This window comes from Thioalkalivibrio sp. ALE16 (genome assembly GCF_000381305.1).
Classification (GTDB): domain Bacteria; phylum Pseudomonadota; class Gammaproteobacteria; order Ectothiorhodospirales; family Ectothiorhodospiraceae; genus Thioalkalivibrio.
Genome location: NZ_KB906354.1, coordinates 1 through 55626, shown reverse-complemented (window position 1 = coordinate 55626; position 55626 = coordinate 1). Strand labels below are relative to the sequence as shown.

The window sequence follows — 55626 nt, the reverse complement described above, 5'->3', positions numbered from 1 at the left end:
TCAAGCGCCTCGGGTTCGACGAACGCATCCGCTCCTGCCTGGAGCCGGACGTCAGCCTCCCGGCGGTCGGCCAGGGGGCCATCGCCATCGAATGCCGCGCGGGCGACCGCGCGATCGGCGACCTGATTGCGCCTCTCAACGACCCCGACACCGCCGACCGCGTGCGTGCCGAACGCGCCTTCAACCGCCGTCTGGAGGGCGGCTGCCAGGTGCCGCTGGCGGCCCATGCCACGCTGGACGGTGACCAGCTGCACCTGGACGGACTGGTGGGCGCGGTGGATGGCAGCCGCCTGCTGCGCCGCCAGGTGGACGGGCCGCGCGGCGAGGCCGAGGCCCTGGGGATTCGCCTCGCGGACATGCTGCTGGAACTGGGGGCGGGTGAACTGCTCGCGGCCGCCCACCGCGAACACGGCCAGGACACAAAGGGGTAGACGCATGACCGCATCCGCAGACGAGAACGCCGTGGCCACCGAGGGTCAGGGTCCGCTGGCCGGCCTCGGCATCCTGGTGACCCGCCCGGCCGCCCAGGCCGAGCCCTTTTGCGAGGCGCTGGCGGCGGAGGCCGCAACGGTGATCCGTTTCCCCGTGCTGGAGATCCTGGCCCCCAGCGACCCCACCAACCTGCGGGAGATCCTGGAGCGGCTGGAGGACTTCGACATCGCGGTGTTCATCAGCCCGAACGCGGTGCAGCGCGTACTCAACCTGGCACTGGCGGAGCGCGACTGGCCGGCGACCACGCAGATCGCCGCCATCGGTAACCGCACCGCGCAGGAGCTGAAGGGCTTCGGTCGCCCGGCGGATATCCTGCCCCCGCGGCGTTTCGACAGCGAGGCGCTGTTGGCGCAGGAGGCCATGCAGGACGTGGCCGGCAAGCGCGTGGTGATCTTCCGCGGGGACGGCGGGCGCGAGCTGCTGGGCGACACGCTGAAGGAACGCGGCGCCGAGGTGACCTTTGCCGAGGCCTACCGCCGCGGACGCCCCGAGGGCGATACCGGCGAACTGATGTATTCCTTCTCGCGCGGGCAGATCGACATCATCACCATCACCAGTGGCGAGGGCCTGCGCAACCTCTACGAGATGGTCGGCAAGCTGGGCCGCATGTGGCTGCGCAAGACCCCGCTGGTGGTCGGCAGCGAGCGCATCGCCGAGATCGCGCGGGAACTCGGCTTCAAGGCCGCGGTGGAAACCGCCGAGGACCCCACCGACACCGCCATGCTGGCCGCCGTCCACCGCCTGGCAGACCAACTACGCACGGACCGCACCTGATCATCCACCACGACAAGAGCCTTTCACAGGAAGACTGGAAGATCGGAAGGTTCTACAGCTTGGGCGTTGACCAAACGATCAACGCCTTGCAAGCACCAGCGTCAGGGAACTCTCTGATGCCCCCAAGAAATCTTCCTGTCTTCGCGTCTTCCTGTTCAGGCTTTTCGCCCTTGAATTTCTTCGTGCCTTCGTGCGCTTCGTGGTGAACAAGCCCTGCGAACGCCGGCGAATTTACTCGGCCGGGGTGGCGGGCTCGAAGCTGTCGTAGTAGAGCTGCTCCTGCGGCAGGCCGGCGGCGCGGAAGGCCTCGCGGGCGGCGTGGATCATGGCCGGAGGCCCGGCCATGTAGACGTCGAAGCCGGACAGGTCCGGATATTCAGCGAGCACCGCGTCGTGCGGCCAGCCGCTGACCGCGGCAAAACCGGCGGCCGTCTCGGCCGGGGTATCGGACAGGACCGGCGTGAAGCGGAAATACTCGGCGTGCTCGTCCGTCATTCGGGTGAGCCAGTCCGGGGCATAGATGCCTTCCGCCGCGCGCGCGCCCCAGAACAGGTGGTGCGGCCGATCCAGCCCCTCCGCGGCCAGGTGATCCAACATACCCTTCAGCGGTCCGAAACCGGTGCCGCCGCCGACGAACAGGCGCGGCCGCGGCGATTCCTCGTCGACGAAGAAACTGCCGAGCGGGCCCTCGATGCGCAGCAGGGCCTTGGGCTTGAGCTCCTCGAACACCATGGTGGAGAAACGCCCGCCCGGCATCTGCCGCACGTGTAGAACCAGCTGGGCATCGTCATGCGGGGCGTTGGCGAGCGAGTAGCTGCGGCGGTCGCCGCCCTTCAGCAGCACGTCCAGGTACTGCCCGGCCAGGAACTGCAGGCGTTCGGTGGCCGGTAGCTGCAGGCGCAGCTCCATCACATCGTCCGCGAGGCGGTTCAGCTCCGCCACACGGCACGGCAGGGTCTTGACGACGATATCCCGGGCGGCGCCGATCTCGCGCACCTCGATCTCCAGATCGTCCACCGGCACGGCCTGGCAGAACAGGGCCATGCCGTCGGCCAGTTCGGCGTCGGTGATGCCCTGCGGCCGGGTCGGGCCGTGATCGACTTCGCCCTGCAGGACCCGCCCCTTGCAGGAGCCGCAGGCGCCATTGCGGCAGCCGTAGGGAAACGCGTAGCCCTGGCGCAGGGCGGCCTCGAGCACGGTCTCGTCGTCCTCGACCTCGAACACGTGGCCACTGGGCTGAATGGTGACATCGAACGCCATGGAAACCCCCGGTCGCGGAAAGCCGAACATTCTCGCCAATCGCGCAGGTAACGCAAGCAACCGCAATCGGTCCGGGTGGCCCCCGGTGGAAAGCTCTCCAATCCAGGAAACAGCGAGGGGGGTTTCGCCCTGCGAGCGGGTTGGGCAGAATCGGCTCTGTTCCACAAAAACGACAAGGGAATGCCATGCGCCATCTGCTGATTGCGGCCGGGGCCGGCCTGCTGCTCGCGACAGGCTGTGCCTCCAACGAGACCCGTTCCACCGATTCCAGTGACCGCGCGGCCGAGGCCGACACCCCGGCCGCGACCGCGGATGTCCCGGCGGATGCACCGGTCATCCGGGTCGCCCGTTCGGTGCCCTACAGTGACGATGCCACCATCGCCAGCAATATCCGCCAGGAGTGCAACCTGGAGGAACAGTTCTCCGAGTTCATCGCCCACTATGGCGCCGACCAGGGTCTGCGGTTCGAACGCGAGGCGAGCGTCAACCCCTCCGCCGGGGGTCAGGTACTGGTGGTGGAGCTGACCGACGCGGTCAGTGGCGGCAATGCCTGGATCGGCCATCGCAAGGTCACCGAGGCCGCCGGCACGCTCTATAGCGATGGTCAGGAGGAGGCCAGCTTTACCTCGCGGCGCTTCTCCGGTGGCGGTGCGTTTGGTGGCTTCAAAGGGTCGTGCTCGGTGCTCGGCCGCACGGTGCAGGCGATGGGCCGCGACATCGCGACCTGGTCGGCGGCGCCGGTGGACGGCGCCCACCTGGGCGACTAGTCGCAGGCTGCGGGTTCGCCCGCGACCCGCGGGCCCGACGGATCGTCCGTCACCCGCTGCATCCAGTCGACCAGTCGGGTGGCGGTGGCTGGCCAGTCCGGGGCGTGCAGGAGCAGGTGCGGCCAGTGCGGTTCGGTCCAGACCTCCGCCCGCTGCCCGGGATGCGCGCGGGCGGCGGCGCATACCGAGGTTTTCAGGATGGTCCCGTCCTGCTCGCCCCACAAATAGACCACCGGTGCCGTCACATGGTGGATGTGATCGGTGGCGTACTGCGCGAGCCAGACCACGCCGGCATAGGTATCCAACCGCACTCGACGGATGACCCGTGGATCATTGGCGAATCGCTCCACTGCGGCGGGGTCCAGGCTGTCGGCGTAGTCGGGGTCGATGGTGAGCGTCAGGCCTCCGGCCAGGGTCTCGCCGGTGCGCACCGCGGCGTCCCAGAATCCGCGCGCGGGTATGCCGCCACGCAGACCCGGGGCCACCCCCATCACGCCGGCGACATCGAGTTCAGGATGCGTGGCGAGGCTGGCCAGTGCGGCCGATCCCCCCATGCTCTCCCCCAGCAGGAAGACGGGTCGGTCCGGATCCTCCGCGCGGGCGGCATGGACCATGGCAACGACATCGTTGATCACGGGCTGCATCCCCGGCCAACGCCCATGCGGCTCGCTGGCGCCATGCCCGCGCTGATCCAGGGCATGAACACTGTAGCCGCGTTCGGCCAGCCACGGACCCAGGGAGGCATACGCCCCGGCATGGTCGCGGAAGCTGTGCAGGGCGATCACCACCGCCGCCGGGGTATCGGCCGGCCAGTGGCGGATGCGGTCGGGGGCAAACGCGGTCGCGGTGGGGGTTTGCTCGGCAGAGGTTGAGTCCGCGCGCATCGAGTCACGCTCCGGGACGGCGGCACAGCCGGCCAGGGCCAGCAGCACGCCCGGCAGCAGCCAGCCACCGGCCCGCGCGGCGCGGCGGCTCACGCGTCATAACCCCAGGTCATCCCAGATCTCGTCGACCCGGCGTTTCACCGCCTCGTCCATGGCGATTGGCCGCCCCCATTCGCGATCCGTCTCGCCCGGCCACTTGGAGGTGGCGTCCATGCCCATCTTCGATCCGAGACCGGACACCGGGGAGGCGAAGTCCAGGTAGTCGATCGGGGTGTTCTCCACCAGCGTGGTATCCCGCGCCGGGTCCATACGCGTGGTGATGGCCCAGATCACGTCCGTCCATTCGCGGGTGTTCACATCGCCATCGACCACGATAACGAACTTGGTGTACATGAACTGACGCAGGAACGACCACACGCCCATCATCACGCGCTTGGCGTGGCCCGGGTACTGCTTGCGCATGGAGACCACGGCAAGCCGGTAGGAACAACCCTCGGGGGGCAGGTAGAAGTCCACGATCTCCGGGAACTGCTTCTGCAGGATCGGGATAAAGACCTCGTTCAGGGCCACGCCGAGGACGGCGGGTTCATCCGGGGGGCGGCCGGTGTAGGTGGAGTGATAGATCGGGTCGTCGCGGTGGGTAATCCGGTCAATGGTGAACACCGGGAACTCGTCGACCTCGTTGTAGTAGCCGGTATGATCGCCGAACGGGCCTTCGGGCGCGGTGTCGCCCGGGTGGATATGGCCCTCCAGCACGAACTCGGCCGACGCCGGCACCTCGAGGTCGGAACCCATGCAACGGGTAACCTCCGTACGGCTGCCACGCAGCAGGCCGGCAAAGGCATATTCCGACAGGGTATCGGGCACCGGGGTGACCGCGCCGAGGATGGTGGCGGGGTCGGCGCCCAGGGCGACGGCGATCGGAAACGGTTCGCCGGGATGGGCGCGGGTCCACTCCTGGAAATCCAGCGCGCCGCCACGATGCGACAGCCAGCGCATGATCACCCGGTTGCGACCGATCACCTGCTGGCGATAGATGCCCAGGTTCTGGCGCGACTTCTCGGGGCCGCGCGTGACCACCAGCCCCCAGGTGATCAGTGGGCCGGCGTCCCCGGGCCAGCAGGTCTGCACCGGGAGGGTCGACAGGTCGACCGCGTCGCCTTCGATCACATGGCGCTGGCAGGCGGCCCCGCGGGTCTTCTTCGGGGCCATGTCCAGGACCTTGCGGAAGACCGGCAACTGCTCCCAGGCGGCCTTCAGGCCCTTGGGCGGATCCGGCTGCTTGAGGAAGGCGAGGAGGCGTCCCACCTCGCGCAGGGCCTCGACCGAGTCCTCGCCCATACCCATGGCCACCCGCTCGGGAGTACCGAAGAGATTGGCCAGAACCGGGATGTCGGACCCGGTGGGGTTCTCGAACAACAGGGCCGGGCCGCCGGCGCGCAGCACGCGGTCGGCGATCTCGGTCATCTCGAGGTTCGGGTCCACCTCGCGGGTGATGCGACGCAGTTCGCCGCGCTGTTCGAGGCCGTCGATGAAATCGCGCAGATCCTTGTACTTCACGGGTCGCTCCCAGTGGTCAGGCGGGCCGGTGAGTGGTCGCGGCTAGTCGGAGAATTCCGCCCAGACCGGGGCATGGTCGGAAGGGCGCTCCCAGGAGCGCGGTTCGCGATCGATGCCGGCGGCCTGCAGGCGCGCCTGCAGGGGCGCGCTGGCCAGGACCAGGTCGATGCGCAGACCGCGGTTGCGGCGGAACGACGCGGCGCGATAGTCGAACCAGGAGAACTCCGCCTCCGGCTGGTCGAAGGCGCGGAAGGTATCGACCAGGCCGAGACCGGTGAGCGCCGCCAGGGCCTCGCGTTCGGGCGTGGAGCAGAGGATGCGTTCGTGCCAGGCCTCGGGGTCGTGCACATCGCGATCGTCGGGGGCGATGTTGAAGTCGCCCAGAACCACCAGGTTCGGATGCCGGGCGATCTCGTCGGCCAGCCAGTCGCGCATGCGTGCCAGCCAGTCGAGCTTGTAGGCGTATTTCTCGGTGCCGACGTTCTCGCCATTGACCACGTACAGGTTGACCACGCGGATGTCGCCAATGGTTGCAGCCAGGATACGGCGCTGGGCGTCCTCGAGCCCGGGCGGGTCGGTGACGATCTCGGTCGCCTCGGTGCGCGAAAGGATTGCCACGCCGTTGTAGGTCTTCTGGCCGGAGTACACCACCTGGTAGCCGGCGTCCTGAATAGCGGCCACGGGGAAATTCTCGTCGGTCAGCTTCGTTTCCTGCAGCGCCAGGATGTCGGTGCGCGAGCTCGAGAGCCACTCGAGCACCTGCGGCAGGCGCACCTTCAGCGAATTGACGTTCCAGCTGGCGATCTTCACGCGGCGTCCTCCAGGCCGCTGTGGCGCAACAGGGCATCGATCTCGGGATCACGACCCCGGAACGCCCGGAAGGAATCAGCGGCGGGCCGTGAGGCTCCCGCCTCGAGGATCTCGTGCAGGTAGGCGGCGCCGACTTCCGGGGAGAACAGGCCCTCTTCCTCGAAGCGGCCAAAGGCGTCCGCGGACAGGACCTCGGCCCACTTGTAGCTGTAATAGCCAGCGGCATAGCCGCCGGCGAAGATGTGGCCAAAGCCGTGGGCGAAGCGGTTGAATTCCGGCGGATGCACCACCGCGATCTCTTCCCGAACCGCCTCCAGCAGGTGCTGGATGGCGGCCGCGTCGCCCGGGGGCGGACCGGCGTGCAGGCGCATATCGAACAGGGAAAACTCGACCTGGCGCAGCAGCTGCAGGGCGGCATGGAAGTGACGCGTGCCCAGAAGACGCTGGTAGAGGTCCTCGGGCATCGCCTCCCCGGTCTCGTGGTGACGGGCAAACAGGTCCAGGGCCTCGCGCTCCCAGCACCAGTTCTCCATGAACTGGCTGGGGAGTTCCACCGCATCCCACTCGACCCCGTTGATGCCGGCGATGTCCGGTTCGTCGACGCGGGTCAGCATGTGGTGGAGTCCATGCCCGAATTCGTGGAACAGGGTGATCACCTCGTCATGGGTGAACAGGGCGGCCTTGCCGTCCACCGGAGGGGTGGAGTTGCAGGTCATGTACGCGACCGGCAGTTGGGCGCGATCACCCGAGACAAAGCGGTTGCGGCAGACATCCATCCAGGCGCCCCCGCGCTTGTTCTTGCGGGCGTAGAGATCGAAGTAGAAGCCGGCGCGTTCCGCGCCGTTCGCGTCAAAAATACGGTAGAAGCGGACATCATCATGCCAGGTCTCGACGCTGTCGTCAGGCTCGAAGCGGACCTGGAACAGGCGCTGGACCAGGCCGAACAGGCCGTTCACGGCCTGGTCGGCGGGGAAATAGGGCTTCAGCATCTCCTGGCTCAGGCCCAGGCGCCGTTCGCGCATCTTCTCCGCGGCGAAGGCCATGTCCCAGGCCTCCAGGGTCTCCAGATCGAGCTCGTCCCGCGCAAAGCTCTGCAATTCCTCGAGGTCGCGTTCCGCCCGGGGGCGTGCGCGGTGGGCAAGATCCAGCAGGAACCCTTCGACCTGTTCGGCGCTGGTGGCCATCTTGGTCGCCAGCGAACGCTCGGCATAGTGGGCGAAGCCCGTCAGATCTGCCTTTTCCGCGCGCAGCTGCAGGATCTCGACCATGATCTCGGAGTTGTCATGGTTGCCGGCCCCCGGCCCGCGATCGGAGGCTCGCGTGGTGAAGGCCTCATAAACCCGGTAACGCAGCTCGCGATCCTCGGCATGGGTCATCACCGCGAGGTAACTCGGGATGTCGAGGGTGACGACGAAGCCCGACTGATCATGGTCGCGGGCGTTCTGGGCGAGCATGGCGCGATCCGACTCGGGGATGCCCGCCAGGGCCGCGGGATCATCGGTCTGCCAGGTCCACGCCTGGGTGGCATCGAGCACATTCTCCTCGAAACGAGCAGTGAGCTCGGACAACCGGGCGTTGATCGCGCGCAGCCGGTCGCGCTGGGGCTCGGGAAGGTCCACGCCGCTGAGATGAAAATCGCGCAGCATGTCGTCCAGGACCTTGCGCCGGGGGGCCGGGAGATCTCCATATTCGTCGCTGTCGGCCAGGGCACGGACGGCGCGGTACAGTCCCTGATGCTGCGAAACCCAGCTGCCATAGTCGGAAAGCAGGGGCAGGCTGGCGTTGTAGGCCTCGCGGATCGCGGGGCCGTTCATCACGGCGTTCAGGTGGCCGACCGGGGACCAGACGGCATCCAGACGGGCATCCAGTTCCTGCAGTGGTCGGATCAGCGAATCCCAGCTCGGGTGGTCCCCGGCCGCTTCCACGAGACGGTCGATCTCGGTTCGATTCTCGACCAGCACGGTTTCCACCGCCGGCAGCACGTGTTCGGGTTCAATGGAGCGGAAGGCGGGCAGCCGGTCGGTCTGCAGCAGGGGATTGGACACGGTCTCTCCAGGGGTCGGGTGAGCCAGGGTCGCGCGAACCGGTCATGGCACGCGGGCGCGACTGCCTGCGGATTATGCCATTCGGACCGCATCCCCGGGAGGGTGTTCCCCCTGGGGTTTGCGTCCCGATTCAGGATGACGAGTCGGGCGGCGGGCCGATGGGAGCGAAGGCTCGATAGCCCGCGAGGCGCGCCAGGGGGCCCAAGGCCCAGTGCCTGCGCATGGCGGAAAAGTCGGCTACCGCGGCGTTGTATCGCGCGAGGGCGTCAGTGATGGCCTGATCCAGGGCCGCAACGCGTTCCGGTGTGCGCCCGACAACCGCCGGCGGTAACTCGTTTTCTTTTGATAATTCATATAGATAGGAGTCCCACGTGGCTCGAATGCTGCGCTCGGTTCGGGCCAGCGCGGGGAGATCGCCGCGGCGTCGGGCAGCCTCCTGCGCACGCAGGGCGGTCTGGACGTCGACGAGCGGATCGGGGTCGGCCAATCCCATCATGTGCAGGAGGCCGTTGCGTTGCGTAAGCAGTGTGTCCAGGCGATTCCAGGCGGAGACGACCCGGCGTTCGTGGATTGCCAGGTGGGTGTGCAGCCGGAAGCCGACGAGGCTCAGGACCACCAGCGTGAGGATGACAGCCAGGACCTCCATGCGCAGGGGCTACATTCGGGGCGAGGCGGGGCCCGTCAGATATCGACGTTCTCCGCGCTCAGCGCCCGTGTCTCGATGAAGTCGCGTCGGGGTTCGACCTGGTCCCCCATCAGGGTGGTGAAGATCTCGTCGGCCCGGATCGCGTCCTCGACACGCACCTGCAAGAGGCGGCGGGATTCGGGATTCATGGTGGTTTCCCAAAGCTGGTCCGGGTTCATTTCGCCCAGACCCTTGTAACGCTGGGTGGCCAGGCCGCGGCGGCCTTCGTGCAGCAGCCATTCCATGGCTTCCGAGAATCCCTCGATCAGGTGGACCCGCTCACCGCGCTTCATGTAGGCGCCTTCGTCCAGCAACGCATTGAGTCGGGCGGAGAGGTCCAGCACAGCCTGGAAATCACGCGAGGCCAGCGTATCGTCGTTGATGTACTGGGACAGGGCCGCGCCGTGCTCGATCCGGTCCAGGCTCAGCTGGGCATGGCCGTCGCGGTCGGTCACTGCCCCCAGGCTGTAGCGCGTCGCGCCGGCCTTGTCGCTGGAGAGCCCCTCGAGGATGCGGCCGAACCAGGCCTGTACCTCCGGATTGGTGACGCTACGCGGCTCCGGGATGGCGTCGGCCTCGAGCATCGCCCAGAGGATGCGCGGGTCGTACATGCGGCCCAGGCGCTCGACCGCGCGGGCGGCCTTCTGGTAGCCCTTCACCAGATCCTCGAAGGCCTCGCCGGTAATGGGCGGGGCATCCGGGCTGGGATAAAGCGCGGCACCATCCAGGGCCAGAGAGATCACGATCTCGCCCATCTCGGCCTCGTCGCGCACGTATTGTTCGCGCTTGCCACGCTTGATCTTGTACAGCGGCGGTTGGGCGATATAGACATGGCCGCGCTCGATCAGCTCCGGCATCTGGCGGAAGAAGAACGTGAGCAGAAGGGTTCGGATATGGGAGCCGTCCACGTCGGCATCCGTCATGATGATGATGCGGTGGTAGCGCAGCTTGTCCGGGTCGTACTCTTCCTTGCCGATACCGCAGCCCAGGGCGGTAATCAGGGTCCCGACCTCAGCCGAGCCGAGCATGCGGTCAAAGCGCGCCCGTTCGACATTCAGGATCTTGCCCTTCAGCGGCAGAATGGCCTGGAAATGACGGTCCCGCCCCTGCTTGGCCGATCCGCCCGCGGAGTCCCCCTCCACCAGGTAGAGCTCGGACTGGGCCGGATCCTTCTCCTGGCAGTCGGCCAGCTTGCCGGGGAGCCCGGCGATATCCAGGGCCCCCTTGCGGCGGGTCACCTCGCGGGCCTTGCGGGCGGCCTCGCGAGCACGCGCGGCGTCCAGGACCTTCTCCGTAATCGCCTTGGCCTCCTGCGGATTCTCCAGCAGGAAGTTGTTGAGGGCGTCCGACAGCACACTCTCCACAATCGGCTTGACCTCCGAGGAGACCAGCTTGTCCTTGGTCTGGGAGGAGAACTTCGGATCGGGCACCTTCACCGACAGTACGGCCGTCAGGCCCTCGCGCATGTCGTCGCCCGCCGTGGCCACCTTGGCCTTCTTGATCAGGCCTTCGGTCTCCAGGTACTGGTTGATGGTCCGCGTCAGCGCCGCGCGGAAGCCCGCCATGTGGGAGCCACCATCGCGCTGCGGGATGTTGTTGGTGTAGCAGAAGATATTCTCCTGGTAGGAGTCATTCCACTGCAGCGCCACCTCGACCGCATAGTCATCTCGCATCTGGTCGGCATAGACCACGGTGGGATGCAACGCGGTCTTCTTCTGGTTGAGATGCTCGACGAAGGCCCGAATCCCGCCCTCGAAGACGAACGTCTCCTCGCGGTTGTCGCGATGATCGCGCAAGGTGATGCGGACCCCCGAGTTCAGGAACGACAGTTCGCGCAGACGCTTGGCCAGCACCTCGTAGTGAAAGTTGATGTCGGTAAAGATCTCGGGGCTGGGCCGGAACCATACGCGGGTGCCGTGGCGGTCGGTCGTGCCGGCCTCGGCCAGCGGCGCCGCGGGGACCCCGAGGTGGTAGGTCTGTTCGTGGCGCTTGCCGTCGCGATGGATCTCGAGGCGCAGCTCTTCCGAAAGGGCGTTCACGACCGAGACACCCACACCGTGAAGCCCGCCGGAGACCTTGTACGAGTTGTTGTCGAACTTCCCGCCGGCGTGCAGGACGGTGAGGATGACCTCGGCCGCGGACTTGCCTTCTTCTTCGTGGATATCCACCGGGATACCGCGACCGTTGTCACTGACGGAGACCGCGTTGTCCTCGTGGATCGTGACCTCGATGCTGTCGCAGTAACCGGCCAGGGCCTCGTCGATGGAGTTATCGACGACCTCGAAGACCATGTGGTGCAGGCCCGTCCCGTCATCGGTATCGCCGATGTACATCCCGGGTCGCTTGCGCACGGCGTCGAGACCCTTGAGGACACGGATCTGGGAAGAATCGTAGGCGGCGGGATCTTGGGATTCGATATCGGACATGCAGGTGGTCATCCGGCGAGTTGCAGACACGCCAGTATAGCGCAAAGACGGGGGCGACCGGTGGGGGGGCGTCGAGAGGCCGCGGGAGCGTCGGGGCGTCCATGGGCCCGCGACAGCGAAGAGGATCAGGCGAGGGTGCTCGGTGTGACGCGGCCATGTTTCACGTGGAACAATTCGCCCGCGTCCGCTCCAACCAGCCCCGGCACCGCATCCTCCACGGCCGTCACCAGGATCTGCCAACCCGACACCCTCAGTCCGGCCATCAGCCCCTCCACCGCCTCCCGGTCCAGTTCGGAGACGACATCGTCCAGCAGCACCACGGGTGCCCGACCGCACTCGCGTTCCAGCATTCGGGCCTGCCCCCCAACCAGCGCTGTCACGACCCGCTTTTGCTCCCCCCGGGAGGCCTCGGCTGCCGCCCGCCCCGCCAACCGGAGGTCGATATCCGCCCGTTGTGGCCCGACCTGCGCGAACCCGCGCTCCTCGTCGCTGCCCCGGCTACGCTCCAGGGCCTCCCCAAGACTGCGGTCCCGATCCCACCCCATGCGAACCCGCAAGCCCAGGTCGCCCAGCCGGTCGCCAAACCCGAATCGTTCCGCTGCCTCTGCGGTGCCCCCTTCCCAAGCCTCGACGTACCGCGCCCGCGCCTCGCTGATCGCCACCCCGAATTCCACCCACGGGCGTTCAAACTCCCGGGCGGCAGCCCGGTCGCCGGTGCGGAGGGCCGCATTGCGCTGATCGTGGGCGCGTTTCCAGCGTTGCCAGTTCTCACGGTATCCCGGGATTGAATGAAAACAGCCCCAGTCCAGCAGACGACGCCGCTCCTCCGGACCCCCGGTCAGCAATTCGAACGAACCGGCATGCAGGGTGCGCACCGGCAGCCATTCGGCCACCGTCGCATGGCCCTCCATCCAGCGACCATCCAGGCGGGATCGCCGCGCCCCATCCCAGACGACGCCCAGGCGGTGCGCCCCGCCACGCCCGTCGCGGACCTCTCCGCCAACCCAAAGCGACTCGCCGCCCGTACGCAATACCCGCCGTAATTGCTGCGTCCGGAACGAACGCCCCGCCGCGAGGATGTGGACGGCCTCAAGCACCGAAGTCTTTCCCGCGCCATTCGGGCCAATCAGGCGATTGATCCCCGACCCCAGTGCCAGCGTCTGCTCCTCGAGATTCCGCACCCCCTGCCACCAGAGCGACTCCAGCACACAACCTCCAGCCTACGGAAACACGAATTCATCGACACGCTCGCGCTCGAGTCGCTTTTGCGTGCGTTTAATGCGCTGCGACGGCCGTGCAGTCATTCTGCTACAGGTGAGCCGCAACGCCGTGCGCGCGCCCGTTGTCATTAAAAACGAGCGGCCGAGCCCCTTCGTTGATTCGGTTGCGAGGTTGGCGCCCCCTGTTCCCCGATCCTGCGTTGCGCCCCGAATCCATCAGAAACGGGCGGGTAGAACTAGCCGATGCACGACGCGTCCGGTCTCGGAAAACCCGGGATACCAACGCGAGCGTATACATGGATCGGTGTTTCCCTAGAGCCGCATCGGCATGACGACGTAGCGTGCCCCGCCTGGCGGTTCCGCCTGGATCAGGATGGACGAGTTGCCGTCGCGCAGCCCGATCCGCACCTGGTCGGTCTCCAGCACATTCAGCACATCCGCGAGGTAGCCCAGGTTGAACCCGATCTCCATCGGGCCCCCGTCGTATTCCGCCTCCACCGACTCCTGGGCCTCTTCACGATCGGCGTTATGGGTCATGACCTGACACCCGCTCTCGCCCAGCACCATCCGCACGCCCCGATACTTGTCGCTTGCCACAATCGCGACGCGCCCAAGTGCCTGCTTCAGGATCTCGCGGTCCACCCGCAGGGTCGCCGGCAGATCCGCCGGGATCACCCGTTCGTAGTCCGGGAACCGTCCTTCGATCACCTTGCTGCGCAACACCGCGCTGCCGAGTTCGAACACCACCTGGTCTTCCCCGAAGCCGATGCGCACCGACGTGTCGTCATCGGCCAGGTTGCGCCGCAGCTCGGCGACGGCCTTGCGCGGCACGATACGTTCGATTCGCTCCTCCACCGGCTGCTCCAGCTCCACCTCGGCCAGCGCCAGCCGATGGCCATCCGTGGCTACCGCACGCAGGCTGTTGCCACTGGCCACCAGCAGGAGCCCTTGCAGGTAGTAGCGCACGTCCTGCTGAGCCATGGAGAACATCGTGGCCTCGAGCAATCGGCGTAGCCGATTCTGCGGCACATCCAGCACGGCCTCGGACCCACGCGCCTCCCAGTCGGGAAAATCTGCCCCCGGGAGCGTGGCCAGACTGAAGCGCGAGCCTCCGAAACCGACCGTCATGCGTTCGCCCTCGACCTTCGCGCGAATCTCGCTGTCGGCCGGTGCGGCCTTGACCACGTCGAGCAGCTTGCGAACCGAGACCGTGACATCGCACTCCCCGGGAATTGCGCCCTCGGCGCCGGCCTGCCAAGCGAGTTCGAGATCGGTGGTGTCCATCCGGATCGCGCCATGGTCATCCGGGCGCAGGCGCACGTTCCCGAGAATGGGCATCGTCAATCGTTTCTCGGCCGCGCCCACAATCCGTTGCAGCGCTTCGGTCATCGTCTCGCGATTGAAAGACAGTTCCATGGCGATGTCCTGTATCTAGTCTGTTTAGATATTCATCTAGTGATAATAAGAGGCCGACTTCCCTGTGAAGAAAACCCTATACATTCTTTTTAATCAGCAACTTGATAAGATTCCAGGGGCTGCCGATACCTCTGTGAAGCCTGTTGCCAACCTGTGGACAGTTTGGCCGTCGAATTTTTCCACGAATCCATACCGGCGTTGCACCCAGGTTATCCACAGGTTTCGGCCGACCGGAATGGACCGCGTTCAACTGCTCAGTGTCCGCAACAGATTGGAGTAGTCCTCGTCCAGGCTTGCATCTGCCTCGCGCAACTCGACCACCTTCCGGCAGGCATGGATGACGGTGGTGTGGTCGCGCCCGCCGAAGGCCTGGCCGATCTCCGGGAGGCTGTGCTGGGTCAGTTCCTTGGCCAGTGCCATCGCGATCTGACGCGGCCGGGCGATGGAACGGCTGCGCCGGGTGGAGAGCAGATCCGCGACCTTCACGCGATAGTAATCCGCCACGGTCTTCTGGATATTCTCCAGCGTAATCAGCTTGTTCTGAACGGCAAGCAGGTCCCGCAGCGCATCCTTCGCGAAGTCGAGCGTGATCGGCTTGCCGGTAAAGTGGGCATTGGCGATCACCCGACGCAACGAGCCTTCCAGTTCGCGGATGTTGGACCGGATGCGCTTGCCCATGAAGAAGGCGACCTCGGTGGGAAGCTCGATCCCGGCTTGCTCGGCCTTGCGCTGGAGGATCGCGACCCGCGTCTCCAGTTCGGGCGGCTCGATCGCAATCGTCAGGCCCCAGCCAAAGCGCGACTTCAGTCGCTCCTCGAGGCCCTCGACCTCCTTCGGATAGCGATCCGAAGTGAGGATGATCTGCTGCTGGCCTTCCAGGAGGGCGTTGAAGGTGTGGAAGAACTCTTCCTGCGAACGCTCCTTGCCGGCGAAGAACTGGATGTCGTCGATCAGCAGCGCGTCCGCGGAGCGGTAGTGCTGCTTGAACTCGTCGATCGCGTTGTGCTGCAGCGCCTTGATCATGTCGGCCACGAAACGCTCGGAGTGCAGGTAGATGATCCGCCCCTCCGGATGCCGCGCCAGGATGCTGTGCCCGATCGCATGCATCAGATGGGTCTTGCCCAGACCCACCCCGCCGTAGATGAACAGCGGGTTGTAGGCGACCCCGGGATTCTCCGCGACCTGCAGACTCGCCGCCCGCGCAAGCTGGTTGGATTTCCCCTCGACAAAGGTGTCGAAGGTAAACGCGGGGTTCAGGTTGCTGACCGGACCCTGGGGCCGCGGCGCCGGGCTTGCCTTTTCCGCTGCGGCCCGCTCGCGCTGGGACTCGTGGGGATCGGGGGCCGGAGCCGCCGGCAGCTCCGCACCGCCGATGCCAAGGCGCACGCGCCGACCGCCCGGATCGTTGGCAGGCTGCAGCTCGCCGACCGTTTCCTCGATCGAGGCCAGCAGATGGTCGCGCACATGCTCGAACACAAACTGATTCGGCGCCAGCAGGCGCAGCGTGCCCCCCGACTCCTCGGCATGCAGCGGCCGCAGCCAGGTGTTGAGTTGCTGCTCGCTGACCTTCCCCTGCAGGCGGTCCAGACAGGCTGTCCACAGGGCATTGGCTGACACGCGTTTGTCTCCGGGGCGGCGGGGAATGGAAGTCCCCGAGTCTACGCCGATGGGCCCCTGCGGTGCCAGCGGCTTGCCGACCCCGAGATTGACTTTGTCCCCGGATGGCGATAGTTTTCACCGCCCTTTAACCAAGCGTCACCGGGAACCGACATGAAGCGCACTTTCCAACCCAGCCGGCTCGTCCGCGCCCGCACGCACGGCTTCCGGGCCCGTATGGCCACCCGTGGTGGCCGCAAGGTCCTGAACGCCCGTCGCGCCAAGGGCCGCAAGCGCCTCTGCCCGTAAACCGGGCGGCGCGCCGGCTCCCGTGACCGCGGCGCCAGCCATCCAGACCTTTCCGCGCCGCGTCCGTTTGCTGACGGGCGCGGATTACCAGCGTGTATTCGAGGATGCCCGGCGTCAGCGCGGTCGCGACCTGACCTTGCTCTATCGGCGTTCGGAGACCGGCGAGGCGCGTCTGGGCCTGGCTATCGGCAAGCGGCATGTGCGCCATGCCACGGACCGCAACCGGATCAAGCGCATCGTGCGCGAGGCGTTCCGCGTGCGCCGCGCCCAGCTGCCGCCGCTCGACATGATCGTGCTGGCGCGGGGTGGCGCGGCGAGCGCCGAGCGACGCGCATTGCGCGCCGAAATCGACAGCCTGCTGGAACGTCTGCAATGAGCCTGCCCCGCAAGATTGCCCTGCTGCCCGTGCGGGCCTACCAGTACGGGATCTCGCCGTTCATGGCCCCGCATTGCCGTCACTATCCGACCTGCTCGGCGTATACCGTCGAGGCGGTCGAGACCCACGGGGTCCTGCGGGGCTTCTGGCTGGGTCTGCGGCGCATCCTGCGCTGCCACCCCTGGTCCCCGGGCGGTTATGATCCGGTTCCGGCACCGCGTTCCGATTCTCCTAGCACCCGACCCTCAAAGTAGTCGCGCTCATGGATAACCTTCGTCCCCTCCTGTGGCTAACCCTGGCCTTTGTCCTGTTCCTGATGTGGCAGGCCTGGAATCAGGATTACGGCACTCCCTCCCAGCCGGATCGTACCGCCGAGCAGGCCGAGGAGGATCCGGACGCGCGGCCGGAGGATGTGCCGGATGCGCCGCAGTTCGAGTCGGAGGACCAGCCGCGCGCGGACGATGCGCCACAGGTCAGTACGCTGCAGGAGCCGGACCGCCGCCAGATCACGGTGCGCACCGACACCCACGAGATCCTGATCGATACCCGTGGCGGTACGCTCCTGCGGGCGGACCTGCTGCAGTACCCGCGGGACCTGCAGGACGATCCGCTGGTCCCTGTGCGCCTGTTCGACCATCGGGTCCGGGGCTATGTTGCCCAGAGCGGCCTGACCCATGACCGGGTCAACGACCGTTCCATGGAGGGTCGCGCCCCGTCGCATCACGCCAATTTCCAGGTCGACCAGGACCGCTTCGATCTGGCCGAGGGCCAGGACACCCTCGAGGTCCCGCTGCGCTGGATTTCCGAGGATGGCGAGATCGAGGTCATCAAGACCTATACCTTCACCCGCGGCTCGCATCTGATCGAGGTGGACTACGAGGTCCACAACCGCTCGGATTCCACCTGGAGCGGTCGCCAGTACCGTCAGCTGCGTCACGGCCCCACGCCCGACCGCGAGTCCTGGTGGCTTTACACCTTCACCGGTGCCGCCTATTTCGATGGGAGCTACGAGCGCGAACGCTTCGAGTCGCTGCGCGACGACCCCATCCAGGCGCGCATCCAGGGTGGCTGGGTCGCGATGATCCAGCACTACTTTGTGTCCGCCTGGGTCCCGGGCGAGGACGAGGTCAATGCGCTCTATGCCCGCGCGGTGCCGGGCGAGGTGGGTGACGAGTACCTGATCGGCCTCCACTCCGAATCGATCCAGATCCCGGCCGGCTCCAGCGGCGCATTTTCCACGCGCCTGTGGGTGGGCCCGAAGCTGCAGGACGAGCTTTCCCAGATCGCACAGGGTCTGGAGCTGACCGTCGACTACGGCATCTTCACCTTCCTGTCCAAGCCCCTTTTCTGGCTGCTGGACAAGATCCATGCGGTGGTCGGCAACTGGGGCTGGGCGATCGTCATCCTGACGATCCTGATCAAGCTGGCGTTCTTCAAGCTGTCCGCGACCAGCTACCGCTCGATGGCGCGCATGCGCAAGGTCGCGCCCAAGCTGCAGGCCCTGAAGGAGCGCTACAAGGACGACAAGCAGCGCATGAACCAGGCGCTGATGGACCTGTACAAAAAGGAGAAGATCAACCCGCTGGGTGGCTGTCTCCCGATCCTGGTGCAGATCCCGGTATTCATCGCCCTGTACTGGGTGCTGCTGGAGAGTGTGGAACTGCGTCAGGCCCCGTGGTGGCTGTGGATCCAGGATCTGTCCTCGCGCGATCCGTACTTTATCCTGCCGATCCTGATGGGCGTGTCCATGTTCGTGCAGTACAAGCTGAACCCGCCGCCGATGGACCCGGTACAACAGAAGATCTTCATGGCGCTGCCGTTCGTGTTCACGATCTTCTTCGCCTTCTTCCCGGCGGGCCTGGTGCTGTACTGGTTCACCAACAACCTGTTCTCCATCGCCCAGCAGTGGTACATCACGCGCAAGATCGAGGGCGGCGAGGACCCGGACAAGCAGAAGAGCTGACCGGGCCGTGACCGTGGCGGACACCATCGTCGCGGTCGCCACCCCGCCGGGGGTCGGCGGAATAGGCGTCGTGCGCCTGTCGGGCGCCGAGGCGCTGGAGATCGCACGGCGCCTGACCGGGCGCGACAGCCTGCGACCGCGCCATGCCCACTACGGCCGCCTCATCAATCCGGCCAGTGGCGAGGCCATCGACGATGGCCTGATCCTCTATTTCCCCGCCCCCCATTCCTTCACCGGCGAGGACGTGGTCGAGCTACAGGGGCACGGCAGCCCGGTGCTGCTGGAGGCGCTGGTCGCGGCGTCGGTCGATCTCGGGGCCCGCCGCGCGCGGCCGGGCGAATTCACCGAACAGGCCTTTCTGAACGGCCGCCTCGACCTCGCGCAGGCGGAGGCCGTCGCCGACCTGATCCATGCCCAGACGGCCGAGGCCGCGCGCCTGGCCCGCTCCAGCCTCGATGGTGCGCTGGCCGCGGAGCTGGAGCCGGTCTCCCGCGCGATCCGCGACATGCGCGTGGTCATCGAGGCCGAGATCGACTTCGGCGAGACCGATCTTGAATCCGAGGCGGCCCCGGACATCGCCCGGCGGGCGGAGGAACTGCACGCCACCATCGTCGCGTTGCTGGAGCGCCTGCGCCCGGCCCGGTACTTCGCCCAGGGCCTGCGTCTGGCCCTGGTGGGGGCCCCGAATGTCGGCAAGTCCAGCCTGATGAACCGCCTGGCCGAGAGTGAGGTGGCGATCGTCACCGACCGCCCCGGGACTACGCGCGATGTGCTGCGCTCGCCGATCGCCATCCACGGCATCCCGGTCGAGCTGATCGATACCGCAGGGCTGCATGCCAGCGACGACCCGGTGGAGCGCATCGGCATGGAGCGCGCCCGCGAGGCCGCGACCGGGGCCGATCTGATCGTGGAGCTGCGGGACCTGACCCGGCCGGAGGCCGTCCCCGATCTGGAGGCCGCGCCCGAGATCCCGCGTCTTACGGTCTGGAACAAGCAGGACTGCGTTGCAAAGGATTCCCTTCCAGGCGAGGGGATCGCCATCTCCGCGCGCACGGGTGCGGGCATCGAAGCACTGAAGCAGGCGATCGTCGAGCGCCTGGGTGCCGGCGAGGGCGGGCAGCAGCGCTTCAGCGTGCGCGCGCGCCATCTCGATGGTCTGCGTTCGGCCGCCCACCACCTGGCCGCGATCGACGCGCAGGCCCCGCCGGATGTGATTGCCGAAGAGCTGCGCCTGGCCGAGGCCGCGCTGGATGCCCTGCTGGGTCGCCAGGACCACGAGGCCCTGCTCGGCGAGATCTTCGCCGGGTTCTGCATCGGCAAGTGATGGCGCAGGGAAACATGGATCCCCATGCGGCCGCTTCGACGCCGCCGCCACTCCTGCTAAACTGCTGATTTTACGTTTTCGGGCCGACCACCGGCCGGGCTTGCAGAGGTCATGGCAGAAACATTCGATGTCATCGTGATTGGCGGCGGACACGCCGGCACCGAGGCCGCACTGGCCGCGGCGCGCGCGGGTGCGCGCACGCTGCTGCTGACCCACAACCTCGAGACCATCGGCCAGATGAGCTGCAATCCGGCGATCGGCGGCATCGGCAAGGGCCACCTGGTGAAGGAGATCGATGCCCTGGGGGGCGTGATGGCACGTGCGGCGGATGCCGCCGGCATCCACTTCCGCATCCTCAACCGGCGCAAGGGCCCGGCGGTGCGCGCGACCCGCGCCCAGTCCGACCGGCAGCTCTACCGCCAGGCCATTCGCCAGTTCGTGGAGGCCGAGCCGAATCTGGAGATCTTCCAGCAGCCGGTGGCCGACATCACCATGGAGGGCGATCGTGCGACCGGCGTGGTCACCGAGGCGGGGACTGCGTTCCAGGCCCGTGCCGTCGTGCTGACGGTGGGGACGTTCCTCAACGGCCAGATGCACACCGGGCTGACCCGGCAGCCGGGCGGTCGCGCGGGCGATCCGCCGAGCGTGCGCCTGGCCGCGCGCCTGCGCGAGATGGCCTTTGCGGTCGGGCGCCTGAAGACCGGCACCCCGCCGCGCATCGACGGGCGCAGCGTCGACTTCGCGCGCCTCGAGGTGCAGCCGGGCGATGACCCGCGCCCGGTGTTCTCGTTCACCGGGTCGACCGACGAGCACCCGGCCCAGCGCCCCTGTCATATCGCGCGCACCAGCGAAAAGACCCACGACCTGATCCGCGCCAACCTCGATCAGGCCCCGATGTATTCCGGCCAGATCGACAGCACCGGACCGCGCTACTGCCCCTCGATCGAGGACAAGGTCGTGCGCTTTGCCGACAAGACCAGCCACCAGGTCTTCGTCGAGCCGGAAGGGCTGACCACGCACGAGCTCTACCCGAACGGGATCTCCACCTCCCTGCCGTATGCGATCCAGGTGCCGCTGGTGCAGAGCATCGAGGGATTCGAGCGCGCGCGTATTACCCGTCCGGGCTACGCGATTGAGTACGACTACTTCGACCCGCGCGGCCTGCGCCCGTCGCTGGCCACGCGCGAGGTGGCCAATCTGTTCTTTGCCGGGCAGATCAACGGCACCACAGGATACGAAGAGGCCGCGGCGCAAGGCCTGGTCGCCGGGCTCAATGCCGCCCGCCTGACCCGGGACGCCGAACCCTGGATCCCGCAGCGCTCCGAGGCCTACATCGGCGTGCTGATCGACGACCTGGTCACCCGCGGCACGCAGGAGCCCTACCGCATGTTCACCTCGCGCGCCGAATACCGGCTGCTGCTGCGCGAGGACAATGCGGATCTGCGTCTGACCCCGGTCGGCCGTGAATACGGCCTGGTCGACGATGCCCGCTGGGCCCGGTTCGAGCGCCGCGCGGCGGCGATCGAGTCGGAGATGAGCCGGCTGGCACAGACCCGACCGGACCGCGATCAACGAGCTCGCCCGGCCCTGGTCGAACTCCTCGGCAAGGCCCCGGACCCGGATGCCACGCTGCTCGACCTGCTGCGCCGGCCGGAGGCCGACTATGACGCCCTGATGCAGGCCCTCCCGGAACTGGATGCGGGCTGCGCACCGGACGTGCGCGAACAGGCCGAGATCCAGGCCAAGTACGCCGGCTACATCGAGCGCCAGCAGGCCGAGATCGAGCGCCAGGCCAGCGCCGAGCAGACGGCCCTGCCGGACGGTCTCGACTACGACCGGGTCCACGGCCTGTCCAACGAGATCCGCCAGAAGCTGGCCGAATTCCGTCCGCATACCCTGGCCCAGGCCCAGCGCATTCCGGGCGTAACCCCGGCCGCGCTGTCGGCCCTGGCCGTACACCTAAGGACACACTGATCCATGTACACCCTCGCGTTGGTACCCCAGGTTTTCCGAGACCAGGCGGGGCGCGCAGCGGGTAGTGGTTCTACCCGCCCGTTTCTGATGGATTCGGGGTGCAACGCAGGATCCGAAAACCTGGGGTGCCAACCCCGAAGGGGCTCGGCCGCCCGTTGGTATCAGAAACGGGCGCGCGCACGGCGTTGCGGCTCCCTTGTGCAGAATGACTGCACGGCGGTCACCGCGCCTTGTTGGCACGCAAAAGCGACTCGAGCGCGAGGGTGTACATGGATCAGTGTGTCCTTGGAGCAGCGCGCCAGTGGCGAGTGAGGACTGGGGGGCGCGGCTCGCGTCCTGTGCCGATGCCTGGGACCTGGATGCCCGCGCCCGCGAGGTGCTGGCGATCTACCTCGCCGAGCTCCAGCGCTGGAACCGGGTGCACAACCTCACCGCGGTGCGCGATCCCGCCTTGCTGATTCCACGCCACATACTCGACAGCCTGACCCTGCGCCCGTATCTTCAGGGCGAACGCGTGCTCGACGTGGGCACCGGGGCCGGGCTCCCGGGGTTCATCCTGGCCGCGACCGAACGCGAGCGCGACTTCTGTCTGCTGGACAGCGCGGCCAAACGCATCCGCTTCCTGCGTAACGTGATCGGCCTGACCGGTCTGGCGAACGCCGAGGCGATCCACGCGCGCATCGAGGACTTCCACCCCGAGGCGCCGTATACCACCGTGCTGTCCCGGGCGTTCAAGGCTCCGGCCGAGATGCTCGCGCGGGTCGCGCACACCGTGGCGCCCGGGGGCCGGGTACTGGCCATGCTCGGACAGCGGCGGGTGGTCGATGACCCCCTGCCGGCGCCCTGGGCGTACCGCCGGGTGGATCCGGTTACCATTCCCGGCGAGGTGGCCGAGCGCCACGTTGCCATTATCGAGAGAGCCTGAGCCGTGACCGATACACTGGCGATCACCAATCAGAAGGGCGGGGTCGGCAAGACCACCACCTGCGTTAACCTGGCCGCATCGCTGGCGCGCCTGGGCAAGCGCGTACTCGTGGTGGACATGGATCCCCAGGGCAATGCCACCACCGGCTCCGGCGTGGACAAGCATGCCGACGACCCCACCTCCTGCGAGGTGCTGCTGGGCCAGGCCACGGTCGCCGAGGCCGCCCACCGGGTCGAGGCCGGCTACGACCTGGTCCCGTCGAACGGCGACCTGACCGTGGCCGAGGTGCGGTTGATGGAGGCCGATCGCCGCGAATACCGCCTGCAGGATGCGCTGGGCGCGGCCGCCGCGAACTACGACCACATCCTGGTGGATTGCCCGCCGTCGCTGAACCTGCTTACCGTCAATGGCCTGGTCGCCGCCGACGGCGTCGTGATCCCGATGCAGTGCGAGTACTACGCCCTCGAGGGCCTGACCGCCCTGATGCGCACCATCGAGAGCATCCAGCGCGGGCCCAACCCGAAGCTGCGCATCTCCGGGTTGCTGCGCACCATGTTCGACCCGCGCAACCGTCTGTCCGGGGACGTCTCCGAACAGCTGACCGGCCATTTCGGCGACCGTGTGTTCCGCACCGTGATCCCGCGCAACATCCGCCTGGCCGAGGCCCCCAGTTTTGGCCAGCCGGCCTTGTTGTATGATGCCTCCTCGCGCGGCGCGGTGGCCTACCTGGCCCTGGCCGGCGAGATGTTGCGGCGCTGACGCCGCCCGTCCCCCCCCAACCGACTGTCTGCAGGAACGATCGACCATGGCGAAACGTGGACTGGGCCGCGGCCTCGATGCCCTCCTTTCCGGCGCCCAGGCCGGCGGCGACGAAGCCGACAGCCTGGATCAACTGCCGATCGAGCAGATCCGGCGTGGCAAGTACCAGCCGCGCGTCCACATGGCCGAGGCCGCCCTGGCGGAACTCGCGGACTCCATTCGTGCCCAGGGGATCGTGCAGCCAGTCGTCGTCCGGCGGCTGGAGGATGGCTACGAACTGATCGCCGGCGAACGCCGCTGGCGCGCGGCCCAGATCGCGGGGCTGGAAACAGTGCCGGCGGTGGTGCGCGACATTCCCGACCAGGCCGCCGCCGCGATGGCCCTGATCGAGAACATCCAGCGCGAGGACCTGAACCCGCTGGAGGAGGCCCAGGCGATCCGGCGCCTGATCGGGGAGTTCGAGATGACCCACCAGGCCGCGGCCGATGCCGTGGGCCGTTCGCGCACCTCGGTGACCAACCTGCTGCGCCTGCTGGAACTCCACGACAGCGTGAAGGAACACGTCAACGAGGGCCGCCTGGAAATGGGCCATGCCCGCTGCCTGCTCGCTGTTCCCCTCGACGATCAGCCGGGGGTTGCCGCCACCGTCGTCAAGCGCGGGCTCTCCGTGCGCGCAACCGAACAACTGGTGAAGAAGGTCCTGGCCGCCACCCCGGAGCCGAAGAAGGACACCGGACCCTCGCCCGAAGTCCGGCAACTGGAAAGCCGCCTGTCCGACCAGCTCGGCGCTCCGGTGCAGGTGCGCTACAACCGCCAGGGCAAGGGTCGCCTGGTCATCGAGTACAACAGCCTCGACGAGCTCGACGGGATCCTCGAACACATCCAGTAGAGGCCGCGGACTCCCCGCGCCAATCCGCCCGGCAACGCCGTCCGCGCGCCCCGCCCGCACCGGGCCCAAACCCCTGCTTACAGCCCCATAACGGTTTGACCTAATAGAAGGGCGCTCTTATACTACGCGCACTTTTTGGGAGAGGGGTGGGTGTGCCCATCCGCTGAATGACACCGCGACGCTTCAGACACGCCTTACAATCGCTGGGTCTGCAGCTCGCCTTAACGCTGATTCTGTCGGGCCTGCTTCTGGCCCTGTTCCCCCCGATCGTGGCGATCTCGGCCGCGGTGGGCGGCATGACCGCGACCCTCGGCAACGCCGTGGCCGCGGTCGTCGTGTTTCGGCCCTATCGAGCCGATCAGGTGGGCTCGCTGACCGCCCGCATGATGGGCGCACAGCTGGGACGACTGGCAATCATCGCGGTGGCATTCGGGGTGGCGTTCGCTTACCTGGACGAGCCGGACCTACCGGCCCTGTTCGGCATCTTCCTCCTGGTGCACCTGGCCCCCCTGTGGTGGCTGCACCGGGTTTCTGATCAAGCAATGACGAGATAACTGCATGGCTTCAGAAAGCGAACTGCCCACGATGGAAGAGCACATTGCTCACCATCTCACGAACCTCACCTTCGGGCTCCACCCCGAGAACGGACTGAGCTTCGCCTCGACCAGCACCGAAGCCGCCGAGATGGGCTTCTGGGCGATCCATGTCGACTCCATGCTCTGGTCGATCGGTCTGGGTCTGCTGTTTATCCTGACGTTCCGCGCCGCGGCCAAGAAGGTCACCGCCGGCGTCCCGGGCGGCTGGCAGAACTTCGTCGAAATGACCATGGACTTCGTCAACGACAACGTCCGTGGTTCCTTCAAGCACAAGAACGACATGGTCGCGCCGCTCGCGCTGACCATCTTTGTCTGGATCTTCCTGCTCAACCTGATGGACCTGGTGCCGGTGGATCTGCTGCCGCACATCGCCTATCTACTGGGCATCCCGTACTTCAAGATCGTGCCCACCACGGATATCAACGTGACCGCCGGCCTCGCGCTGGGCGTGTTTATCCTGATCATCTACTACTCGCTGAAGATCAAGGGCCCGGTCGGCTTCATCAAGGAACTCACGGGTATCCCGTTCCAGACCAACATCGTGTTCCTGAAGCCGATCTTCTGGACGATCAACTTCGTCCTGGAGTTCATCAACCTGCTGGCCAAGCCGGCCTCGCTCGCCCTGCGACTGTTCGGCAACCTGTACGCCGCGGAGATGATCTTCATCCTGATCGGCGTGATGTACTCCGCGGGCCTGATCCTGGGTCTGGCCGGCGGCGTGCTGCATGTCGGCTGGGCGATCTTCCACATCCTCGTGGTGCCGCTGCAGGCCTTCATCTTCATGGTGCTGACCGTGGTCTATCTGGACATGGCGTACAGCGAAGACCACTGATTCCGATCTTCCTACTCAACTGACTGTTTCAACACTCGACTGGAGATACAAAAATGGAAATGGCAAACGCTCTGATCGTTCTGGCTGGCTCTCTGCTCCTGGGTCTGGCCGCTGTCGGCGCCGCGATCGGCGTGGGCACCCTGGGTGGTCGCTTCCTGGAAGGCGCCGCGCGTCAGCCGGAACTGATCCCGATGCTGCGTACCCAGTTCTTCATCGTCATGGGTCTGACCGACGCCGTGCCGATGATCGGTGTGGGTATCGGCCTGTACGTTCTGTTCGCCCTGGGCTAAGAGGCTGACCGAGTCCCGAGGATCCCTCACACTCGTCAACCCGAGGTAGCAGGATGAATATCAATCTGACCATCATCGGCCAGCTGCTCGCGTTCAGCGTCTTCGTGTGGTTCACGATGCGCTACGTCTGGCCGCCCATGTCCAACGCCCTGGAAGAGCGTCGCAAGAAGATTGCCGACGGTCTCGCCGCAGCGGAGCGCGGCGAGAAAGAGCAGGAGCTCGCCCAGGAGCGTGCGACCGAGGTGATCAAGGAAGCCAAACAGCAGGCCAACGAGATCGTCGCCTCCGCCCAGAAGCGTGCCAACGATCTGGTCGAGGAGAGCAAGACCACGGCCCGCGAGGAAGGCGACCGCATCAAGGAAGCGGCGCAATCCGAAATCGAGCAGGAGCTCAACCGCGCGAAGGAAGAGCTGCGCAAGCAGGTCTCCGAACTGGCGGTTGCCGGCGCCGAGCAGATCCTGGCCAAGGAGATTGACGCCAAGGCCCACGGCGATCTGCTCAAGAAGCTCGCGGCCAAGCTCTAAGGAGACGTTATGTCAGACCTGATTTCGGTCGCCCGACCCTACGCCCGCGCGGCATTCGAGCGGGCCCGCGAGGCCAAGGATCTCGCCGGCTGGGCCGAGCAGCTCGAGTTGCTGGCGGCGATCGCCAGCGACTCGCAGATGCACAGTCTCCTCTCCAACCCGCGGCTCCCGCGTGCCGATCGCGCCCAGCTGGTGCTGGACGTGGCCGGTGACAAGGTCGGTGCCGAGGCCGGCAATCTGGTGCGCCTGCTGGCGGAGAACGGCCGCCTGCCGGCCCTGCCCGCCGTCCGTGACGCCTTCGAGGAACTCAAGGCCGCCGCGGAACAGCGTGTGCACGCCGATGTCACCGCCTTCCGCAAGCTCACGCAGGCGCAGGAGAAAGAGATCCACGACGCCCTGGTCAAGGGCCTGGGCTGCGAAGTCGATCTCGAATGCTCAGTCGACAGCTCCCTGCTGGGGGGCGCCATCATCCGCGCCGGCGACCTGGTAATCGACGGCTCCGTGCGAGGCCAGCTGAACCGCCTGGCTGCCAATTTGAGTCGCTAAGAGGATATTTAACATGCAACTGAATCCCTCCGAGATCAGTGATCTGATCAAACAGCGCATCGAGAAATTCGATGCCTCCTCCGAGGCCTCCAACGAGGGCACCGTGGTCAGCCTGACCGACGGTATCGCGCGTGTGCACGGCCTGGGTGACGTCATGCAGGGCGAGATGCTCGAGTTCCCCGAGGACACCTTCGGCATGGCGCTCAACCTCGAGCGCGACTCCGTCGGCGTCGTGATCCTGGGTGACTACAAGCACATCAAGGAAGGCGACACGGTCAAGTGCACCGGCCGCATCCTCGAGGTCCCGGTGGGCGAGGCCCTGCTCGGTCGCGTGGTGGACTCCCTGGGTCGCCCGATCGACGGCAAGGGCCCGGTGAACACCGACGTGACCAGCCCGATCGAAAAGATCGCCCCGGGCGTTATCGAACGCCAGTCCGTCGACCAGCCGCTGCAGTCCGGCATCAAGGCGATCGACGCCATGGTTCCGGTCGGCCGCGGCCAGCGCGAGCTGATCATCGGCGACCGTCAGACCGGCAAGACCGCCGTGGCGATCGACGCGATCATCAACCAGAAGGACTCCGGCGTTAAGTGTATCTACGTCGCCGTGGGCCAGAAGGCCTCGTCGGTTGCGTCCGTGGTGGCCAAGCTGGAAGAGGCCGGCGCGATGGAGAACACCATCATCGTCGCCGCCAACGCCTCCGAGTCGGCCGCGATGCAGTTCATCGCCCCGTATGCCGGCTGCGCGATGGGCGAGTACTTCCGCGACCGTGGCGAAGACGCCCTGATCGTCTACGACGACCTGACCAAGCAGGCCTGGGCCTACCGTCAGGTCTCCCTGCTGCTGCGCCGCCCGCCGGGCCGCGAAGCCTATCCGGGCGACGTCTTCTACCTGCATTCGCGTCTGCTGGAGCGGGCCTCCCGCGTGAACGCCGAGTACGTGGAAGAAAAGACCAACGGCGAGGTGAAGGGCCAGACCGGTTCGCTGACCGCGCTGCCGATCATCGAGACCCAGGCCGGCGACGTGTCCGCGTTCGTGCCGACCAACGTGATCTCGATCACCGACGGCCAGATCTTCCTCGAGACCGACCTGTTCAACTCGGGCATCCGTCCGGCGATCAACGCCGGTCTGTCGGTCTCCCGCGTGGGTGGTTCGGCGCAGACCAAGATCATCAAGAAGCTCGGTGGTGGCGTGCGTCTGGCGCTGGCCCAGTATCGCGAGCTGGCGGCATTCTCGCAGTTTGCCTCCGATCTGGACGAACTGACCCGCAAGCAGCTGGATCGCGGCAAGCGCGTGACCGAGCTGATGAAGCAGGGTCAGTACCAGCCGATGTCCATTGGCGAGATGGCCTTCTCCCTGTATGCCGCGAACGAGGGCTACCTCGACGACGTCGAGGCGGAAAAGGTCGTGAGCTTCGAAAAGGAACTGATCGCCTATGCGCGTTCCTCGCAGAAGGAGCTCCTGGACGAAATCAACAGCACTGGCGACTACAACGACTCCATCCAGGAAAAGCTGAAGAAGGCCCTGGAAGAGTTCAAGGCCAAGCACAGCTGGTAACGGGAGCACGCAATGGCGGGCACTAAGGAGATTCGGACGCAGATCAAGAGTATCCAGAATACTCAGAAGATCACCAAGGCGATGGAGATGGTCGCCGCGTCCAAGATGCGCAAGGCCCAGGACCGTATGGAAGAGTCCCGGCCCTACGCGCAGAAGATCCACGACGTGATCGGTCACGTCGCCATGGCGAATGCCGAGTACAAGCATCCGTTCATGGTGGAGCGCGAAGTGAAGCGCGTGGCGCTGATCATCGTGTCGACCGATCGCGGCCTCTGCGGCGGGTTGAATACCAACCTGTTCAAGAAGGCTGTCGGCGAGATGCGCCGGTACCGCGACGAGGGTGTCGAGGTCGATCTCTGCGTGGTGGGCAACAAGGCGCTGCAGTTCTTCAAGCGCCTTGGCGGCAACATCGTGGCCGAAGCCAAGGATCTCGGTGACCGTCCGCACATCAACGACCTGATCGGGTCGATCAAGGTGGTGCTGGACAACTTCCGCGACGGCAAGGTGGACCGCGTCGTGCTGCTGGAGAACAAGTTCGTCAACACGATGACGCAGCAGCCCGAGGTGACCCAGCTGCTGCCGACGGCGCCGAGCCGGGACGAATCGCTCAAGCACCACTGGGATTACATCTACGAGCCCGACACGCATCCGGTGATGGATACGCTGCTCGAGCGCTATGTCGAGTCCCTGATCTACCAGGCGGTGGTCGAGAACGTGGCCTGCGAAATGGCCGCGCGCATGGTGGCGATGAAGTCCGCCTCCGACAACGCCGGCACGATGATCAAGGACCTGCAGCTCGTCTACAACAAGGCGCGCCAGGCCGCGATCACCCAGGAGATCTCCGAGATCGTCAGCGGCGCGGCCGCGGTCTAGCGCCCGCCGTCACGTATCGGTCGACTCGGCACGAATTACGACTTACGAGGATGAACAAATGAGTTCTGGAAAGATTGTCGAAATCATCGGCGCCGTCGTGGATGTGGAGTTCCCCCACGGCGAAGTGCCCAAGGTCTACGACGCCCTGACCCTGGAAAACGGCCTGACCCTGGAAGTCCAGCAGCAGCTGGGTGACGGTGTCGTGCGCACGATCGCCATGGGGACCACCGAGGGTGTGAAGCGTCAGACCCCGGTCACCGCGACCGGCAAGCCGATCTCCGTGCCGGTCGGCAAGGGGACTCTGGGCCGCGTGATGGACGTCCTCGGTCGTCCGGTGGACAACGCCGGCGACGTGGAGGCCCAGGAGACCTGGTCGATCCACCGCGCCGCCCCGACCTTCGACGAGCAGGCGGGCTCCACCGAGCTGCTGGAAACCGGCATCAAGGTCATCGATCTGCTGTGCCCCTTCGCGAAGGGCGGCAAGGTCGGCCTGTTCGGCGGCGCCGGCGTGGGCAAGACCGTCAACATGATGGAGCTGATCCGCAACATCGCGATCGAGCACTCCGGTTATTCGGTGTTTGCCGGCGTGGGCGAGCGTACTCGTGAAGGGAACGACTTCTATCACGAAATGAAGGACTCCAACGTCCTCGACAAGGTGGCCCTGGTCTACGGCCAGATGAACGAGCCGCCGGGCAACCGTCTGCGCGTCGCGCTGACCGGTCTCACCATGGCCGAGTTCTTCCGTGACGAAGGCCGCGACGTGCTGATGTTCATCGACAACATCTACCGCTACACCCTGGCCGGGACCGAGGTCTCCGCGCTGCTGGGTCGTATGCCGTCCGCGGTGGGTTACCAGCCGACCCTGGCGGAAGAGATGGGTGTGCTGCAGGAGCGCATCACCTCGACCAAGAAGGGTTCGATCACTTCCATCCAGGCCGTCTACGTGCCGGCGGATGACTTGACCGACCCGTCCCCGGCCACGACCTTTGCGCACCTGGATGCGACCGTCGTGCTGTCGCGCCAGATCGCCGAGCTGGGGATCTACCCGGCGGTGGATCCGCTGGATTCCACCTCGCGCCAGCTGGACCCGCAGATCATTGGCCAGGAGCACTACGACACTGCCCGTGCGGTGCAGGGTACCCTGCAGCGCTACAAGGAGCTGAAGGACATCATCGCGATCCTCGGGATGGACGAGCTGTCGGAAGACGACAAGCTGGTCGTGGCCCGCGCGCGCAAGATCCAGCGCTACCTGTCGCAGCCGTTCTTCGTGGCCGAGGTCTTCACCGGGGCGCCCGGCAAGTACGTGTCCCTGAAGGACACCATCCGTGCGTTCAAGGCGATCGTCGACGGTGAATACGACCACCTGCCGGAGCAGGCCTTCTACATGGTCGGCACCATCGAGGAAGCCGTCGAGAAGGCCGAGAAGCTCGGCTAAGGAGCAAGGCGTTATGCCCATGAATATGCATGTGGATGTGGTCAGTGCGGAGGAGTCCATCTACTCCGGTACGGCCCTGATGATCGCCGCGCCCGCCGAAGGTGGCGAGGTCGGCGTATATGCCGGGCATACCCAGATGCTCGCCCGGCTCAACCCGGGCGAACTGCGCATCCAGGAAAAGGAAGGCGCCGAGCCGCAGCCGGTGTTCGTATCCGGCGGCATCCTCGAGGTCCAGCCCTACCACGTAACCGTCCTCGCGGACACCGCAGTGCGGGCCAAGGACCTCGACGAGGCCGAGGCGCTGGAGGCCAAGAAGCGCGCGGAGGAGGCCCTGGAGAACTCCAAGGCCGACTTCGACTACGCCAAGGCCCAGGCGGAGTTGGTCGAGGCGGCCGCCCGCCTGCAGATGATCCAGAAGCTGCGCCGGAAATAATCCGGCGAATTGCGACGGATGACCTACCCCAAGGGCCAACCATCTCGGTTGGCCCTTTATCATTGCAGCCATGCCTGAAATGACACCCCTCCATCTCGTGGTACTGGCCGCCGGCAAGGGCACGCGCATGCGTTCGCGCAAGCCGAAGGTCCTGCAGCCCCTCGCCGGCCGGCCCCTCCTTGCCCATGTACTCGACCGCGCGGCCGCGCTGGACGCCGCCGCCTGCCACCTCGTGGTGAGCCACCAGCAGGAACGCGTGCGCGCCGCGTTCGCGGAATCGACGCTGCCCCTCGACTGGATCGATCAGGGTGAGCCCCGCGGCACGGGACACGCGGTGTTTCGCGCGCTGGAACATGTCCCCGAGGAAGCGCGCGTGCTGGTGACCTACGGCGATGTGCCGCGGATCCCGGTCGCCGACCTCGAGGCCTGCGCGGCGGGCGATGGGGTGACCGTGCTCGCCGCGCGTGTTGCCGATCCCGGGGGCTACGGGCGCCTGATCCTGGCCCCGGACGGCGCCCTCGAGCGAATCGTCGAGGACAAGGAGGCGTCGATCGACGAACGGGCCGTGGATCTGATCAATACCGGGGTCCTGGCCGCGCCGGCGGGCGATCTGCGCCGTTGGCTGGCTGCCTGCGAGCCGGCACCGGGTGGCGCGCGCGAGTGGTACCTGACCGACGTGGTCGCCGCGGCCCGCGCCGACGGATCCGCGGTCACGGTTGCCGAGAGTCGGGATCCGGCCGCGGTGCTCGGCGTGAACGATCGCGCCCAGCTGGCCGTCCAGGAACGGCTCTACCAGAAGGCGCAGGCCGCCGACATGATGCGCGACGGCCTGGCACTGGCCGATCCCGACCGTGTCGATGTCCGAGGCGTTCTCACCTTCGGGCAGGACTGCACCCTGGACGTGAACGTCGTGATCGAGGGCACGGTCACGCTGGCGGATGATGTCTACATTGGCCCCGGCTGCGTGCTGCGCGACTGCCAGATCGGGTCGGGCACGCAGATCGCGGCGCACAGCATCCTCGAGGGGGTGCGGGTGGACGCGGATGCCCGGATCGGGCCGTTTGCGCGCATCCGGCCGGGCACGGTTCTCGGCACGGGCGCGCGGGTCGGCAACTTTGTGGAGATGAAGAACGCCACCCTCGGTCCGGGAGCGAAGGCGAATCACCTGACGTATGTCGGTGATGCCCGGGTGGGCGCGGGCGCGAACCTGGGCGCCGGCACCATCACATGCAATTATGACGGGGCCAACAAGCACCACACCGAGATCGGCGAACGGGCCTTTATCGGCTCGAACACCGCGCTCGTGGCGCCCATCCGCATCGGCGATGATGCCACTGTGGGTGCCGGGTCCACCCTGTCCGACGACGTCGAGCCGGGTGCCCTGGCGCTCACGCGCGCCCGGCCCCGCACCATCCGCGACTGGCCGCGTCCGAAGAAGACCAGCAAGAACAAGGAGAGCTAACCCATGTGCGGTCTGGTGGCAGGCATCGGCGAGCGCAACCTGGTCCCCGTCCTGGTGGAAGGGCTTCACCGCCTGGAGTACCGGGGCTACGACTCCGCCGGCGTAGCGGTGGTGAACGACGGGGCGGTTGCGGACATCCGCGCCATCGGCAAGGTGGCGGCGCTGGAGCAGCGCATCGACGCCGCCGGCCTGCAGGGGCGCGTGGGCATCGCCCACACCCGCTGGGCCACACACGGTGCCCCGAGCGAGGAGAATGCCCACCCCCATCGCTCGCGGGATGGCCGCGTGGCGATCGTGCACAACGGCATCATCGAGAACCATGCGGACCTGCGCTCGCGACTGGACGCAGCGGGCTGGCCCTGCGTGTCGGCGACCGACAGCGAGGTCATCGCCCACCGGCTGGAACAGGCGCTGGAGGCCGGTGCCACCCCGCGAGAGGCGATGCGCAGCACCTGCGCCGAGCTCCAGGGGGCCTACGCCATCGCCGCGGTGTTCGCGGACTTCCCCGACGAGCTGATCGTCGCCCGCTCCGGGAGCCCGGTGCTGCTCGGCCTGGGGATTGGCGAGACCTTTGCCGCCTCCGACGTGCAGGCCCTGCTCCCGGTGACCCAGCGCTTTGTCGACCTCGAGGACGGCGACATCGCCCGTCTGACCCGCGCCGGCGTCGAGGTCGAGGATGCGCGCGGGGCCCCGGTCGAGCGCGGCATCCGCGAGAGTCGGTGCCAGGTGAACGTCGCGGATCGTGGCGAATACCGGCATTTCATGCTCAAGGAGATCTACGAGCAGCCCCACGCCCTCGAGGAGACGTTGTCCGGTCGCCTCGGCGAAGCGGCCATCCTCGAAAACATCCTCGGCCCGGGCAGTGACGAACGGCTCGCCGACGTCGCCGCCGTCCAGATCGTGGCCTGCGGCACCAGCTATCACGCCGGCATGGTCGCGGCCCACTGGATCGAGGAGCACCTGGGCCTGCCGGCGCGGGTGGAGGTCGCCAGCGAGTACCGCTACCGCCGCCATGTCCTCGCCCCCGGCACGCTGCTTGTGGTGATCTCCCAGTCCGGTGAGACAGCCGACACCCTCGCGGTGCTGCGCCAGTCCCAGGAGGAGCCGTTCCTCGCCCGCCTGGCCATCTGCAATGTCCCCGAGAGCACCATGGCGCGCGCGGCCGACCTGATCCTGATGACGCACGCCGGCCCGGAGATCGGTGTCGCCTCCACCAAGGCCTTCACCACCCAGCTCGCCGCCCTGGGGATCCTGGTCCTGCTGCTGGGTCAGGTCGCGAAGGCCGCCCGGATGCCGGCCAGCGACCGTGCCGCCGCTGTCGCGGCCCTGCGGGGCCTGCCGGATCAGGTCGCGCGGATCCTCGCCCTGGACACCCCCATCGCGCGGATTGCCGAGGACCTGCTGGAACGCCAGCACGCCCTGTTCCTGGGCCGGGGCGCGTATTTCCCGATCGCCCTGGAGGGTGCCCTCAAGCTGAAGGAGATCTCCTACATCCACGCCGAGGCCTATCCCTCGGGCGAGCTGAAACACGGCCCGCTGGCCCTGGTCGATACGGAGATGCCGGTGATCGCGGTCGCCCCGGACGACGCCCAGCTGGAAAAGCTCTCCAGCAACCTGCAGGAGGTTCGGGCGCGGGGCGGGCAGCTGATCGTGATCGGCGAATCCAGCGCCGCACGGGCGCTGGCCCCGGAAGACACCTGGATCGGCCTCCCGCAGAACGAGGCCCTCAGCCCCTGGCTGGCGCCGGTCCTGTTCACCATCCCGCTGCAGTTGCTCGCCTATCACACGGCCGTGCTGAAGGGCACCGACGTGGACCAGCCGCGCAACCTCGCGAAGTCGGTCACCGTCGAATAACGCGCCGCGCCAAACAGCTTGTTCCATCAGGAAACGCTTGTATTCGCGCCCCGGGTCGGCTAGATTCGGGCGCGCTTGAACAATCTGTCACAGGAGTCCCTCATGGATCAGCAAGAGCTCAACAACCGCTGCGTCACCCTGTTCCAGTCCCCGCGCATCCAGACCAAGCTCTGGAACCCGCGCATGTTCTGGGAAGTGGGCCGCAAGCTGAACACCACCCCGGACGAACTGACCCAGCCGAAGGTCGACCTGTGCGAGCTGGAAGTGATGCTCTCCGCTGCCGCCTACGAGCCGTCGCAGTGCGCCGACAACCTGAACCAGCGCGAGGCCGGCCGTGCCGACTTCATCCGCCGCGCGGTCCAGTCCGGCCAGCGTCCGTTCCTGCGCCGCGCGGCCTGAGCCGCGCCCGCAGCGAACCCTGCGCTGTCCCTGGAGACCCGGCCCTGTGCCGGGTTTCTTCGTTTCCGGCCCCGCAAACCATTTTGGTCACCACAGAGCACACACAGGACACGGAGAACGTACGGGAGGGGCTTGGAGCGAATCCCCTCGTCGGGCCGCCGGCGCGGCCACGGCATCCGCAGCACGCGAGCCGGGACCTTCTCTGTGTCCTCTGTGGTGTTGTCGCCCTTCTTCGTGCCTTCGTGCACTTCGTGGTGCAACCCGCCCTTGACCTCGTTTCCGTTTCCGTCGCCTGTCGCGGGTTACTGGCCACGGGCCTCCAGCCAGAAGGTGACCGGCCCGTCGTTGGTCAGGCTCACCTGCATGTCCGCGCCGAAGCGACCACTGGCCACCGGTGCGTGGCGTTCCCCGGCCCGCCGCACCAGATAGTCGAACAGTGCCGCCCCGTGTTCCGGGGTGGCGGATCCCGAGAAGCTCGGGCGCATCCCCTTGCGGGTGTCGGCCGCGAGGGTGAACTGCGGCACCAGCAGCAGCCCGCCCCCGGTCTCGGTCAGGCTCCGGTTCATCCGCCCCTCGGCGTCGGCGAAGACCCGGTAGCCCAGCAACCGGTCCAGCATGCGCTCCGCGCCCGCCTCGGTGTCGTTCGGCTCCACCGCGACCAGCGCGAGCAACCCCGGCCCGATAGTCCCGACCGCCTCCCCGTCGATCGCGACCCGGCCCTCGGTGACGCGCTGGATCACCGCGATCACGCGCGCGCTCCCCCGGTCCCGGGCTCCACCTGCCCCGCCAGGTCGGCGGCCAGCCGGTCGGTCGCGGCCACCAGGCGGCGCAGGATCCCGGGCTCGGCGGCCGAATGGCCCGCATCCGGCACGATGTCCAGCTGCGACTGTGGCCAGGCCCGGTGCAGCGCCACCGCCTGGTTGACCGGACAGACCACGTCATAGCGCCCGTGCACCAGCGTCCCGGGGATCCCCGTCAGCCGCCCGGCGTCGCGCAGCAGCTGGTCCGGCTCGAGGAAGGTGTCGTGTTTGAAATAGTGGCACTCCAGCCGCGCGAGGCTGACCGCGACGTCCGGGTCCTCGAAGTGGGCAATGACATCGGGGTTCGGCACCAGACAGGATGTACGCCCCTCCCAGCCCGACCAGGCCCGGGCCGCGGCCTCGCGCACCGGGCGTTCCGGCGAGGTAAGCCGCCGGTAGTAGGCGCCCACCATATCGTCGCGCTCGGTCTCGGGGATCTGAGCCTCGTACTCGGCCCAGGCCTCGGGGAACAGACGGTCGGCCCCGGACTGGTAGAACCACTGGATATCCTGCGGCCGGCACAGGAAGATCCCGCGCAGCACCAGGCCCAGCACCCGCTCCGGATGCGTCTCGGCGTAGGCCAGGCCGAGGGTGGAGCCCCAGGACCCCCCGAATACCACCCAGCGCTGGATCCCCAGGTGCTCGCGCAGGCGCTCGATGTCCGCGACCACGTGCCAGGTGGTGTTCGCCTCCAGACCGGCATGCGGGGTCGAGCGCCCGCAGCCCCGCTGGTCGAACAGCACGATCCGGTAGCGTTCCGGGTCGTAGAAGCGCCGGTGCCAGCCCTCGCAGCCCGAGCCCGGTCCGCCATGCAGGAATACCACCGGGATCCCGTCGGGATTGCCGCACTCCTCGAAGTAGAGTTCGTGGCCGTCGCCGACCGCCAGGCGGCCCATCCCGTGGGGTTCGATCTCGGGGTACAGTGCGTCCATCAGGGGTCTCCGGCCAAAACCCCGAGTGTCGCCAAAAAGTCCCGCGGGCGAAAGACTACTCCGGGTCGTCGATCACCCGCCCGCGGTAGACCCGGCGTTTGTGGGTGGGCCGGCCCCCTGCGGATGGCGCCGCGTCGGTCCCGGCGGGCGGCTCACGCCGCGGCGCGTGCAGATACCCCGACCCTTCGAGCTGGCTGCGCAGGGTCAGCGCCGCGGCCTGCACCAGGCTCGACTGCGAGCGCGCCGCATAATCCAGAATGGTCTCCATGAAGTCCGGGTCACTGACCGACAGCCGGGCCACTGCGGGGAATTCGGCCCGCATGTTCCGCCGCAGTTCGGCGGCCAGGCTGAGGCTCTTGCGGTCGTGCATGGGGGTCCCCGGTGGACATGGGTGTTCCCGAGCTCATGCAAACCCAATGCCACGGCGGGACCCGCCGCGCAGGCCCAGCGTGCGCCCCGGTCGCCGCGATCCCGCACCGCGATCCCGCACCCTGGCGGCGCAACGCTTGCCCGGCCACGGTGCATGCGCGGCCCGCTGCGCCCCAAAGCCTGGCGTGCCCTCTCCCCGGATTGGCATGCCGGTGCTTGCGTGCCGGGCGGCGGCGGCCTATGTTGCGGCCCCATGGAGACACCCGCCGTTCCCGCCTCGATTCGCCGCCTCGCCGGCCGCGCCATCGCCGACTTCGACATGGTGCGCGAGGGCGATCGCATCCTCGTCGGCCTGTCCGGCGGCAAGGATTCCCTGACCCTGCTGTGGCTGCTGCACAACCTCGCACGCCGGGCCCCGGTGCACTTCGAGGTCGGCGCGGTCACCATCAATCCGGAGATCGAGGGCTTCGAGCCGCAGCGCCTGCTGGACTACCTCGCCGCCTACGGCATTCCCTATCACTTCGTGTCCGAGCCGATCGCCGAGCTGGCCGACGCGCACATGGACAACGACTCGTTCTGTTCCTTCTGCTCGCGCATGAAGCGCGGCCTGATGTATCGCACCGCGCGGGAACACGGCTACAACGTGCTGGCGCTGGGCCAGCATCTGGACGATCTCGCCGAGAGCTTCATGATGAGCGCGTTCCGCGGCGGCCAGTTGCGCACCATGAAGGCCCACTACGCGATCGATGCAGGCGACCTGCGGGTGATCCGCCCGCTGGTCTACGTACGCGAGCGCCAGACGCGGGACTTTGCCGAGGCCGCCGGGCTGCCGGTGATCCTCGACAACTGCCCCGCCTGCTTCGCGATGCCCACCCAGCGCGAGCACATGAAACAGCTCCTGGCGCAGGAGGAGGCGCAGCACCCGCGCTTGTTCCGCAACCTGCGCACGACCCTCAAGCCGCTGATGACCGAAGGCGGCATTCCCCCGCGCGAGCCGCCATCCGCGACCATCGAACCCGAAGCCCCCGAACATGGCCCGACGTCGGCATCTGCGTGATCGCCTGATCGGGGGTGGCCTGCGTCTGCTCGCGCGCCTCCCGCTGCGGGTCAACCACGCCCTGGGCGGCCTGGTGGGGGCGCTGGTCTGGTACCTGCCGACCCGCTCGGCGCGCATCACCCGAATCAACCTGGCGCTGTGCTTTCCGGACAAGGACCCGGCCTGGCGCCGGCGCGTCGGACGGCGTTCCCTGATGGGCATGGGCCGTGCCCTGACCGAGTCCCCCTGGCTGTGGCAGGCACGCCCGGAGACGCTGGAGGCGCTGGCGGTCCAGCCGCCGCACTACGCGCGCCTGCGCGACCGTGCCGCCGGCCGTGCCCTGTTCCTGTGCGCCCCGCATCTCGGATCCTGGGAGTTCGCCGGTCTGCACGCCGCCCGCCACGGGCCCATGGCCACCCTGTACAGCCCGTTCAAGACGCCGGAGATCGATCGCTGGGTGCGCGAGGCCCGGGCCTCCACCGGCGCCGAGCTGGCCCCGGCCGATCGCAGCGGCCTGCGTATCCTCCAGCAGGCCCGCGATCGCGGCGCGATTATCGGCATCCTGCCGGACCAGAGTCCCAAGGGCGCCTCGGGGCAGCACGCCCCGTTCTTCGGCCGCCCGGCCCTGACCATGACCCTGCTCCCGCGCCTGCTGCGCGGGCGCGGGGATCACGTGGTCTTCCTGTTTGCCGAGCGCCTGCCCGGGGGCCGGGGCTTTCGCTATCACGAGGTCGAGGCCGGGCCGGAGGTGGCCGACCGCGACTTCACCCGCGCGGCCGCGGCGATCAACGCCCATGTGGAGACGCTGGTGCGGCGCTGCCCCGAACAGTACAACTGGGCCTACAAGCGCTTCCACCCGCCGCCCGAGGGCTGGCCGGATCCCTACCGCCCGGGGGCGCCCGAGTAACGGCGCGGCGCGGCGTCAGAGGATGTAGCGGGACAGGTCCTCGTCCTCGACCAGATCCCCCAGGCGCTGATCGACGAATTCGCGGTCCACGATCACGGCGCCGTCCACGTCCGGGGCGCGGTAGGCGACGTCCTGCAGCAGGCGTTCGAGCACGGTGTGCAGGCGGCGGGCGCCGATGTTCTCGGTGCGCGCGTTCACGTCATGGGCGATCTCGGCCAGGCGGCGCACCCCGTCCGCCTCGAAGCGCAGCTCCACGCCTTCGGTCTTCATCAGCTCGGTGTACTGCTCGGTCAGCGAGGCGGTGGGTTCGGTCAGGATGCGCACGAAGGCGTCCGCCGACAGCGCATCCAGCTCCACCCGAATGGGCAGCCGCCCCTGCAGCTCCGGCACCAGGTCGGAGGGCTTCGACAGGTGGAAGGCGCCGGAGGCAATGAACAGGATGTGGTCGGTGCGCACCATGCCCAGCTTGGTGGACACGGTGGTGCCCTCGATCAGCGGCAGCAGGTCGCGCTGCACGCCCTCGCGCGAGACCTCGCCGCCGCTCGATTTCTCGCTGCCCTTGGCGACCTTGTCGATCTCGTCGAGGAACACGATGCCGCTTTGCTCCACCCGCTCGATGGCGCGCTCCTTCAGGTCTTCCTCGTTGATCAGGCGCGCGGCCTCCTCCTCGATGAGCAGCTTGCGGGCCTCGGCGATCTTGAGCCGCCGCGAGCGGGTCTTCTGACCGCCGAGGTTCTGGAACATCGACTGCAGCTGACTGGCCATCTCCTCCATGCCCGGCGGTGTCATGATCTCCACACCCTGCGGGTTCTGCGAGACCTCGATGTCGATCTCGCGCTCGTCCATGTCGCCTTCGCGCAGGCGCTTGCGCAGCTTCTGCCGGGTCTCGCTGCCGGCGTCCTCCGGCTCGGACTCGGTAAAGCCGGCATTGCGCGGGCGCGGCAGCAGGGCGTCGAGGATGCGTTCCTCGGCGGCGTCCTCGGCCTTGACGCGGTTTTCCTTGATGGCCTCGTCGCGCAGCTGCTTGACCGCGGCCTCGGCCAGGTCGCGGATGATCGATTCGACATCGCGGCCGACATAGCCGACCTCGGTGAACTTGGTCGCCTCGATCTTGATGAACGGCGCGCGGGCCAGCTTGGCCAGGCGCCGGGCGATCTCGGTCTTGCCGACACCGGTCGGGCCGATCATCAGGATGTTCTTCGGTGTGACCTCGGGCTGCAGCTCTGGCGGCAGCTGGCGGCGGCGCCAGCGGTTGCGCAGGGCAATGGCGACGGAGCGCTTGGCCTCGTCCTGGCCGATGATGTAGCGGTCCAGTTCCTGGACGATCTCGCGGGGGGTCATGTCGGTCATGGCAAAAGGGGCCTTGGTCGGATCGGGTCGTCCGGGGCCTGGCGCGTTACTCCGCGTCCAGGCTCTCCAGGGTGATGTTGTGGTTGGTGTATACGCAGATGTCGGCGGCGATGTTCAGGGACTTCTCCACGATCTCGCGCGCCGACAGGTCGGTGTTCTGCAGCAGGGCCTGGGCGGAGGCCTGGGCGTAGGGCCCGCCGGAACCGATCGCGATCAGTGCGTTCTCCGGCTCGATCACGTCGCCGTTCCCCGAGATCACGAACGAGTTCTCGCGGTCGGACACGGCCAGCAGGGCCTCCAGCTTGCGCAGGGCGCGGTCGGTGCGCCAGTCCTTCGCCAGCTCCACCGCAGCCCGGGTGATATTGCCGGAGTGCTTCTCCAGCATGCCCTCGAAGCGCTCGAACAGGGTGAAGGCATCGGCGGTGCCGCCGGCAAACCCGGCCAGGATGCGGTCGTGATAGACCCGGCGCACCTTGCGCGCGTTGCCCTTCATCACGGTGTTGCCAAGGGATACCTGGCCGTCGCCCCCGAGGGTGACGGCGCCGTCCTTGCGGACGCAAACGATGGTGGTGCCGCGAAACTGTTCCACGGGGTTCTCCTGTCCGGCTGTGTATCGGGGGCACGGTGTTGGGTCGCGGCGACCCGGGATCGTTCACCCGGCGGGTGCGATCGCGGCCGGATCAATCTCTCCGGCGGGCCCGCGGATGGGCGGCATCATACACCTGTGCCAGATGCTGATAGTCGAGATGGGTATAGATCTGGGTGGTTTCAAGGTTGGCGTGGCCCAGAAGTTCCTGGATGGCCCGCAGGTCGCCGCTGGATTCCAGCAGATGGCTGGCGAACGCATGGCGCAGCCGGTGCGGGTGCAGGCGCACGTCCAGCCCGGCGCGGCGTCCCGCCTCGGCGACGCGGCGCTGCACCGCGCGGTTGCCGATGCGCGGGCCGCGACGGCTGACGAAGACCGCCCGCTCGTCCGGCGCTGCCCAGTCCCCCCGGTGCCGCAACCAGGTGCGCAGGGCCTCGCGCGCCTTGCGCCCCACCGGCACGCTGCGCTCGCGCCGGCCCTTGCCGAGCACCCGCACCAGTCCCGCGTCCAGGTCGAGATCGGTCAGATCCAGCCCGGTCAGCTCCGACAGGCGCAGCCCGGAGGAATACAGCAGCTCCAGCATCGCCTGGTCGCGGGCGGCCAGCGTCGGGTCCGGGCCCTCGGCCGGAGCCAGGGCCTGCTGTGTCTGGTCGACATCGAGATCGCGCGGCAGGGCGCGCCCGGCCCGGGGGCCGCGCATGCCGGACGCCGGGTTGGCGGGCATGCGCCGCTGTTCCACCTGGTAGGCAAAGAAGCCGCGTGCAGCGGACAGGAAGCGCTGAATGGAGCGCGGGTGATGGCCCTGGCGCGCCAGTTGCCCGGCGATGCGGCGCATGTCGGCCGGCCTGAGCGCCTCCCAGGGGCCGTGATGCAGGCTGCGCAGGCGCGTCAGGTCGCGTCGATAGGCCTTGACGGTATGCGGCGAATGGCCGCGAACGTCGCTCAGGTGGCCCAGAAACGCCGTGATATCCGCATCCTGCGCGGGCGCGTCCCCGGTCGCCGGGTCAGGCCGCGGCGTGGGTCCGCTCGACATGGCAGCGGATCGACTCGGCCAGCAGGTCGCCGATGTGGGTCACGAAATAGGTGCCCATGTCGGGCTGGAAGCGGTTCGCGGATTCGCTCGCCAGGCCGAGCACGCCGATCCGGTCGGCATCATCGCCCAGGGGCATCAGGATCGCGGATCCGATCTCCTCGGCATCGTCGAACAGTACATCCAGCATCTCGGCGGGGACCCGGCCACACTGGGCCTTGCCGCGGCTGAACAGCGGGTCGAAGGTGCCCAGCTCACCCTTGTCCAGCGCATGCAGGTCGTCGACCTTGCGATGCGCCAGGCGGATGCTGACGCGCTCCGCGCCCAGCTCGTTGCGCAGGGCGTCCTGGGTCAGGGCCAGCACGGCGTCCAGGTTTTCGGCGCGCATCAGGGTCTTGGCCAGTTCGTGCAGGTGCTGGCCCATGCGTTCGTTGTCGCGGGCGCGCTCGACCAGCTCGCCCATGTGCTGCTCCATCGCGCGGTGCTTCTCGCGCAGCAGCGCGACCTGGCGCTCCAGCAGCGAGACGGCCCCGCCGGATGGATGGGGGATGCGCAGGATGTCCAGCAGCGGCAGGTGGTCCTGGAAGAAATCCGGGTGCTCGCGCAGGTAGGCCTCGACGTCGGCGGCGCCGATCGGGGCTTGCGGGTTCTTTTTCGGCGAGCGGGTCTTCGCGGTCTCTGCAGCAGAGGCGTTGGAGGATTGCCCAGTCATAGATCGATCCAGCCGTTGAATACCGTGGTGGCCGGCCCGGTCAGCCAAACCGGTGCCTCGGCCTGTCCGTCCCAGCTTAGCACAAGGGTCCCGCCCGGCAGGGCCACCTCGACGTCATCGTCGACCAGTCCGCGGCGGCGCAGCACGGCCATCGCGGCGGCCGCGCCACTGCCACAGGCCAGCGTCTCGCCGACCCCGCGCTCGAATACCCGCAGGTCGACATGGCCGCGGTCGCGCAGCGCGGCGAAGCCGACGTTCACGCGCCGCGGGAAGCTCTCGTGGCGTTCGATGATCGGGCCGATCTCGGCCACCGGGGCGCGCGCGACGTCGTCGACCAGGATCACCGCATGGGGGTTGCCCATGGACACCGCGCCGAGGGTGATCGAGTGGCCCTGTACGTCCAGGGTGTAGGCGTCGGCCTCGGCCTCGGCGACCAGCGGGATGCGCGCCGGCGCGAACTCGGGTCGGCCCATGTCCACGCGCACCCGCTCGTCGTCCTCGACATGCAGCACGATGCGCCCGCCCAGGGTCTCGACCGGGATCTCGCGGGCCTCGGTCAGGCCCTGCTCGCGCACGAAGCGGGCGAAGCAGCGCGCCCCGTTGCCGCACTGCTCCACCTCGGAGCCGTCGGCATTGAAGATGCGGTAGCGGAACAGTGCCTGCGCCGGATCGCTCGGCGCCTCCACCAGCAGCACCTGGTCGCAGCCGATGCCGAAGTGGCGATCCGCGAGATGGCGCAGCGTCGATGCGTCCAGCCGGACCGACTGGCGGATGCCATCGATCACCACGAAATCGTTGCCCAGCCCGTGCATCTTGGTGAATTCGAGACGCATCAGCGGTGCCCCGGCAGGTGACCGAAAATGATCATGTGGCGGTCCGACGTGACGTGGACGGTAAAACCGTCGAGGCCGGCGGCGGCCAGCTGCGCGCGCACCTCCTCGGGCGTGAAGGCGGCGTGCAGGGAGTGCTGGAAGTCGCGCCGCAGGACGTCCGGGTCATCGGCTGCGTACTGCGCGACCAGGGCCTGGACGGACTCGGTCGAGTCCGGGCGGCGCAGGTCCATCACGAATACCGCTGCCCCCGGTGCCCCGTCGCGGCGGATCGCCTGCCACAGCACCGCGGGGTCGTGCAGGTGATGCAGCAGGGAGTTGCTGATGATCGTGGCATACGGGGCGCGCGGGCCGCGGGCCTCGGGCAGGCAGCCCTCGGCCAGATGAACCCGCCGCGCGGCCGGGTGACCGGCCATCAGGGCGTCGCCGGCGGCCAGCATCGCGGGCGCGCCGTCGAGGCCGTCCACCTCGCAGTCGGGGTAGCGAGCGGCGAAGCGCAGCGAGACGTCACCCGGGCCACAGCCGAGATCCAGCACCGGCCCGGTCACCGGGCCCGGGAAGACCTCGGCGAAGGCATCCACGAAGCCCTCGTGCGGGGCGGCGAAGTCGGCCTCGGCGTAGGCGCGTGCCTGCGCAGGCTCCAGCATCAGCTCCGGTTCGGGCTGGCGCGGGATCACGGGGCCACGCTCCCGGGCGGGTCCGTGTCATCCGGGTCCACGTCTTCAGAATCCTGGGGCAGCATGCTCTCGCGCATCATCAGGTGATCCACCTGCTCGCGGCGGTTGATGATCTGGAAGTGGTCGCCGTCGACCATCACCTCCGGCGGGCGCGGCCGCGAGTTGTAATTGCCGGCCATCACATAGCCGTAGGCCCCGGCAGAGCGCACCGCGAGCAGGTCACCGGCGGCCAGCGCCAGTTCGCGCTCGCGGCCGAGGAAGTCGCCGGTCTCGCAGACCGGGCCGACGATGTCGTAGGTCCGCGTCGCCGTGTCGTCGCGCTGTACCACCGGCACGATCTCCTGCCAGGCGCCGTACAGCGCCGGGCGCAGCAGGTCGTTCATCGCGCCGTCGACGATCGCGAAGTCATGCGCCTCGGTGTGCTTCAGGTATTCCACCCGGGTCAGGAACACGCCGGCGTTCGCCGCGATGGCGCGGCCCGGCTCCAGCAGCACCTTCAGGCTTCGTTCGCCCAGCACCTCGCGCAGGGCGCTGGCCCAGACATCGGGCTCCGGCGGCGTCTCGTCGCGGTAGCGCACGCCCAGGCCACCGCCGACATCGATGTGTTCGAGTGTGATGCCGTCCTCGGCCAGCTGATCCACCAGCGCCAGCACACGCTTGAGGGCATCGGTGAACGGATCAATGCGGGTCAGCTGCGAGCCGATGTGGAAGTCGACGCCGGTGGCCGCCAGGTGCTGGCTGTCACGCACCCGGGCATACAGCGCCGGCGCCTCCTCGATCGCCACACCGAACTTGTTCTCGCGCAGCCCGGTGGCGATGTAGGGGTGGGTCTCGGCATCGACGTCCGGGTTCACCCGGATCGACACCGGGGCCTGAATGCCGAGCTCTGCCGCGACCGTCTCCAGCCGCTCCAGCTCCGGCGCGGACTCGACGTTGAAACAGTGGATGCCGACCTCCAGCGCGCGGCGCATCTCGGCGGCGGTCTTGCCGACGCCGGAGAACACGATCTTCGCCGGGTCGCCGCCGGCGCGCAGCACGCGTTCCAGTTCGCCGCCGGAGACGATGTCGAAGCCGGCGCCCAGGCGCGCGAGCACGTTCAGCACCCCCAGCGCGGAGTTCGCCTTCACCGCGAAGCAGACCTGGTGCGGGGTCCCGATCAGCGCCTCGCTGAACGCGCGATAGTGGCGCTCCAGCGTGGCACGGGAATACACGTAGGCCGGGGTGCCGACCAGTTCGGCCAGGCCGTCCAGGGCCACACCCTCACAGAACAGCGTGTCGCCGTGGTAGTCGAAATAGTCCATCTAGTGGTCCTTCAGCGGGATCATTGCGGGTTGTGCTCCTCGGCTTCCTCGTCATCGGGCAGGTAGAGATCGCCCTTCTGGCCGCAGGAGGCGAGCATCTGCATCGTGCCGAGTACGACGATCACGGCGATCAACAGCCATTGGGCCTTGCAGGAAAACATGGTCGGGTCCGGGGTCTACGTTGCATGGAAAGGCGATAGTGTGCCATTGATACGCCGCTGGCTTCAGGTGCCAGGGCCCCTGACAGGCCGTTGCATCCCGATGAAATTCACCCGATTTCGAATCGCGATGATTCGTTCATCAATGATTCAGCGAGGTTTGGGACGATGCATCTGCGAGACCAGCAAAAAGACCACTGAAGCTGGTCAGGGGGCGGATTCCGGTCCGCAGGGAATAGACCCCTGCAGGTCGCCGTCCAAAGCAACAGGCGTCACAGCGGTTCACCGCGAAGACGTCCCGGATTATCCGGAACTGACCCACAAGATGAGAGGAGATCATCCATGATTAGCACCAAGCGCCGTGTCTTCCTGAAAGGCACTCTCGCCGCCGGTACTGTCGGTGTCGCCGTCGGGGCCGGTCTGCTCGCCCCGAGCAAGCTGCTTGCCGCCTGGCCGTCCGAAGCCTTCGCCGCCGAAGGTCTGGAAGCCGCCTTTGAAGCGGTGACCGGTTCCAGCGACATCGCTGACGGTGACGTCACCCTGAGCGCCCCGGAAATCGCCGAGAATGGCGCCGTGGTCCCGGTGTCCATCGAGTCCAGCCTGGACAACGTGACCGAAATGGCCGTGTTCGTCGAGCTGAACAACCAGCCGCTGACCGCCCACTACGTCCTGGGTGATGGCGCGCATGCGAACGTCTCCGGCCGTATCCGCATGGGCGAGTCCTCCAACGTGGTCGCCGCCGTGAAGTCCGGCGACACCTGGTACAAGACGGTTCAAGAAGTGAAGGTCACGGTTGGTGGCTGCGGCGGCTAACGCCGACCCCGAACCGCTGATCCGAACACTACTGGAGGTTTAAGATATGTCTATTCGAGTTCGCGCCCAGGAAAGCAACGGCGTTATCAATATCCGTGCGCTGATGAGCCACGACATGCTGGTCCCCGACGATGACGGTGGCCCGCACTTCATCGAGACTGTGGAAATTGCGCGTAACGGCACCACCGTCGTCACCGCCAACTGGAACTACACCGTCTCCCGCAACCCGTTCCTGCAGACCGAGATCGACGGCGCCTCTGGCGACACTGTGTCCATCTCCTGGACGGACAACAAGGGTGAATCCGACTCGACCGAGGTCGAAGTGCGGTAATCAGGAGCATTCATGCTCTTGGATCAAAGCCGGGGCTTACCCCGGCTTTTTTTGTGCCCGGGTTCGGCCCGTCGCACCCTGGCCTTTCTGGCCTACACTCCAGACAGGCCCATGCCGAGCGACGAGCCATGCCACCCCATTCCCCGCCGCGAAACCCGGATGCCGAACCCGCGCTGCGCCCGGCCCTGCTCCTCGAACCCCACCAGCCCCTGTGGCAGCGCCTGCCGCGGCGCGACGCCGAAGGCCGTCGGCTGGCGGACTTCATGATGCTGATCCCCGGTCTGCGCCAGCGCCCGCGCGCCGAGATCCACGCCCGGGCGCTGGCCATCGAGCGGGTCCTCCATGGCTACGGGGCCGATATCGCGTTCGTCGAGCTGAACCTGAAGCTGAACACGCTGTGGGTCTCGCTGAGCGCGCGGCCGGGGATCTGCAGCGAACTGCCCTGCGCCATCCAGGAGGCTGTCCCCGAGGCCTTGCTGGTCGGCCCGAAGCTGGGGTCGCGCGGATAAGTCCCGCAGTCATACCGGGCGCGGGCCAGCCTTGCTACACTGGCGTTTTATCGTGCCTGAACCGGAACATGACTGAACGCACCGCATCCGTCCGCCGCGACACCCTGGAGACCCGCATCGCCATCGAGCTCAACCTCGACGGCACCGGGCAGAGCCACCTCGAGACAGGCATCCCGTTCCTCGATCACATGCTGGATCAGGTTGCCCGCCACGGCCTGGTCGATCTCGACGTGCGTGCCGAGGGCGATCTGCATATCGATGCCCACCACACGGTGGAGGACATCGGCATCACCCTGGGCCAGGCGCTGGCGCAGGCGCTGGGCGACAAGAAGGGCATCCGCCGCTACGGCCATGCCTACGTCCCGCTGGACGAGGCCCTGTCGCGCGTGGTGATCGACTTTTCCGGGCGCCCGGGGCTGGAGATGCACGCCGACTTCCGTCGCTCGCACATCGGCGAATTCGATGTCGACCTGTTCCACGAGTTCTTCCAGGGCCTGGTCAACCACGGCTGGATGACCCTGCACATCGACTGTCTGCGTGGTGACAATGCCCACCATGTCGCCGAGACCATCTTCAAGGCCTTCGGACGTGCCCTGCGCGTGGCGGCGGAGATGGATCCGCGCTCGGCGGGCATGATGCCGTCCACCAAGGGCACTCTGTAAAGAACCAGAGGACGAGACCCGGCCATGGAAACTGTTGCCGTCATCGATTACGGCATGGGCAATCTGCACTCGGTCGTGCGTGCGCTGGAGCACGAGGCCGCGGCCGATCAGCGTGTGCTGCTCACGGACGAGCCCGAGACCCTGCGCGAGGCGGACCGCCTGGTGTTCCCCGGCCAGGGTGCGGCGGGGGATGCCATGCAGGCGCTGGCCGGGCGCGGCCTGGACCGGCTGCTGCCGGAACTGGCGGCGGACCGGCCCTTCCTCGGCCTGTGCCTGGGCCAGCAGATCCTGATGGACACCAGCGAGGAGAGCGGCGGGGTCGACCTGCTGGGCATCCTGCCGGGCCGGGTGGCGCGCTTCCCTGCGATGGAGGGTGCGGATGGCCGCCGCTTGAAGATCCCCCACATGGGGTGGAACCGCGTGCTGCCGGCGCGCGAGCACCCCCTGTGGCACGGTCTGCCCGAGACCCCCTGGTTCTACTTTGTCCACAGCTACCGGGTGCAGCCCGAGCGCGAGGCGGATGTGGCCGGGCGCACCGATTATGGCGAGACCTTTGCCTCGGCACTGGCACGGGGCTCGTTGTTCACCATGCAGTGCCATCCGGAGAAGAGCGCCGCCTGCGGGCTGCGCCTGCTGCACAACTTTCTGCGCTGGGACGGAGACGGTCCCGGGGCGTCGTGAGGAGTCGAAGATGCTGGTCATCCCCGCAATCGATCTGAAGGAAGGCAAGTGCGTTCGCCTGCGCCAGGGGAACATGGACGATTCCACCGTGTTCGGCGAGGACCCGGTGGAGATGGCGAAGCGCTGGGTGGACGCCGGGGCCGAACGCCTCCACATCGTGGACCTGGACGGCGCCTTCGCCGGCCAGCCGCGCAATGCCCAGGCGGTGCACGCCATCGCGAAGGCCTTCCCCGACCTGCCGATCCAGATCGGCGGCGGGGTGCGCGACGAGGACACGGTACAGGCCTACCTCGATGCCGGGGTCGAGTTCGTGATCATCGGCACCCGCGCGGTCAGCGCCCCGCACTTCGTGAACGACCTGTGCCTGGAGTTTCCCGGCCGCATCATCGTCGGGCTGGACGCCAAGGACGGCAAGCTCGCGGTGGATGGCTGGTCCAAGCTCTCGCACCACGACGTGATCGACCTGGCCCAGCACTTCGAGGCCGACGGCGTGGTGGCCTTCGTCTACACCGACATCGCCCGCGACGGGATGATGAAGGGCCCCAACGTGGAGGCCACCGCACGCCTGGCGAGCAACGTGCGCGTGCCGGTGATCGCCTCCGGCGGTATCAGTTCACTGGACGACATCCGCAACCTGGCGGCGCGCGAGGAAGACGGTATTACCGGCGCGATCGTCGGCCGGGCCCTGTACGAGGGCGCCTTCACCCTGGAGGAGGCCCGCGCGGCCGCCGGGAGCTGAGATGCTCGCCAAGCGCATCATCCCCTGCCTGGATGTCGACGGCGGCCGCGTGGTCAAGGGCGTCAACTTCGTCGGCATCCGCGATGCCGGGGACCCGGTGGAGATTGCCCGGCGTTACAACGCGCAGGGCGCGGACGAGATCACCTTCCTCGACATCACCGCCTCCAGCGACGACCGCGAGACCATCCTGCACGTGGTCGAGGCGGTCGCGCGCGAGGTCTTCATCCCGCTGACGGTCGGGGGCGGCGTGCGCGCGGTCGAGGACATCCGCCGCCTGCTGAACGCCGGGGCCGACAAGGTCTCCATCAATACCGCCGCGGTGCACCGCCCGGAGCTGGTGCGCGAGGCCGCCGACTGGGTCGGCAGCCAGTGCATCGTGGTCGCGATCGACGCCAAGCAGGTCAGCACGGGGAATGGGCCACCGCGCTGGGAGGTCTTTACCCACGGAGGGCGCCGCGAGACCGGGCTGGACGTGGTCGAGTGGGCGCAGCGCATGGAGGCCCTGGGAGCTGGCGAGATCCTGCTGACCAGCATGGACCGCGACGGTACCCGCATCGGCTTCGATCTGGCCCTGACCCGCGCGGTCAGCGACGCGGTGGGTATCCCGGTCATCGCCTCCGGCGGCGTCGGTGAGCTCCAGCACCTGGTGGAGGGCGTGACCGAGGGCCATGCCGACGCGGTGCTGGCGGCCAGTATCTTTCATTTCGGCCAGCACACCGTGGGCGAGGCCAAGGACGCGATGGCGGCGGCCGGTGTGCCGGTGCGACCGAACGATGCCGAGGTGGCCACGCAATGACCGAGTCCGCGCCCAACCGTCCCGCCGGCGCCGAGGTGCTCGCCGCACTGGCCGAGGTCATCGAGCAGCGCCGTCAGGCCGACCCGGAGCAGTCCTATGTGGCGAAGCTCCACGCGCGCGGCCTGGACGAGATGCTGAAGAAACTGGGCGAGGAATCGGCGGAGACCCTGATCGCCGCGAAGAACAACGATACCGACGCCCTGGTGTCGGAAATGGCCGACCTGTGGTTTCATGCCCTGGTGGTGCTCGCGGCGCGCGGCCGGCACCCGGACGATGTCCTCGACGAACTGGCGCGACGTTTCGGCCTGTCGGGTGTCGCGGAGAAGGCCGCGCGCGAAACGAGTGGACGTCGCTCCGATCACTGATGATCTCCCGGCGGCCTTTGACTGGCTCCGGTAAAGCGTTCGTTCATGTTGCTCGGCTACACTGCGGTCATCGTGTCGGGTCCACGCGCCAGAGCAATCCGGGCGCGAGCATGTACATGACCCGGCGTGCCGCACAGTTGATTATGGGCCTGGCGCCGTTCAGGCTACCCAAAAGTTGTTTTACCGGAGACAGAATCCATGGGTATCGGTGGTATCAGTATTTGGCAGCTCCTCATTATCCTGCTCATCGTCGTGCTGCTGTTCGGCACCAAGAAGCTGCGCAACATGGGGGGGGATATCGGTTCGGCGATGAAGAACTTCCGCCAGGCGGTCAAGGACCCCGACGCCGAAGAGAAGAAGGAAGGCGAAGACGGCGAGACGCGCGAGGTCGAGGACCAGACCGACGACAAGGGTCGCGTGGTCGACGCCGAGGTCAAAAAGAGCAGCGAAAAGGATTCCGACGCCTCGCAATCGGACAAGAAGTCCTGAGCCTCGCGCCCGGCGCGGTGGCCCGGCTCGAACGGCGGTAGTCCATGTTCGATATCGGCTTCTGGGAAATCATCATCATCGTGCTGGTGGCGCTGCTGGTCGTCGGGCCGGAGCGGCTGCCCGGGCTTGCGCGCGAGATCGGGCGCTGGGTGGGCAAGACCCGGCGTTTCGTCCACAGCGTGCGTTCGGATTTCGAGCAGGAGTTGCAGACCGACGAGCTGCGCAAGATGCTGAAGAGCCAGGATCGCGAGATCCGCCAGCTCAAGAACATGATGGACGAGACCGAGACCAGCCTGCGCGAGGAGTTCGAGGACACCGAGCGCGGTCTGCGGGAGGACATCGAGGGTCAGCCGAAGACCGGCAAGCACCTCTCGGACTCCGAGCAAAAGGCGCTGGCCGAGAAGAAGCCGGCCAAGCCGGCGGTGCGCGACAAGCCCTCGATGCGCAGCCCCGACGCGGCGGTGCGCGGTGGCGACGCTGAAACGCCGGATACCGACGCCGAAGCCGACGAACCGACCGAGGTGCGCCGTGTGCCCACACAGGGCGATCTGGACGGCAACCTGATGACCGACGACCCGGCGCTGGCCGCCGAGCAGAAGGCTCGGGCGGCCGACGGACCGCGTCCGGAGCGCAAGAAGCCGGCGGTGCGCGAACGCCGGACCCCGGATCCCGCGGACGAGGGCTCGCGCCCGGCGCGGGACTCGACGACCGACACCACTCACGACGACCAGACCCCTGACAAGCACTCATGAGCAAGACCAAACCGGGGGTCGAGCCGAGTCCGGAAGCCACCGAGACCCTGCTCACGCATCTGATCGAGCTGCGGGACCGCATCCTCAGGATGTTCATCGCCATCCTGGTGGTGTTCCTGATCCTGTTCCCGTTCGCCAACCCGATCTACACCTGGCTGGCCGACCCGCTGATGCAGCACCTGCCGGAAGGCACCAGCATGATCGCGATCGACGTGGCCGCGCCGTTCCTGATCCCGTTCAAGCTGACCCTGCTGCTGGCCGTGGTCCTCAGCATCCCGTACCTGCTGTACCAGGTCTGGTCCTTCGTGGCCCCGGGCCTGTACGCCCACGAAAAGAGCATGGCGCTGCCGCTGGTGGCCTCGTCCACCATGCTGTTCTACCTCGGGATGGCATTCGCCTATTTCGTGGTGTTCCCGCTGATCTTCGCGTTCTTCACCGCCACCGCGCCCGAGGGCGTGTCGGTGATGACCGACATCTCGCGCTACCTGTCGTTCGTCATCATGCTGTTCATCGCCTTCGGCATTGCCTTCGAGGTGCCGGTGGCGACCATCCTGCTCGTCTCCATGGGGGCGACCACCCCGGCCAAGCTGGCGCAGAAGCGCCCCTACGTAATCGTCGGGGTGTTCCTGGTGGGGATGGTGCTCACCCCGCCGGATATCATCTCGCAGACCCTGCTGGCGCTGCCGATGTGGCTGCTGTTCGAGATCGGCCTGATCCTGTCGCGGATCATGGAGCGCAAGAAGGCCGAACGCCGCGCTGGCGCGGGCAATGACGATGGTGCGTCCGATGGCGAGGGCCCGGACGACGACGGTCCGGGTGGTGGCGGTACGTCCCCCCGCGGCGGATCGGGCGGCTCCGGGGGCACCCGCACCACCGCGGCGACGACGGGAGCGGCTGCCTCCACCGCCACCAAGGGCGAGGGCGCCAGTGCCGCCGCCCGCACCGGGTACACCCCGCTGACGGACGACGAGATGGACGCCGAGCTCGACCGCATCGAGGAAGAGCAGGCTGAGCTGCGCCGCCAGCGCGAGGCCCGCGACTCCGGCGGCGCCACCGCCGGGCAAGCGCCAGCGGATCCGGCGCCCGATGCCACGTCGGCTCCTGCCGCCGAGAACCAGGACGACGCGGGCTCGCCATCCGACGAGGACAAGGGCGGTGGGCCGCCCGACCATCCCGACGCCGGGCGGGAGCGCTGACCCTCTCTGTGCTCCGCCTCATTTGTGCGGCGCCACGCCCCGCCAAGCATCGGAACTTGCTAAAATGCCCGGGTAACCCATTGACCCAGGTAATGATCCCGCGATGGCCGATCCGCGTTCCACCCCCCGCCGCCCCGTCCTGCTGGTCGTCATGGACGGAGTGGGCGTAAACCCCGCCAAGCTGAACAATGCCTACGCCGAGGCCGACACCCCGCGCCTCGACGAGTATCTGTCCACGCATACGCACACGACGCTGGATGCCTGCGGCCGTGCCGTCGGGCTGCCGGACGGGCAGATGGGCAACTCCGAAGTGGGGCACCTGACGCTGGGGGCCGGGACCGTGATCAACCAGGACCTGGTGCGCATCGACGACTCCATCGCCGACGGCAGCTTCTACGAGAACGATGCCCTGGTCAGTGCCGCGCGGGCGGCCGCCAACAACGACCTCCCGCTGCACCTGATCGGCCTGGTCTCGGATGGCGGCGTGCATTCGCATATCCGTCACCTGCGCGCGCTGGTCGAGATCTGCCAGCGCGAGGGTGCCCGCCCGATGGTGCACATGATCACGGACGGCCGCGACACCGCACCGCGCTCCGCGCTGAACTACCTCGATCCCCTCGAGGAGGAGCTGGCGAGTGCCGGCGGCGCCATCGCCACGGTCTGCGGGCGCTACTATGCGATGGATCGGGACAAACGCTGGAAGCGCACGGAGAAGGCCTTCCGCGCCATTGCCTACGCCGAGGGCGAGGCCGCTGGTTCCGCCCGTGAGGCCATCGAGGCCGCTTACGCCGCCGGCGAGGACGACGAGTTCATCAATCCGCGCATCATCAACGGCGGCGCGCCGCTGGGTGAAGACGCGGTCTGCGTCCTGTTCAACTTCCGCAATGATCGCCCGCGCCAGCTCACGGCGGCCCTGGGCATGGACGACTTCGACGGCTTCGACCGCGGCGACTTCCACCCGGTCTCCGAGACCTGCCTGACCGAGTACGACCCGCGCTTCCTGTCGCCGATCGCCTTCCCGCCGGAACGCCCGTCCACGACCCTGGGCAGCACCATCGCCTCCGCCGGGATCCCGCAGTTCCACTGCGCCGAGACCGAGAAGTACGCCCACGTGACCTTCTTCTTCAACGGCGGCAAGGAAGAACCCTACGCCGGGGAGCAGCGCGTGATGGTTCCCTCGCCTTCGGTCGATACCTACGACGAGCAGCCCGAGATGAGTGCGAAGGAAGTCGCTGACGAGACCATCCAGGCCATGCAGAGCGGGCGCTACGGCTTCATTCTGGTGAACTTCGCCAATGGCGACATGGTCGGTCACACCGCCAAGCGCGAGGCCCTGATCCAGGCGGTCCAGACCCTGGACCGCGAGGTCGGCCGGGTGCTGGATGCTGCGAAGGAACTGGAATACTCCGCGATCGTGACCGCCGACCACGGCAACTGCGACGAGTACATCGACCCGGTGACCGGGGCCCCGCACACTCAGCACACCATCTACCCGGTCATGTGCATGATTCTCGACTCGCAGCGCTGGCGCCTGCGCACCGGCGGCGGGCTGGCCGACGTGGCGCCGACCGTGCTGGAACTGATGGGCGTGCCCAAGCCCGCCGCGATGGGCGGGCAGAGCCTGTTGTTCGAGGAAGTGCCGGCTTCGGCCTGAGCAGGGGCAGCCATGCACACGCGCTATAGCGACATCCCGGCCTACGACACCAAGGACGGCTCCGAGATCCGCGAGTTGATGCACCCCGATGTGCATGGCAATGCGGCCCAGAGCCTGGCCGAGGCGGTGGTCGAGCCCGGGGCGACGACGCGCCTGCATCGCCACGGTCGAACGGAAGAGCTCTATCACGTGACCCGTGGACAGGGCGAGATGCGCCTGGGTGACACGACCTTCCCGGTGAGCGTGGGCGACACCGTCTGCATTGCCCCCGGCACGCCGCACAACATCCGCAATACGGGTAGCGAGCCGCTGCATATCCTGTGCAGCTGCTCGCCGGCGTACTCGCACGACGACACCGAACTCCTGTAGCGCCGAGCGGCGCACGCCGCTACCCCGCTCCGTCATCGCGTACATGGACGCCCCCGGTTTGCCAAGCGTTTGAGTGATGGTTTCGGGGCGACGATTGCTCCCGTACATTCGGACTGCGTGTGCGGCTTTCATTCGCCACGGTCCCGGATGGATTCCGCGGGTGGAGGGTCCCAGCGAGGTCACGCACTCGAGGTGCTTCGCAATGATCGGACTGGCCCCCACCGGGATCGCTCCCGTTGCCATCATGCTCAATCGCTTGCGCAATCGAGGGTTGGGTACGTAATAACGCGTTCGCTTCTCCGTTTTTGTAGGCTTACGCGGCGACGCCG

60 protein-coding genes (1 of these 60 only partly in view) are annotated in these 55626 nt (G+C 67.5%); 39 read left to right on the top strand and 21 right to left on the bottom strand.

All coding sequences use genetic code 11. The annotated features are described in order from the left end of the window. Together hemC and F627_RS0100295 are read left to right on the top strand one after the other, a co-directional pair. A protein-coding gene (gene hemC, locus F627_RS0100300; protein WP_081618404.1) for a hydroxymethylbilane synthase crosses the window boundary here: on the top strand, positions 1 to 431 show its end. The gene continues 514 nt to the left of window position 1, outside the view; only the last 431 of its 945 coding nucleotides appear in the window; its start codon lies beyond the left edge, outside the window; the stop codon is at positions 429 to 431. A gap of 4 nt (positions 432 to 435) precedes the next feature. Then, on the top strand, positions 436 to 1266 hold the full coding sequence (locus F627_RS0100295; protein WP_019582947.1) for a uroporphyrinogen-III synthase: 831 nt from the start codon (positions 436 to 438) through the stop codon (positions 1264 to 1266). A gap of 231 nt (positions 1267 to 1497) precedes the next feature. Here the strand turns inward: F627_RS0100295 and F627_RS0100290 are convergent, their stop codons facing one another. Continuing rightward, a complete protein-coding gene (locus tag F627_RS0100290; RefSeq protein ID WP_018876801.1) occupies positions 1498 to 2526 on the bottom strand; it encodes a CDP-6-deoxy-delta-3,4-glucoseen reductase in 1029 nt (342 codons plus the stop codon). A gap of 185 nt (positions 2527 to 2711) precedes the next feature. Here F627_RS0100290 and F627_RS0100285 point away from each other — a divergent pair, with 185 nt between their 5' ends. Beyond that, complete coding sequence (locus F627_RS0100285; protein WP_019582946.1) at positions 2712 to 3293, top strand: hypothetical protein; 582 nt, start codon at positions 2712 to 2714, stop codon at positions 3291 to 3293. Here F627_RS0100285 and F627_RS0100280 read toward each other — a convergent pair. The 9 genes from F627_RS0100280 to dnaA all read right to left on the bottom strand — a co-directional run bounded on the left by F627_RS0100280 (position 3290) and on the right by dnaA (position 15956). Continuing rightward, complete coding sequence (locus tag F627_RS0100280) at positions 3290 to 4270, bottom strand: alpha/beta fold hydrolase (protein ID WP_019582945.1); 981 nt, start codon at positions 4268 to 4270, stop codon at positions 3290 to 3292. The genes F627_RS0100285 and F627_RS0100280 overlap by 4 nt on opposite strands. 3 nt (positions 4271 to 4273) lie before the next feature. Then, positions 4274 to 5737 (bottom strand): 4-hydroxy-3-polyprenylbenzoate decarboxylase, encoded by a 1464-nt coding sequence (gene ubiD / locus F627_RS0100275; protein ID WP_019582944.1) that lies wholly within the window; start codon positions 5735 to 5737, stop codon positions 4274 to 4276. A gap of 42 nt (positions 5738 to 5779) precedes the next feature. Further along, positions 5780 to 6547: an exodeoxyribonuclease III gene (gene xth, locus F627_RS0100270; RefSeq protein WP_019582943.1), complete on the bottom strand. Its 768-nt coding sequence runs from the start codon at positions 6545 to 6547 to the stop codon at positions 5780 to 5782. Next, entirely contained in the window at positions 6544 to 8592 is a 2049-nt protein-coding gene (locus F627_RS0100265; protein ID WP_019582942.1) for a M3 family metallopeptidase, read from the bottom strand. Before F627_RS0100265 ends, xth begins: the two co-directional genes overlap by 4 nt. A gap of 130 nt (positions 8593 to 8722) precedes the next feature. After that, positions 8723 to 9238, bottom strand: coding sequence for a hypothetical protein (locus F627_RS0100260; protein ID WP_019582941.1), 516 nt, complete (start codon positions 9236 to 9238; stop codon positions 8723 to 8725). A 35-nt stretch (positions 9239 to 9273) separates the two neighbouring features. Continuing rightward, entirely contained in the window at positions 9274 to 11703 is a 2430-nt protein-coding gene (gene gyrB, locus F627_RS0100255; protein ID WP_018867605.1) for a DNA topoisomerase (ATP-hydrolyzing) subunit B, read from the bottom strand. Positions 11704 to 11828: 125 nt separating this feature from the next. Further along, positions 11829 to 12911, bottom strand: coding sequence for a DNA replication/repair protein RecF (locus tag F627_RS0100250; protein ID WP_019582940.1), 1083 nt, complete (start codon positions 12909 to 12911; stop codon positions 11829 to 11831). 324 nt (positions 12912 to 13235) lie between these two features. After that, entirely contained in the window at positions 13236 to 14339 is a 1104-nt protein-coding gene (dnaN, locus tag F627_RS0100245) for a DNA polymerase III subunit beta (RefSeq protein ID WP_018876792.1), read from the bottom strand. A gap of 246 nt (positions 14340 to 14585) precedes the next feature. Next, entirely contained in the window at positions 14586 to 15956 is a 1371-nt protein-coding gene (gene dnaA / locus F627_RS0100240) for a chromosomal replication initiator protein DnaA (protein WP_018876791.1), read from the bottom strand. 153 nt (positions 15957 to 16109) lie between these two features. On the opposite strand from dnaA, the gene rpmH reads away from it, so the two are divergent. From rpmH to F627_RS0100135, 21 genes are all read left to right on the top strand, one after another. Next, positions 16110 to 16244 carry a 50S ribosomal protein L34 gene (rpmH, locus tag F627_RS0100235; protein WP_018141118.1) on the top strand — a complete coding sequence of 45 codons (135 nt, stop codon included), beginning with the start codon at positions 16110 to 16112 and terminating at the stop codon, positions 16242 to 16244. A 22-nt stretch (positions 16245 to 16266) separates the two neighbouring features. Further along, on the top strand, positions 16267 to 16620 hold the full coding sequence (rnpA, locus tag F627_RS0100230) for a ribonuclease P protein component (RefSeq protein ID WP_018867609.1): 354 nt from the start codon (positions 16267 to 16269) through the stop codon (positions 16618 to 16620). Then, on the top strand, positions 16617 to 16874 hold the full coding sequence (gene yidD / locus F627_RS0100225; protein ID WP_017943060.1) for a membrane protein insertion efficiency factor YidD: 258 nt from the start codon (positions 16617 to 16619) through the stop codon (positions 16872 to 16874). Before rnpA ends, yidD begins: the two co-directional genes overlap by 4 nt. 8 nt (positions 16875 to 16882) lie before the next feature. Continuing rightward, complete coding sequence (gene yidC / locus F627_RS0100220; RefSeq protein WP_019582939.1) at positions 16883 to 18583, top strand: membrane protein insertase YidC; 1701 nt, start codon at positions 16883 to 16885, stop codon at positions 18581 to 18583. 7 nt (positions 18584 to 18590) lie between these two features. Then, complete coding sequence (gene mnmE / locus F627_RS0100215; protein WP_019582938.1) at positions 18591 to 19907, top strand: tRNA uridine-5-carboxymethylaminomethyl(34) synthesis GTPase MnmE; 1317 nt, start codon at positions 18591 to 18593, stop codon at positions 19905 to 19907. A 111-nt stretch (positions 19908 to 20018) separates the two neighbouring features. Then, on the top strand, positions 20019 to 21881 hold the full coding sequence (gene mnmG, locus F627_RS0100210; RefSeq protein ID WP_019582937.1) for a tRNA uridine-5-carboxymethylaminomethyl(34) synthesis enzyme MnmG: 1863 nt from the start codon (positions 20019 to 20021) through the stop codon (positions 21879 to 21881). Positions 21882 to 22182: 301 nt separating this feature from the next. Then, on the top strand, positions 22183 to 22806 hold the full coding sequence (rsmG, locus tag F627_RS0100205) for a 16S rRNA (guanine(527)-N(7))-methyltransferase RsmG (protein ID WP_019582936.1): 624 nt from the start codon (positions 22183 to 22185) through the stop codon (positions 22804 to 22806). Between the two features lie 3 nt (positions 22807 to 22809). Further along, positions 22810 to 23565, top strand: coding sequence for a ParA family protein (locus F627_RS0100200; protein WP_018867614.1), 756 nt, complete (start codon positions 22810 to 22812; stop codon positions 23563 to 23565). A 46-nt stretch (positions 23566 to 23611) separates the two neighbouring features. Continuing rightward, entirely contained in the window at positions 23612 to 24454 is an 843-nt protein-coding gene (locus tag F627_RS0100195; RefSeq protein WP_018867615.1) for a ParB/RepB/Spo0J family partition protein, read from the top strand. Between the two features lie 167 nt (positions 24455 to 24621). Then, positions 24622 to 25008, top strand: a complete 387-nt coding sequence (locus F627_RS0100190; protein WP_018867616.1) for an ATP synthase subunit I — start codon at positions 24622 to 24624, stop codon at positions 25006 to 25008. A gap of 31 nt (positions 25009 to 25039) precedes the next feature. After that, the gene (atpB, locus tag F627_RS0100185) at positions 25040 to 25882 is read left to right on the top strand and encodes a F0F1 ATP synthase subunit A (protein WP_018867617.1); all 843 of its coding nucleotides are present in this window, start codon (positions 25040 to 25042) and stop codon (positions 25880 to 25882) included. 53 nt (positions 25883 to 25935) lie between these two features. Next, positions 25936 to 26172, top strand: a complete 237-nt coding sequence (atpE, locus tag F627_RS0100180; protein ID WP_012983953.1) for a F0F1 ATP synthase subunit C — start codon at positions 25936 to 25938, stop codon at positions 26170 to 26172. 53 nt (positions 26173 to 26225) lie between these two features. Continuing rightward, the gene (locus F627_RS0100175; RefSeq protein WP_018867618.1) at positions 26226 to 26696 is read left to right on the top strand and encodes a F0F1 ATP synthase subunit B; all 471 of its coding nucleotides are present in this window, start codon (positions 26226 to 26228) and stop codon (positions 26694 to 26696) included. Between the two features lie 9 nt (positions 26697 to 26705). After that, the gene (locus F627_RS0100170; RefSeq protein ID WP_018867619.1) at positions 26706 to 27242 is read left to right on the top strand and encodes a F0F1 ATP synthase subunit delta; all 537 of its coding nucleotides are present in this window, start codon (positions 26706 to 26708) and stop codon (positions 27240 to 27242) included. Between the two features lie 13 nt (positions 27243 to 27255). Next, positions 27256 to 28797: a F0F1 ATP synthase subunit alpha gene (atpA, locus tag F627_RS0100165; RefSeq protein ID WP_018867620.1), complete on the top strand. Its 1542-nt coding sequence runs from the start codon at positions 27256 to 27258 to the stop codon at positions 28795 to 28797. A 12-nt stretch (positions 28798 to 28809) separates the two neighbouring features. After that, positions 28810 to 29670, top strand: coding sequence for a F0F1 ATP synthase subunit gamma (gene atpG / locus F627_RS0100160; RefSeq protein WP_018867621.1), 861 nt, complete (start codon positions 28810 to 28812; stop codon positions 29668 to 29670). A gap of 58 nt (positions 29671 to 29728) precedes the next feature. Then, the gene (gene atpD / locus F627_RS0100155; protein ID WP_018867622.1) at positions 29729 to 31105 is read left to right on the top strand and encodes a F0F1 ATP synthase subunit beta; all 1377 of its coding nucleotides are present in this window, start codon (positions 29729 to 29731) and stop codon (positions 31103 to 31105) included. A 13-nt stretch (positions 31106 to 31118) separates the two neighbouring features. Next, complete coding sequence (locus tag F627_RS0100150; RefSeq protein ID WP_018867623.1) at positions 31119 to 31538, top strand: F0F1 ATP synthase subunit epsilon; 420 nt, start codon at positions 31119 to 31121, stop codon at positions 31536 to 31538. 79 nt (positions 31539 to 31617) lie between these two features. Next, positions 31618 to 33000, top strand: coding sequence for a bifunctional UDP-N-acetylglucosamine diphosphorylase/glucosamine-1-phosphate N-acetyltransferase GlmU (glmU, locus tag F627_RS0100145; protein WP_018876786.1), 1383 nt, complete (start codon positions 31618 to 31620; stop codon positions 32998 to 33000). A 3-nt stretch (positions 33001 to 33003) separates the two neighbouring features. Further along, positions 33004 to 34854, top strand: a complete 1851-nt coding sequence (gene glmS / locus F627_RS0100140) for a glutamine--fructose-6-phosphate transaminase (isomerizing) (RefSeq protein WP_018880952.1) — start codon at positions 33004 to 33006, stop codon at positions 34852 to 34854. A 102-nt stretch (positions 34855 to 34956) separates the two neighbouring features. Further along, entirely contained in the window at positions 34957 to 35253 is a 297-nt protein-coding gene (locus F627_RS0100135) for a hypothetical protein (RefSeq protein ID WP_017943077.1), read from the top strand. A 302-nt stretch (positions 35254 to 35555) separates the two neighbouring features. On the opposite strand, the gene dtd is transcribed toward F627_RS0100135, so the two are convergent. Genes dtd through F627_RS0100120 form a run of 3 tightly spaced genes read right to left on the bottom strand, consistent with a single transcriptional unit; the run spans position 35556 to position 37355 of the window. After that, positions 35556 to 36002: a D-aminoacyl-tRNA deacylase gene (dtd, locus tag F627_RS0100130; protein ID WP_018878247.1), complete on the bottom strand. Its 447-nt coding sequence runs from the start codon at positions 36000 to 36002 to the stop codon at positions 35556 to 35558. Further along, positions 35999 to 36985, bottom strand: a complete 987-nt coding sequence (gene pip, locus F627_RS0100125; protein WP_019582935.1) for a prolyl aminopeptidase — start codon at positions 36983 to 36985, stop codon at positions 35999 to 36001. Before pip ends, dtd begins: the two co-directional genes overlap by 4 nt. 55 nt (positions 36986 to 37040) lie before the next feature. Next, positions 37041 to 37355: a hypothetical protein gene (locus F627_RS0100120; protein WP_018867628.1), complete on the bottom strand. Its 315-nt coding sequence runs from the start codon at positions 37353 to 37355 to the stop codon at positions 37041 to 37043. A 252-nt stretch (positions 37356 to 37607) separates the two neighbouring features. Here F627_RS0100120 and F627_RS0100115 point away from each other — a divergent pair, with 252 nt between their 5' ends. Further along, positions 37608 to 38411: a tRNA 2-thiocytidine(32) synthetase TtcA gene (locus tag F627_RS0100115; RefSeq protein ID WP_019582934.1), complete on the top strand. Its 804-nt coding sequence runs from the start codon at positions 37608 to 37610 to the stop codon at positions 38409 to 38411. Next, positions 38386 to 39297, top strand: a complete 912-nt coding sequence (locus F627_RS0100110) for a lysophospholipid acyltransferase family protein (RefSeq protein ID WP_018879256.1) — start codon at positions 38386 to 38388, stop codon at positions 39295 to 39297. The genes F627_RS0100115 and F627_RS0100110 overlap by 26 nt, the downstream gene beginning before the upstream one ends. A 15-nt stretch (positions 39298 to 39312) precedes the next feature. Here F627_RS0100110 and hslU read toward each other — a convergent pair whose 3' ends face one another. From hslU to F627_RS16090, 8 genes are all read right to left on the bottom strand, one after another. Beyond that, entirely contained in the window at positions 39313 to 40647 is a 1335-nt protein-coding gene (hslU, locus tag F627_RS0100105) for an ATP-dependent protease ATPase subunit HslU (protein WP_018867631.1), read from the bottom strand. 46 nt (positions 40648 to 40693) lie between these two features. Further along, a complete protein-coding gene (hslV, locus tag F627_RS0100100; protein ID WP_018141092.1) occupies positions 40694 to 41236 on the bottom strand; it encodes an ATP-dependent protease subunit HslV in 543 nt (180 codons plus the stop codon). Between the two features lie 91 nt (positions 41237 to 41327). Beyond that, entirely contained in the window at positions 41328 to 42266 is a 939-nt protein-coding gene (xerC, locus tag F627_RS0100095; protein WP_018880954.1) for a tyrosine recombinase XerC, read from the bottom strand. Further along, positions 42238 to 42975: a DUF484 family protein gene (locus tag F627_RS0100090; protein ID WP_018876778.1), complete on the bottom strand. Its 738-nt coding sequence runs from the start codon at positions 42973 to 42975 to the stop codon at positions 42238 to 42240. Before F627_RS0100090 ends, xerC begins: the two co-directional genes overlap by 29 nt. Continuing rightward, positions 42972 to 43808 carry a diaminopimelate epimerase gene (dapF, locus tag F627_RS0100085; RefSeq protein WP_018867634.1) on the bottom strand — a complete coding sequence of 279 codons (837 nt, stop codon included), beginning with the start codon at positions 43806 to 43808 and terminating at the stop codon, positions 42972 to 42974. Before dapF ends, F627_RS0100090 begins: the two co-directional genes overlap by 4 nt. Beyond that, positions 43808 to 44482, bottom strand: coding sequence for a trans-aconitate 2-methyltransferase (locus tag F627_RS0100080; protein ID WP_018867635.1), 675 nt, complete (start codon positions 44480 to 44482; stop codon positions 43808 to 43810). Before F627_RS0100080 ends, dapF begins: the two co-directional genes overlap by 1 nt. After that, complete coding sequence (gene lysA / locus F627_RS0100075) at positions 44479 to 45783, bottom strand: diaminopimelate decarboxylase (RefSeq protein WP_018867636.1); 1305 nt, start codon at positions 45781 to 45783, stop codon at positions 44479 to 44481. The genes F627_RS0100080 and lysA overlap by 4 nt, the downstream gene beginning before the upstream one ends. Before the next feature lie 20 nt (positions 45784 to 45803). Beyond that, positions 45804 to 45944 (bottom strand): lipoprotein, encoded by a 141-nt coding sequence (locus F627_RS16090; RefSeq protein WP_018867637.1) that lies wholly within the window; start codon positions 45942 to 45944, stop codon positions 45804 to 45806. Positions 45945 to 46283: 339 nt separating this feature from the next. On the opposite strand from F627_RS16090, the gene soxY reads away from it, so the two are divergent. The 13 genes from soxY (at position 46284) to F627_RS0100005 (ending at position 55297) form a co-directional block, all read left to right on the top strand. After that, positions 46284 to 46754: a thiosulfate oxidation carrier protein SoxY gene (gene soxY, locus F627_RS0100065; RefSeq protein WP_018867638.1), complete on the top strand. Its 471-nt coding sequence runs from the start codon at positions 46284 to 46286 to the stop codon at positions 46752 to 46754. Positions 46755 to 46800: 46 nt separating this feature from the next. Next, complete coding sequence (soxZ, locus tag F627_RS15490) at positions 46801 to 47085, top strand: thiosulfate oxidation carrier complex protein SoxZ (protein ID WP_038035779.1); 285 nt, start codon at positions 46801 to 46803, stop codon at positions 47083 to 47085. A 128-nt stretch (positions 47086 to 47213) separates the two neighbouring features. After that, entirely contained in the window at positions 47214 to 47594 is a 381-nt protein-coding gene (locus F627_RS0100055; RefSeq protein WP_018867640.1) for a hypothetical protein, read from the top strand. A 68-nt stretch (positions 47595 to 47662) separates the two neighbouring features. Next, on the top strand, positions 47663 to 48256 hold the full coding sequence (hisB, locus tag F627_RS0100050; RefSeq protein ID WP_018867641.1) for an imidazoleglycerol-phosphate dehydratase HisB: 594 nt from the start codon (positions 47663 to 47665) through the stop codon (positions 48254 to 48256). A 24-nt stretch (positions 48257 to 48280) separates the two neighbouring features. Next, positions 48281 to 48937, top strand: coding sequence for an imidazole glycerol phosphate synthase subunit HisH (hisH, locus tag F627_RS0100045; RefSeq protein WP_018878255.1), 657 nt, complete (start codon positions 48281 to 48283; stop codon positions 48935 to 48937). A gap of 10 nt (positions 48938 to 48947) precedes the next feature. Next, positions 48948 to 49676: a 1-(5-phosphoribosyl)-5-[(5-phosphoribosylamino)methylideneamino]imidazole-4-carboxamide isomerase gene (gene hisA, locus F627_RS0100040; protein ID WP_018867643.1), complete on the top strand. Its 729-nt coding sequence runs from the start codon at positions 48948 to 48950 to the stop codon at positions 49674 to 49676. Between the two features lies 1 nt (position 49677). After that, positions 49678 to 50472 (top strand): imidazole glycerol phosphate synthase subunit HisF, encoded by a 795-nt coding sequence (hisF, locus tag F627_RS0100035; protein ID WP_019582933.1) that lies wholly within the window; start codon positions 49678 to 49680, stop codon positions 50470 to 50472. Continuing rightward, positions 50469 to 50837 (top strand): phosphoribosyl-ATP diphosphatase, encoded by a 369-nt coding sequence (locus tag F627_RS0100030; RefSeq protein ID WP_019582932.1) that lies wholly within the window; start codon positions 50469 to 50471, stop codon positions 50835 to 50837. Before hisF ends, F627_RS0100030 begins: the two co-directional genes overlap by 4 nt. Positions 50838 to 51035: 198 nt before the next feature. Beyond that, positions 51036 to 51326 carry a twin-arginine translocase TatA/TatE family subunit gene (gene tatA, locus F627_RS0100025; RefSeq protein WP_018867646.1) on the top strand — a complete coding sequence of 97 codons (291 nt, stop codon included), beginning with the start codon at positions 51036 to 51038 and terminating at the stop codon, positions 51324 to 51326. Between the two features lie 44 nt (positions 51327 to 51370). Continuing rightward, positions 51371 to 52078: a Sec-independent protein translocase protein TatB gene (tatB, locus tag F627_RS0100020; RefSeq protein WP_018876771.1), complete on the top strand. Its 708-nt coding sequence runs from the start codon at positions 51371 to 51373 to the stop codon at positions 52076 to 52078. Beyond that, entirely contained in the window at positions 52075 to 53274 is a 1200-nt protein-coding gene (gene tatC, locus F627_RS0100015; protein WP_019582931.1) for a twin-arginine translocase subunit TatC, read from the top strand. Before tatB ends, tatC begins: the two co-directional genes overlap by 4 nt. A 103-nt stretch (positions 53275 to 53377) precedes the next feature. After that, on the top strand, positions 53378 to 54928 hold the full coding sequence (gene gpmI, locus F627_RS0100010) for a 2,3-bisphosphoglycerate-independent phosphoglycerate mutase (RefSeq protein ID WP_019582930.1): 1551 nt from the start codon (positions 53378 to 53380) through the stop codon (positions 54926 to 54928). Positions 54929 to 54940: 12 nt separating this feature from the next. Further along, positions 54941 to 55297 (top strand): cupin domain-containing protein, encoded by a 357-nt coding sequence (locus tag F627_RS0100005; protein ID WP_017943104.1) that lies wholly within the window; start codon positions 54941 to 54943, stop codon positions 55295 to 55297. The last annotated feature ends 329 nt before the right edge of the window (positions 55298 to 55626 follow it).

Coding starts and splice junctions, on each gene's coding strand:
- F627_RS0100295 (WP_019582947.1), top strand. CDS start 436: ATGACCGCATCCGCAGACGAGAACGCCGTGGCCACCGAGGGTCAGGGT.
- F627_RS0100290 (WP_018876801.1), bottom strand. CDS start 2,526: ATGGCGTTCGATGTCACCATTCAGCCCAGTGGCCACGTGTTCGAGGTC.
- F627_RS0100285 (WP_019582946.1), top strand. CDS start 2,712: ATGCGCCATCTGCTGATTGCGGCCGGGGCCGGCCTGCTGCTCGCGACA.
- F627_RS0100260 (WP_019582941.1), bottom strand. CDS start 9,238: ATGGAGGTCCTGGCTGTCATCCTCACGCTGGTGGTCCTGAGCCTCGTC.
- gyrB (WP_018867605.1), bottom strand. CDS start 11,703: ATGTCCGATATCGAATCCCAAGATCCCGCCGCCTACGATTCTTCCCAG.
- dnaN (WP_018876792.1), bottom strand. CDS start 14,339: ATGGAACTGTCTTTCAATCGCGAGACGATGACCGAAGCGCTGCAACGG.
- rpmH (WP_018141118.1), top strand. CDS start 16,110: ATGAAGCGCACTTTCCAACCCAGCCGGCTCGTCCGCGCCCGCACGCAC.
- yidD (WP_017943060.1), top strand. CDS start 16,617: ATGAGCCTGCCCCGCAAGATTGCCCTGCTGCCCGTGCGGGCCTACCAG.
- yidC (WP_019582939.1), top strand. CDS start 16,883: ATGGATAACCTTCGTCCCCTCCTGTGGCTAACCCTGGCCTTTGTCCTG.
- mnmG (WP_019582937.1), top strand. CDS start 20,019: ATGGCAGAAACATTCGATGTCATCGTGATTGGCGGCGGACACGCCGGC.
- F627_RS0100195 (WP_018867615.1), top strand. CDS start 23,612: ATGGCGAAACGTGGACTGGGCCGCGGCCTCGATGCCCTCCTTTCCGGC.
- F627_RS0100190 (WP_018867616.1), top strand. CDS start 24,622: ATGACACCGCGACGCTTCAGACACGCCTTACAATCGCTGGGTCTGCAG.
- atpB (WP_018867617.1), top strand. CDS start 25,040: ATGGAAGAGCACATTGCTCACCATCTCACGAACCTCACCTTCGGGCTC.
- atpE (WP_012983953.1), top strand. CDS start 25,936: ATGGAAATGGCAAACGCTCTGATCGTTCTGGCTGGCTCTCTGCTCCTG.
- F627_RS0100175 (WP_018867618.1), top strand. CDS start 26,226: ATGAATATCAATCTGACCATCATCGGCCAGCTGCTCGCGTTCAGCGTC.
- F627_RS0100170 (WP_018867619.1), top strand. CDS start 26,706: ATGTCAGACCTGATTTCGGTCGCCCGACCCTACGCCCGCGCGGCATTC.
- atpA (WP_018867620.1), top strand. CDS start 27,256: ATGCAACTGAATCCCTCCGAGATCAGTGATCTGATCAAACAGCGCATC.
- atpG (WP_018867621.1), top strand. CDS start 28,810: ATGGCGGGCACTAAGGAGATTCGGACGCAGATCAAGAGTATCCAGAAT.
- atpD (WP_018867622.1), top strand. CDS start 29,729: ATGAGTTCTGGAAAGATTGTCGAAATCATCGGCGCCGTCGTGGATGTG.
- F627_RS0100150 (WP_018867623.1), top strand. CDS start 31,119: ATGCCCATGAATATGCATGTGGATGTGGTCAGTGCGGAGGAGTCCATC.
- glmU (WP_018876786.1), top strand. CDS start 31,618: ATGACACCCCTCCATCTCGTGGTACTGGCCGCCGGCAAGGGCACGCGC.
- glmS (WP_018880952.1), top strand. CDS start 33,004: ATGTGCGGTCTGGTGGCAGGCATCGGCGAGCGCAACCTGGTCCCCGTC.
- F627_RS0100135 (WP_017943077.1), top strand. CDS start 34,957: ATGGATCAGCAAGAGCTCAACAACCGCTGCGTCACCCTGTTCCAGTCC.
- pip (WP_019582935.1), bottom strand. CDS start 36,985: ATGGACGCACTGTACCCCGAGATCGAACCCCACGGGATGGGCCGCCTG.
- F627_RS0100120 (WP_018867628.1), bottom strand. CDS start 37,355: ATGCACGACCGCAAGAGCCTCAGCCTGGCCGCCGAACTGCGGCGGAAC.
- F627_RS0100115 (WP_019582934.1), top strand. CDS start 37,608: ATGGAGACACCCGCCGTTCCCGCCTCGATTCGCCGCCTCGCCGGCCGC.
- F627_RS0100110 (WP_018879256.1), top strand. CDS start 38,386: ATGGCCCGACGTCGGCATCTGCGTGATCGCCTGATCGGGGGTGGCCTG.
- hslU (WP_018867631.1), bottom strand. CDS start 40,647: ATGACCGACATGACCCCCCGCGAGATCGTCCAGGAACTGGACCGCTAC.
- xerC (WP_018880954.1), bottom strand. CDS start 42,266: ATGTCGAGCGGACCCACGCCGCGGCCTGACCCGGCGACCGGGGACGCG.
- F627_RS0100090 (WP_018876778.1), bottom strand. CDS start 42,975: ATGACTGGGCAATCCTCCAACGCCTCTGCTGCAGAGACCGCGAAGACC.
- dapF (WP_018867634.1), bottom strand. CDS start 43,808: ATGCGTCTCGAATTCACCAAGATGCACGGGCTGGGCAACGATTTCGTG.
- lysA (WP_018867636.1), bottom strand. CDS start 45,783: ATGGACTATTTCGACTACCACGGCGACACGCTGTTCTGTGAGGGTGTG.
- F627_RS16090 (WP_018867637.1), bottom strand. CDS start 45,944: ATGTTTTCCTGCAAGGCCCAATGGCTGTTGATCGCCGTGATCGTCGTA.
- soxY (WP_018867638.1), top strand. CDS start 46,284: ATGATTAGCACCAAGCGCCGTGTCTTCCTGAAAGGCACTCTCGCCGCC.
- soxZ (WP_038035779.1), top strand. CDS start 46,801: ATGTCTATTCGAGTTCGCGCCCAGGAAAGCAACGGCGTTATCAATATC.
- F627_RS0100055 (WP_018867640.1), top strand. CDS start 47,214: ATGCCACCCCATTCCCCGCCGCGAAACCCGGATGCCGAACCCGCGCTG.
- hisB (WP_018867641.1), top strand. CDS start 47,663: ATGACTGAACGCACCGCATCCGTCCGCCGCGACACCCTGGAGACCCGC.
- hisH (WP_018878255.1), top strand. CDS start 48,281: ATGGAAACTGTTGCCGTCATCGATTACGGCATGGGCAATCTGCACTCG.
- hisA (WP_018867643.1), top strand. CDS start 48,948: ATGCTGGTCATCCCCGCAATCGATCTGAAGGAAGGCAAGTGCGTTCGC.
- hisF (WP_019582933.1), top strand. CDS start 49,678: ATGCTCGCCAAGCGCATCATCCCCTGCCTGGATGTCGACGGCGGCCGC.
- F627_RS0100030 (WP_019582932.1), top strand. CDS start 50,469: ATGACCGAGTCCGCGCCCAACCGTCCCGCCGGCGCCGAGGTGCTCGCC.
- tatA (WP_018867646.1), top strand. CDS start 51,036: ATGGGTATCGGTGGTATCAGTATTTGGCAGCTCCTCATTATCCTGCTC.
- tatB (WP_018876771.1), top strand. CDS start 51,371: ATGTTCGATATCGGCTTCTGGGAAATCATCATCATCGTGCTGGTGGCG.
- tatC (WP_019582931.1), top strand. CDS start 52,075: ATGAGCAAGACCAAACCGGGGGTCGAGCCGAGTCCGGAAGCCACCGAG.
- gpmI (WP_019582930.1), top strand. CDS start 53,378: ATGGCCGATCCGCGTTCCACCCCCCGCCGCCCCGTCCTGCTGGTCGTC.
- F627_RS0100005 (WP_017943104.1), top strand. CDS start 54,941: ATGCACACGCGCTATAGCGACATCCCGGCCTACGACACCAAGGACGGC.